The organism is Ensifer sp. Root1252, from assembly GCF_001425885.1.
Classification (GTDB): Bacteria; Pseudomonadota; Alphaproteobacteria; order Rhizobiales; family Rhizobiaceae; genus Ensifer; species Ensifer canadensis.
Genome location: NZ_LMDT01000012.1, coordinates 670,739 through 728,027 on the forward strand (window position 1 = coordinate 670,739; position 57,289 = coordinate 728,027).

The following is a 57,289-nucleotide window of genomic DNA, read 5'->3' on the forward strand; positions in this document are numbered from 1 at the left end:
TCTGAACGACGGCCCGATTGCTTCGCGCGAATTGTTGAAGGCGGCAGACATCTGGGCAGCCGGCGTGTCGCGCGACCTCAACACCGAAGCCACGAAGTCGCTCGACGCCAAGGTCGGCACTTCGGCTCCGCCACGTATTGAAGGCACCGTTGAGACACCGCCCGCCCAATAATCCGCGGTCGGTCGGAGAGAGCTCGGGTCAGCTGGGCTAAACATCACGTTTTGGGGAGCCCGGAGCAATCCGGGCTTTTCTTTTTCTGCAGTGCAACACTATATGTGCCTGCGACGGGGGACTGCCCCCCGAGCGGGGCGTGCCGCCGGCGAAAATGCCTGGTCCGCGGTCCCCTAATTGTCCTAATTGCAGCTTGCACGACCTTCAGGAGTTCGCCCATGCCCGCTTTCGACTATGACCTCTTCGTAATCGGTGGCGGTTCGGGTGGCGTCAGAAGCGGCCGGCTGGCGGCAAGTCTCGGCAAGAAGGTCGCGATCGCCGAAGAGTTCCGTTATGGCGGCACCTGTGTCATCCGTGGGTGCGTTCCGAAGAAGCTCTATGTCTACGCGTCGCAATATTCGGAACATTTCGAGGATGCGGCGGGTTTCGGCTGGACCGTCGGCGAAAGTCGCTTTGATTGGCAAAAGCTCGTCGCTGCCAAGGAGCAGGAGATCACGCGGCTCGAAGGCCTCTACCAGAAGGGGCTCGCCAATGCCGGCGCGGAGATCCTGCGTACACGGGCTGAGCTTGTCGGCCCGAATACGGTTCGCCTGCTCGACACTGGCAAGACCGTGACCGCCGAACGTATCGTCATTGCTGTCGGCGGCCACCCGACGCCGCATGACGCGCTGCCGGGCCATGAACTCTGCATTTCCTCCAATGAGGCTTTCGATCTGGCGGAACTGCCGAAGTCGATCCTGATTGCAGGCGGTGGCTATATCGCTGTCGAGTTCGCCAATATCTTTCATGGTCTCGGCGTCGAAACGACACTGATCTATCGCGGCAAGGAAATCCTCTCGCGTTTCGATCAGGATCTCCGCCGCGGCCTGCACACGGCGATGGAAGAGAAGGGCATCCGGATCCTTTGCGAAGACATCATCCAGTCGGTCACGACTGACGCCGACGGCAAGCGCGTGGCGCAGACGATGAAACACGGCCAAATCGCCGTCGATCAGGTGATGCTGGCGCTTGGCCGCGTGCCGAACACCAAGGGCCTCGGGCTCGAAAGCGCCGGGGTGAACACGGATGAGCGCGGCGCGATCGTCGTCGACGCCTTTTCGCGCACGAGCGCGCCCGGCATCTATGCCCTCGGCGACGTGACCGATCGCGTCCAGCTGACACCGGTCGCGATCCACGAGGCAATGTGCTTCATCGAGACCGAATACAAGAACAACCCGGTATCGCCCGACCACGACCTGATCGCCACGGCCGTCTTCTCCCAGCCGGAGATCGGCACCGTCGGCCTCAGCGAGGAGCAGGCTGCGCGTCAGTTCGAAGAACTGGAAGTCTATCGTGCCGAGTTCCGGCCGATGAAGGCGACGCTTTCCGGCCGGAAGGAAAAGATGATCATGAAGCTGATCGTCAACGCTGCCGACCGCAAAGTGCTGGGCGCCCACATCCTCGGGCACGATGCCGGCGAAATGGCGCAATTGCTCGGCATTTCGCTGAAGGCCGGTTGCACCAAGGACGACTTCGATCGGACGATGGCGGTGCATCCGACAGCATCGGAAGAGCTTGTGACGATGTATGCGCCGTCCTATCGCGTGCGTAAGGGCGAGCGGGTCGGCTGAGCAGGGCGGTTGCTTTGCTGACGCCGGAAACCATGAATTCTGGTAGGATGCCTTTCCAAGCCATCGCTTAACGTCTATAAGCCCGCATCCGCGAAGTCACCGGCTTCGAGCGGGCGCGAAGGCTTGGCCACGCGCTGAAGCGGGGCGCGCGGACGCAGTGAAATTTCCGAATACCGGGCGGTGTCGAAACCGTCAGGGCGCGACCCGCGCGGACCGACGTCCGCGGCAGACAACAGGTGATCGAAATGGCACAGACTTGGACTCCGAATAGCTGGCGGCAGAAACCCATCCAGCAGGTTCCGGATTATCCGGACCTTGCGGCTCTTGCGGCAACGGAAGCGAAACTCGCGAAGTATCCGCCGCTGGTGTTTGCCGGCGAGGCGCGGCGTCTGAAGACTGCTCTTGCCAATGTTGCCGAAGGCCGCGGCTTCCTGCTGCAGGGCGGCGATTGCGCCGAGAGCTTTGCCGAGCATGGGGCCGACACGATCCGCGACTTCTTCCGCGCGTTCCTGCAGATGGCCGTCGTTCTGACGTTCGGCGCTCAGCAGCCGGTGGTCAAGGTCGGTCGCATCGCTGGCCAGTTCGCCAAGCCGCGCTCCTCCAACATCGAGAAGCAGGGCGACGTCGAGCTGCCGAGCTACCGTGGCGACATCATCAACGGCATCGAGTTCACCGAAGCGGAACGCGTTCCGGATCCGGAACGGCAGATCATGGCCTACCGCCAGTCCGCCGCGACGCTCAACCTGTTGCGCGCTTTTGCGATGGGTGGCTATGCCAACCTCGACAACGTTCATCAGTGGATGCTCGGCTTCGTCAAGGATAGCCCGCAGGCAGAGCGCTACCGCAAGCTCGCCGACCGGATTTCCGAGACGATGGATTTCATGAAGGCGATCGGCATCACCTCTGAAAATCATCCAAGCCTGCGCGAAACCGATTTCTTCACCAGCCACGAGGCGCTGCTGCTCGGCTACGAGCAGGCGCTGACGCGTGTCGATTCCACCTCCGGCGACTGGTATGCGACTTCGGGCCACATGATCTGGATCGGCGACCGTACCCGCCAGCCGGACCACGCCCATATCGAATATTGCCGTGGCATCAAGAACCCGCTTGGCCTCAAGTGTGGCCCGTCGCTGACGGCTGACGGCCTTCTGGAACTGATCGATCTGCTCAACCCGGCCAACGAAGCCGGCCGCCTGACGCTGATTTGCCGCTTCGGCCATGACAAGGTTGCCGAGCACCTGCCGCGCCTCATCCGCGCGGTTGAACGCGAAGGCAAGAAGGTCGTCTGGTCCTGCGATCCGATGCACGGCAACACGATCACGCTCAACAACTATAAGACCCGCCCGTTCGAGCGGATCCTGTCGGAAGTCGAAAGCTTCTTCCAGATCCACCGTGCGGAAGGCTCGCACCCGGGCGGCATTCATATCGAGATGACCGGCAACGACGTTACCGAATGCACCGGCGGCGCCCGTGCGCTTTCGGGTGACGATCTCGCCGATCGCTACCACACCCATTGCGATCCTCGCCTCAATGCGGACCAGGCGCTGGAATTGGCGTTCCTGCTCGCCGAGCGCATGAAGGGCGGCCGCGACGAGAAGAAGCTGGTCGTCAACGGCTGATACTGAGGCATTGCCGCACGGTTCAGATTTTCTGAACCTCGAGCGGTCGCTATGAAATTGACAATGCCGGGCCGGCTCGCGAAGCTGGCCCGGCATTTCTCGTTTCAGGAGGTCGGGGACCATGTCGGATATTCACAGCGGCAGCTGCCTTTGCGCGGCAGTGCGGTTCAAGACGCGGGGCGAACTGCGCGAGTTGATCTTTTGCCATTGCACGCAATGCCGCAAGCAGACGGGCCTCTATTACGCCGCGACCAATGTGCTGGATCGCGACATGGAACTTGAGGGGGCGGAGGACGTGACCTGGTATCGTTCGAGCGATGGCGCGCAGCGTGGTTTTTGCCGCAACTGCGGCTCGGCTCTGTTCTGGAAATCCGATAGCGCCGAATACGTCTCGATCATGGCCGGCGCCTTTGAGAAGCCGACGGATCTCCTACCCGGCTATCACATATTCTGTGCCGACAAGGGCGATTTCTACGACATTAACGACGATCTGCCGAAGTTTGAAGCGGGCCGGTCGTAGGACCGTTCAAGCCACTTCCGGCCGCCAGGCGATGACGCGATCCGTGCGCGCGAACCTCCGGCGACGCCGGGCCGCACTTAGTGAAGGAAATGACCTATTTCGCCAACCGGACTGCACCGTCCGTGGCTCGCTCATAGGCATTGGCCAGGGCCGCGAGCTTTATAGCCTGCCAGCGACAATACTCGTCGACCAGTCCGGCGCTCATCCAAAAGCGTCCACGGGAGCCGTCGTTCGATCGGCCGATGAAACCTGTGTCCTGCGCTTTGGTGAACAGTCTGCGCACGTGCGTGTTGGAGATGGTGTAGTGGTTGGCAAGCTCGGCGAGATTGAGTTCCAGCCAGACCTTTCCGTCCACGGGCGTCAGGCTTTTCGGACGCGCCATGAGGTCATCGAGCAGCAAGCCCCCGCATTCGGTCCAAACGAAGATGGCAACGCCTTCGGGGGGCTCGCTCCAATTCTTGTCGGACAGGAGCATTCGCGCCGCGATCGGCTGCGTGCGTCCAAGGACAGAGGTGTCGGCCTCGACATGTTCCAGACGTCTGCCGCCATCGAGGCGGTCGAGCGTGCCCATTTGGCTCATGAACCAACGCATCATGGCGCTCTCGCTGACTTCCGTCGGCTCAAGTGGGCGAACCTTCTTGTTCGTCCGCTCACCTCTGACATCGCGCAGCAGCTTGTAGGCGAGCAGCTCGGACAGGAATGCGGCTGCCGTGTTCCTGCTTGCGCCGCCGGTCTCGCGCATGAACTTCAACAACCGCGCGGCAGTCACTCCCGAATCGGGGTGAGACGGGTCGCGCTCAAGATGAAGCGCGTAAGCGGCCTGGGTCAGCGTCCATTTCTGGTGGGAGGCGACGAGACGAGCCACACGTGGAAAAATATCATAGACCGCCATCAGATCGCGAGCGCTGATCTGCAGCGTCTCGCGCAGGAGCGGGTTGCGCAGCAATCCGTCCGCCGTGAAGGCGAGCGGTTTCTCCGGTGCAGCATCCCCCTGTTTTGCAACCAACTGCATCTGTCGCGCACGTCTCCCGACGATCTCTCGCATACGCCTCGGGTTCCGATCCCTCGCCACGTGTGCTTCGATACTACTCAACCCATCTGCATGTAGCAGCTCTACCTTGCCCATAACGTGCGAACCCGTCATTTTGTTCGAAAGCATCGGCAATCGATTTTCCGTTGCCAGTCCCTTTGTGCTGTCGCGAGGCTGTTACTGCACCAGTACCGGTGGCTGACATTTGACGCCGGTGACGCGGACATCGGCTTCTCCCACGCGTACCCCCACTAGGAGCAGCAGATTGTAGAGCAGATCGTCCACCGGTTTCGTGACCGCGGCCAAGGTCTGGGCAAGCGCCTGTTGCAGGATAGTCGGGCTGCCGAGCGTCAGGAACAACACCTGAATGTTCAGGTCCAGATTGTTGAGCAGGGTCTTCGTCGTCGACGACAGGATGTCCTTGGTCGAAACGCTCTTGATCGAGCGTGCGGCCACTTCGGCGGGGCTGAAGGTGAGGCGGGACGCTTGAAGGTTCTGCGCCTCGACGTGAGCGATGGCGTCGATCTTGACCGCCAGCGCATCGACGATGCGGGCGCGCTCGACCCGAGCGTCGAAGGAGAAACTCGAAAGCACCTTCGGATTGACGTCACCGACGGCGATCTCAGCGACGCCCGGCACCGCGTCGACGACGACTGCCGCGTTCTCCGGCTTGCCGCCGTAGCAACGGATGTCGGCAAGTTTGGCTTCTGCGTGGGCAAGCTCGACATAGATCGGCAACCGAATGCGCATACCGGCAAGGGCCGCAAGCCCGTCTATGCCCACCTCGACGGCAAGCCGGGTCTGCGCCGTGCGGACCGCTGCTCCTGGGGTTCCCAGGCGATGGCTCGGCGTTTCGACCGGCGGTTCGCCAATTGCGAGTTTCACCGTGGCCGAAGCTATGCCCGGAAGCCCGGCAACCGCGTTAAGCGCGATCTGATGCTCGCCGTTGGCGATGGCGGCGGCGGCCGAGACGATCTGCAGCGCACTCACCTTCATCGTCCAGTCGGAGCCGGCATCGATCCTCATGTCCTTTTTCGGGTCCAGATTGAGGATCTGCGCCAAGGTGAAGGTTTTCTTGTTGTTGGCCGTTGCCAGCTCGATGCTCTTGAGGGCAGAGGTCACCGTACCGGAGAGCCCCTGGAACAGCCGCATCGAAGACAGGAGCTGCGGCAGGGTCAAATTGGCGTCGAGCACGTCTTCATAGGAGGCGGAGGTCAGGCTGAGCTTGGTCGCGACGATCTTCAGGAAAGGCTGGATATCGATGTCGGCGTCGATCAGGGCGGTGTAGTCCATGACCTTCAGCGAAATGTTGGTGCCAAGCATCTGGCCGAGAATGGCATTGAGCAGGCCGTCATTCAGGCTGGCGAGGCGAGAGCCGACGGAAAAGGCGGCAACCTTCGAACTCGCCGCTGTCCCGACCACGCTCAAGTCCGGCGGTGCGGTGAAGAGGGAGGCAAGGAAGATCTGCCCCTTCTTTTCCAGGAGTACCTGGACCGCATCCGAAGGGGCGGCATCCCTGACGAAGCGCTGGCCGGCTGCGACGCCCGGATCGGGGACATACCGTCCACGCGTGACCGTTGCCACGCCGTCGACCTTTTCCGTCCCGACGTCGCCGGGCGGCAGAACCTTGCCATCGACGGTCAACAGGCCGGAGGGCGTCGCAACAGCGAAATTGACATGGTTGTTGGAGAAGTACTTGAGAACAGCCTGCTCGGCGGAGGAGACGTTCGATGCGGCGGCGATGGCAGCAAGATCGACGGTCGACTGCATTTCCTGCTTCTGGACCGTGAGGTAACCGTAGTCGATGCCAAGTCCCATGGAGGCGATCACGAGCGGCATGACGAGAGCGGCGGATATGCCGACGTTGCCACCTCTTGATCGGGCGAGGTGTGCTATTCCCGGCGCTTTCAAACCCATATCAGATACCTCCCAAACGGATCGTAGCGAAGCGCTCGATATTTTCGCTCGGCATGGCGAAAGTGAACATGTTGAAGATCGGGAGATCGCCGGCGTCGTACTTGATCCTCACGGTAAACTGGTTGGCGTTACCAGCATCGTCCTTGACGGTGACCGTCATACGGGACGGCTTGATGAAGGCTTGGTCCATGGTCGTGCGCTGGATGTAGTCCGTGGCAAGGCGTTCTCGCTCGCCTTCGGAAAGTCCGGCAATGGCGGTGCGCGCTGCGTCGGCGGCTATCTGCTGAATGGAGTGGGCCGCGCTGAGGTAGATGCCGTAGGCGATCAACGTCAACACACATAGAAAGAATAGAGGGGCGATGATTGCAAATTCAATTGCGGCAGCGCCATCGCGGCTGCCGAACAGGCGCGTTATTTTGGACATATCAGCAACTCCGACCGAACCGTGACTGCTTTTTCTCTGTCCCTGCGCCTTGACGGTGCTCCCCAAGTGTTAATTTTTCGATACGCTAATAGGTTGTTTCAATAGTCAGAAATAGCCTATTGTTGCAAAATACAAATTTGTGATTGAATTAGGAATCTTGCAGATTCTTGCGCGCTTTAGTGGCTTGTCCGGTGTCTATTCATTGTCGGGTATGTGCCGATACTGGGAAAGCTGGCGGTTAAGATTGGCGATGTCGGTCCTCAGCTCGGCGATCTCGCGCAGTAGCACATCGTCCACCTTGTGGTGCAGGGCGATCAACTCGACTTCCGACTTCAGATTGACCTCATAGTCCTTTGCCGCAGCGAAGCGATCGCGCTCGGCCTGCCGGTTCTGGGACATCATGATGACCGGCGCCTGCAGCGCCGCCAGCATCGAAAGCAGCAGGTTGAGGAAGATGAAGGGGTAGGGATCGAAGGCCCCGGTCACCAGCAAGACGGTGTTGATGATCACCCAGACGACGAGAAAGCCGCAAAAGCTGAGAATGAACCCCCAGGAGCCGCCAATCCTGGCAATGGCGTCGGCGAGCCGGTCGCCGACGGACAGCTCGGCGCTGAACGCGGCATTGGTGTCGGTTGCAACGGTGCGTCGTTCCTTGGCGCGGGTCAGGATGCGGCGCTCGATTTCGCCGAGCTCGGCCATCGGTTTGCCGAAGATGTGCTGCGAGAGTTCGTTCAAATGCGGCATGGCTATCTGCGGAAATGGATCGGACGATATCGAAAGCGTTTCGCGCAAAAGTGTGCGGCGGATTTGCGATAACGACACGGGCAAAAAACAAGAGCCTAAAGCGCAGTGAGCGAATCGGAAAGATCGCGACGCGCTTAAGCGCACCACTTCGACGAGGAAATCAACGGGATAGATGAGAAAGTGCACAGAGCCGGGCGGTTTACCGTCCGGCTCTGTTCAGAGGCCAGTGATGTCGCACGAACGTGTGCGGGTGTGGTTTAGAAGCCTGCGGCGTAGAGATCCGCGTGCGACTTGAAGAAGCGGTCGGTCGAGTAGCGGTTGCCGAACATCATGTCGTGCTGGAGGAAGCGATAGTCGCGCAGCAGGGCCGGGACCTTCGGCTGACGAGACCATTCGGCGACATCCTTGCCGTTCTTGCGGATCAGCATGTAGCGGTCGACGACGCGGTACTGGTCGTGCACCTTGCCGAGGAAGCCGGTATAGTAGGGATGCTCGTAGCCGGACTGCTTGAGGATCTGGTAGGAAAGGAAGGCCGGGCTGATCGTGCCGACATTCTTCTTCGGACCCGTCTTGTTCGACCAGACGACGAGCGGAGTTTCGTGCTGCGCCTTCATCTGGTCCTTCGAGCCCTTGCGCTCCGCGGTCACGCCCTTCATGAAACCGGTGTTGGTGTAGACCGTGTTCAACGGCGGCAGGTGGTCGCCGAAGAGCACGATGATGGTTTCGCGGTCACGTTGCTTGGCCCAGTCCATCAGCTTCTTCAGGCTCTCGTCGGCTTCCTTGACGCCCTGGGCGTAGGTTTCAAGCACCTGGCGATCGCTCTCCGGCAGGTTGCCTTCGACCTTGATGGTATTCTTGGCATAGCGGTTCGGCTCATAGGGGCCATGGCCCTGCAGCGTTACCGCGAAGAAGAAGAAGGGGTCATCCATGGCGTCCGCCTGGCGGATGATCTCCTTGGTCAGGGATTCGTCCGAGGCGAAAATGCCGCGCTTCTGCATCGGCGGCATATTCTCCTCCGACTTGAAGGTGTCGAAGCCGAAGGCCTTGTAGACGGCGGTGCGGTTCCAGAACCAGCTCTGGAACGGATGGATGGCACGCGAAACGTAACCCTCGCCACGGAAGAAGGTGGCAAGCGAGGGGATCGGATTGCGGATGTACTGTTGGTACGGAATGCTGCCATAGGGCAGGAAGGCATTCGAAAAGCCGGTCAGCGCTTCGAATTCGACATTGGCCGTCATGCCGCCGAACTCTGGCGAGAACACGTTGCCAGATTGCATTTCGCGGATCGTCGGCATCGGGTCGGGCGAAAGCTTGACGTTCGGCAGACGGGTCGGATCCCAGAAGGATTCGCTCATCAGCACGATGACGTCGGGCTTGCTGCGGTGGGAGGTGCCGGCCGGCAGCGGCTTGACCGGGATGCGATCGATCGCATCGGCCATGTAGCCGGCGGGCGCGTTGACGTTGGCCATCGGCAGATTGATCGCAAACGCCAGCGCAAAGCCGTTGTGACGATAGTTTTCGGTCTGGTCCCACATGATCGGGATGACCTTCAGGCGATCACGGATCCAGGAGAACTGGTTGTAATCCATGATGTGCCAGAAGGCGAAGAGCAGCGGCAGCGCAAAAGCTGCGCGAGCGATGCGCTCGCGGCGTGTCAGCTTGGGGAAGTTGCGCCAGGCGTAACGCAGCAACAGGCCGATGGTTGTAACGGCTGCGATGAGGCCGACAACGATGCCGACGGCCGTCCACGGACGATCCTTGACAAGCACAGGCATCAATTCGAGGATCTGGCGGCCAAAGAGGAAGTCGGTCGGATAGAGCGGGTCGGAGAGAAAGACCTGCTTCTGCTGGCAGATGATGGCCGGTATGATCGCCAGCGGCGCGAGCACCACGGCGGACTTGTGTTCGCGGCCGAAAACGCCATCGATGGCGAGAAGGATCAGGAAGAATGCACCGATGGTGGTCCATGCGGGGCGCGTCGGATCGAGGAAGTAGGCGACCGTGTCGGCCATGGACTGGCGCACGATCAACTCGACTGCAAAAACGAGGGCTGCCGCGATCGACAGCGAGAACAATGCACTGCGTGCGGAGGTCAGCGTCTTGGCGTGCCGCGCGGCAAATCCGGGTCTACCAGCGTAGACTCGTGATCTCCTCGCTACGGCTGAATCGATATTGGCCAACGTCTTCTCCAATTTCATCAATGTGTCGTGTAACTGTCATACGACTGTCATTTTGAACAGGGGATGAATGACTTGTTCAGGGTGTTTGGAAACAGGTTTTCGTGACGTGAGGACGCGCGAGCCGGCGCCGATAACAAACCGGAAACGCAGAATTTTTTGGAATTTTTCGCTTCGCGGCGATTGGCTGTGGGCATTTTCGCGCGGATTGCGCTAAAGATCGGGGCGAAAGTCAGACGCATTCGTTCGAGAACAGACCGACAGGCCCGCTCATGACCGCTCACAAAGCCGCTCCCACCCTGCTTCGTATCGCAATCGCCCAGCTCAATCCGACCGTCGGCGATATCGCCGGAAACCTGGCGAAAGCGCGTGAGGCGCGCGCCGATGCGGCGCGCCAGGGCGCCGACCTCCTGCTGCTCACCGAGCTCTTCATTTCCGGCTATCCGCCGGAGGATCTGGTTCTCAAGCCTGCTTTTCTCAAGGCCTGTTTACAGGCGGTGGAAAAGTTGGCCGAGGAGACCGCCGACGGCGGCCCGGGCGTCATTATCGGCTTCCCGCGCCTGGCCAAGACCGGGCGCCACAATGCCGTCGCCGTGCTCGATGGCGGCAAGATCATTGCGGTACGCGACAAGGTCGATCTGCCGAATTACGGCGAGTTCGACGAGAAGCGGGTGTTCGACCAGGGCGAGATGCCAGGGCCGGTCAATTTCCGCGGCATTCGCATTGGTATCCCGATCTGCGAGGACATCTGGGGCGATCTTGGTGTGTGCGAGACACTGGCGGAAAGCGGCGCCGAAATCCTGCTGTCACCGAACGGCTCGCCCTATCATCGCGGCAAGGTGGACGTGCGCCATCAGGTCGTGCTCAAGCAGGTGATAGAGACCGGCCTGCCGATGATCTATGCCAACCAGCTCGGCGGTCAGGATGAACTGGTGTTCGACGGCGCGAGCTTCGCCTTCAACACGGACAAGTCGCTCGCCTTCCAGATGAGCCAGTTCGAGGAGGCGCTGTCGATCGTCGAATGGAAAAAGGGCGACAATGGCTGGCACTGTGCCGGCGGCCTGCAATCGCGCCTGCCGGAGCGGGAGGAGGCAGACTATCGCGCCTGCATGCTCGGCTTCCGCGACTACGTCAACAAGAACGGTTTCAAGAACGTCGTGCTCGGCCTGTCCGGCGGCATCGACTCGGCGATCTGCGCAGCACTTGCCGTTGATGCGCTCGGCGAGGAGCGGGTACGCACGATCATGCTGCCTTACCGCTACACCTCGAAGGACTCGCTGAAGGACGCCAAGGATTGCGCCGAAGCGCTCGGCTGCCGCTACGATATCGTGCCGATCGAAGAGCCGGTCGAAGGATTTCTCGGCGCGCTGGCCGATATGTTCGAGGGCACGGAATCGGGCATCACCGAGGAAAACCTGCAGAGCCGCACGCGCGGCACGATCCTGATGGCCGTCTCCAACAAGTTCGGCTCGATGGTGGTCACCACCGGCAACAAGTCGGAAATGTCGGTCGGCTACGCCACGCTCTATGGCGATATGAACGGCGGCTTCAATCCGATCAAGGACCTCTACAAGATGGAGGTCTATGGCATCTCGCGCTGGCGCAACACCACCGTGCCGCCGGGCGCGCTCGGTCCATCCGGCGTGGTCATCCCGCAAAACATCATCGACAAGGCGCCGTCGGCCGAGCTTCGCCCCAACCAGACGGACCAGGATTCACTGCCGCCCTATCCGGTGCTCGATGACATTCTGGAGTGCCTCGTCGAAAAGGAGATGAGCACGGAGGAGATCGTTGCTCGTGGTCATGACGAGACAACGGTACACCGCATCGAACATCTGCTCTATATCGCCGAATACAAGCGCCGACAGTCGGCGCCCGGCGTGAAGATCACCAAGAAGAATTTTGGCCGCGATCGGCGCTATCCAATCACCAACCGGTTCCGCGATCGGGGATAGACGGTGAGCGCATCCCCGAAGGGCGGGACGGCAAGGAAAGCCAGCCGGAGTTCACCGAGGAGGAAATCCGGCTGATCCGGCTGTGGTCGCTGAGCGACGTTTCTGCCGGTGGGCAGCTTTCGGCGCAGATCGCCTGTTTCGCGACGCCGGCCGTGTTCGGTGTCTATGGTCTTGCGACCGGTAGTCTCGTCACCGTCGGCGTCGCCTTCGTCTGCATTCTTCTGCTGCTGGCCTGGGGCTTGGTCTCGACCTGGCAAGACCAGCGCAGCGTCATCTTGATGCGGTCGATCTGCGCCAAAGTCTTGGCGGTGCTGCCACGGGGCGAAGAAAGCAAATAGCTGCGGTTGCGGCAGGAGAAGCGTATGCGCAGTTCCATCGAAACCTATGACATCGTTACCGCCGAGACTCGCGTCGTCTGGCAGACGGAGCGGCTGGTCGAGGCGCCGAATTGGTCTCCGGACGGGCGATATCTCATCATCAATGGCGACGGCCGGCTTTACCGGCTGGCCTTCGACGGCTCGGAGCCGGTCGAGATCGAAACCGGCTTTGCCCATCTCTGCAACAATGACCACGGCATTTCGCCTGATGGCAGCACGATTGCGATCAGCGACAAGACCGAGTTCGGCAAGTCGGCGATCTACCTGCTGCCGGCTTCTGGCGGCACTCCGCGGCTTGTCACCCCCAACCTCCCGTCCTACTGGCACGGCTGGTCGCCGGATGGCGGCGCACTGACCTATTGCGGTATTCGTGATCAGGTCTTCGATATCTATACGATCTCGGTCGAAGGCGGCGAAGAGCGGCGACTGACGCAGGGCGAAGGCCGCAACGACGGGCCGGACTGGTCGCCGGATGGAGCGTGGATCTACTTCAACTCCAGCCGCACTGGCCGCATGCAGATCTGGCGCGTTCGTCCCGACGGCACCGACGTTGAGCGCGTGACCGACAGCCCCTATGGCGACTGGTTCCCGCATCCGTCGCCCGACGGAAGACACCTTCTGGTTCTCTCCTATGACGGCGATGTCTTCGATCATCCGCGGGACCTGAACGTCCGTCTGCGATTGATGGAGATGGATGGCAGCAACGCGCGCGAGCTGTTCGAGCTCTTCGGCGGGCAGGGCACGATGAATGTTCCCAACTGGTCGCCCAAGGGGGATCGCTTTGCTTTCGTTCGCTACGAACCGGAAAGCTGAGAAGCCTACAGCGCCGCGCGTCTTATCAGACGCGCAAAGGTCGCTGTAGCACTTTGAATTGCTGCATGTTTTATCCTTAAATCGGATAGGATTTAAGGAAACATGCAGTGGACAAGAATATCGGCTGCGTGCTAGCGATCGTGTCGTTCGCAGGGCGCACCCGATCCGCGGGAAGGGCCAGACCCACCTGTTTCACTGGACTTGGTTGCCACACCTCTTTTCAGTCTGTGGGCGCGGATACCGGACGTGAATGAAAGGAGGTCTTTCATGATCACGCGCGATCTTTCCGCGAACGCTACCCTCTATTCCATCCGCAAGCAGGCCAAGGCTTTTCACAAAGCCCTGAAGGCTGGCGATGCCGCGGCACGCCAGCGGGCGCTGTCCTATTTCTCCGAGCCGGCCACAATCGGCCTGCAGGATGCCCAACTGGTCATCGCCCGGGAGTTCGGCTTCTCCAGCTGGACCCGATTGAAAACGCATCTCGAACGCGCTCAGGGCGGCAAGCCCGCCACCGAACAGCTTGCCAATCGCTTCCTCGCATTGGCGACCGTGTCCTATTTCGGCGACATCGCTGCGGACCCGGAGCGATATGCCCAGGCGAAAGCCTTGCTCGACGAGCATCCAGAAATTGCCCGTGAAAGCATCCATGTAGCAGCCGCTCTTGGCGATGGCGACGCCATCGACCGTTGGCTCGACACGGATCCGAAACTCTCCGGCAAGCGTGGTGGGCCTTACGATTGGGAGCCTCTGCTCTACGCGGCCTATGCCCGCGTTCCCGGCAGATCTTCCCTTGCAGCGGCTGAACGGCTCATTGCGTGTGGCGCCGATGCCAATGCCTTCTGGATGGACGACGGGCAATATCGTTTTACCGCGCTGACGGGCGTCTTCGGCCAGGGCGAGGCGGGCAAAGAGCGTCAGCCAGAACATCCGGATTGCGTCGCCTTTGCCGAACTCCTGCTTAAGGCCGGCGCTACGGCCAATGATAGCCAGGCGCTCTATAACCGCATGTTCGAGCCCGATAACACCTGCATCGGTCTTTTGTTGCGGTATGGGCTAAGCGCAAAGGACAGGAACAACTGGCTTGTCCGCGAAGACGGTCAGTTGATCGAGAACAGCGAAAGGGTCTTCGACTATCAACTTGCCTGGGCGCTGGAAAAGAAGATGACGGACCGTGTGCGGCTGCTGGTCGAGCATGGGGCCGACGTAAACCGCGTCGTGAAAGGTCGCACGCCCTACCAATGGGCCGAGCTCGGCGGTGATCCGACCCTTGCCGGCTATCTGGTGGCCCATGGCGCCACGGTCGCGGAACTCACCGATGTCGATCGCCTCGCGCGGGCGATCGGTGAGGGAAATGCGACGGCGGCAAAGGCGCTGGCAGCCGGGGATGCGGCGCTTGTTTCGCGCACGCAGGCGGCCCATCCGGCGATCCTGCATGAGGCTGCGGGTGAAGCCCAGCCGGCCCAGGTGGCGCTGATGCTGTCGCTCGGCTTCGACGTCAACCGCATGACGTCGCGCACACCGCTGCACGAGGCGGCATTGCACGGGCATATCGAGATGGCGAAGCTGCTGATCGCGCATGGTGCCAACACCATGGCGCGCGACCCGTATCATCACGCACCGCCGATCGGCTGGGCCGAATACAACGGCAAGGCCGATATGGTGCGCTTCCTCGAGACACAGCCGCTCGACCTGTTTGCGGCCGCTGCCTTCGACAAGGGAGAGCGGGTGCTCGAGATCGTCAATGAAAAGCCGGAGTTGCTCGACATCCCCTTCGGTCAGTTCCGTGGGCGTGGGCGGCCAAACCCGCAGAGCGACTGGATGACGCCGCTCGCTATCGCTGTCGTCAACAGGAGGCCATCCGTGGTGAAGCTGTTGCTCGAAAAAGGCGCGAACGCCAACCTGCGTGATGGTACTGGTACGAGGTCGATCCGCGACCTGGCGCGCGACGAAGGCGACGACGAAATCGTCTCCTTGTTGCGTCCGGCTGTGCAGTCCAACTAACAGTCGCACGACTGGTGATTGTCGGCTTTACTAGGCGGTTGAAGTCTTTAAGGCTTTCAAATACCAGCTTGCTTAAACTAAATTTCTGCTTTGATCTTTAGGGTGGCGTCTGACCGGTGCCACCCCTCGCCTTTGACGGCTGGTCCGGTGAGGGGGCGCTGGCGTGATCGAGCAAAAGTTTCGGCAACCGAAGCGCAACAGGGCGGTGTGGGCGATCCATGCGGCCTGTACCCTGGTCGCGATCCTGACGATCGCCAGCCTCATCTTCGTTCTCAACCGCTCCGTCGTCGAGGCCGATCGCTTCGGTCTTTCGGCGGAACGCCGGCTGGTGGCAAACGAATTGCGGCACCAGATGGAAGCCGCCGTCCAGTTTCAGGCCCAGGTTTCCTTCTGGAATGCGACCTATGCGGAACTTGCGGCCGGACGGCTGAGCGATACCTTTGTGGCCCCGGAATTGGCGGGTTGGCTGTGGGAGGACTACGGCTTTTCCTGGCTGATCGTCAGCGATGCCGACGGGCATGTCTCGACCGCGGTGAAGGATGGGCTGGTCGTGCCGGCGGAGGCGGCCGATGCCCCGCTTCACGACGTCGAAGATCTGCTCGACGAAGCCCGACGCCGCTACGACAACGCGTTGAGAAACAACAACGGCACCTATACGCTCGATATCCCCCAGCCTGATCGGCAATCGGTCACGCCGATCGTGCCCGGCATTCATGCCGTGGATATGCGCCAGATCGAGGGCCAGATGAGCATAGCCGTCGTTCAGGCCGTCATCCCGGAAACGCTGCAGCTGCCGGCCGAACGCCGCAAGCCGGTGTTCATGGTTTCGGTTCGCCCGCTGACGGCGCGGTCGCTGCGCGAAATCGAGGCAAAGCTTGGCGTAACCGGCCTCGCTTTCGTGCCATTGTCACAGCGGCCGGCCGACGGCGTGCACGTCTCCGCCGGTCGCTGCGCTGATGTCTCATGCCTTGTCGTCGCCTGGACGCCCAAATCGCCCGGCGGCTTCGTCCGCGCGGAAATCCTGCCGAGCGTCATCGTCATCGCGATCGCGGCTACCCTGCTGATGGCGTTTGTGGCCCTCAGGTTCTCCTCCGTCTTTTCCGCCCTGCAGCAGAGCGAGGCGCGAAACCGCCACATGGCGAAACACGATCGTCTCACCGGGCTGCTCAATCGCAGCGGCTTCGACGAAGTGCTCGCTGCGGCCCTGCTCGACGTCAAAAAACGTCCATTCGCGCTGATCTTTGCCGATCTCGACGAGTTCAAGGCCGTCAACGATGAGCACGGCCATGCGGCGGGTGACGCAGTCTTGGTGACGATGGCCGAACGTTACCGCCTGCGGGTTGGTGCGCGCGGAACTGTTGCCCGCCTTGGCGGCGATGAATTTGCCGTCATCCTGCGGTCAACCGGCAAGGATGCGTCCGAACTTGCCACCGGTCTCGTCAACGATGCGCAGACGCCAATCGAGTTCGAGGGGCAGGTGCTGCGTATCGGCGGTAGCATTGGTGTGGCCTTTGCGCCGAGGCATGGCCGTACTGCTCGGTCGTTGCTGGCTGTAGCCGACGAGGCGCTCTATCTGGCCAAGCGACGGGGACGCAACCGCGTCCAGACGGCCGACGACCTTTCGACGGAAAACAACGATGCGCCGGACGATGAGGCTGACAGGCGCCATACCGGCTGAGCTGTCAGGCCGACGCCGTTCCATCGGCATGGTCATCGTCTGAACGGCTGAAGCGCCCGCCAAGCGGAGCGGTCACCCACAACAGCCGGGCATCGTTGTCGCTGGTCGATATGCAGGCGTGGCCAAGGCGCGCATCGAAGTAGACGGCGTCGCCGGATTTCAGCACGGCTGGCGCGTAGTGTTCGGTGTAGAGCGTGATATCGCCTTCGAGAACATACATGAAGTCCTCGTCGTCATGCCGGTCCCAATCCGGGAACTGGTCGAGCGATCGTGCTCTGACCAGAACCTCCACCGCCATGAAGGCGGTGTTGCGGACCTCTTCCATCAACAGCCGCAGACCATAGTTCGGCGTTTCGTGGCGGGTACCATCGTCCTGTCGGGTGATGCTGCGCCGACCGGCAGGCGGGCTTGCCTCGCCGGAGGCGAGAAAACTCAGGAGGTCGAGCGAGAATCCAGCTGCCAACTTCTGCATGGCGTGGAACGTCGGTGACATCTCGTTGCGCTCAATCTTCGACAGGGCCGAACGCGACAGGCCGATATGCTGGCTCGCCTCTTCTAGTGTCCAGTCGCGCGCGATTCTGAGCTCCTTGACCCTTGCACCGAGTTCGGCCGGACGCTCCTCAGTCGTGCGCAATCTCTGTTCGGCGGGGCGGCGGGTGATGGTCAGCTTCGGCATGGCGTCTCCTCGCGCAACAGATAGAGGCAAAATCGACGATTCTCAATTCTGTTGACGAAATCCACTATAGTAGATAATTCCCAATTGTTGAAGTTAACGGGAGGATGGACTGTGATCAACATTGCCGAAAGCAGATATGGAGTAGACGAGCTGCTCGTTGCCGATGCGGAGGCCGACGAGCGGCGATGGCTGCCATTTGGCGACAGTGCCTTTTCCTTGCCCTTGCTGTTTGACGTGCGCGGCGGGAGCTGGGTCAGCCTCTTCAAGGCGAAGGGAGCCGGCACGATCGAGCGGCATCGCCATTCCAATCCGGTTACCGGTTGGACGCTCGAGGGCACTTGGGGGTATCGTGAGCGCGACTGGATAGCACGACGCGGCACCTTCATCTTCGAGCCGGCGGGAGACATTCATACGCTCTACGTGCATCCGGAGGCCGGGCATATGAAGGCGCTGTTCCATGTGTTCGGCCCCCTGGTCTATCTCGACGAGGACGGCAACGCCGAAGGGTATGAAGATGTGCTCGTCAGGCTCGATCGGTATGCGGCACACTGTAAGTCCGTCGGGCTCGGCGACGAATTCGTCCGTACGCTCATCCGATAGGGGGAAGTGATCATGCATGCATTGGTGTTCGACTCGTTCGGTGGGCCCGAGGTGCTGAGCTACCGCGAGGTTGCCGACCCGGCCGTGCCGCCCGGCCACATCCAGCTCGCCATGCGGGCGATCGGGCTGAACTTCGCCGATATCTACCGGCGCAAGGGCAATTATGTGCTCGCCGGCAAGGCACCCTTTATTGCCGGCTATGAAGGGGCCGGTGAGGTCATCGCGGTCGGTGAAGGCGTTGAAGGCATCGCCCTCGGCGACAGGATAGGGTTTGCCGACGTGCCGTTTGCCAATGCAACGCGGGTGACCGTGCCTTTGGAGCGGGCGATTCCGCTTCCTGTTGATATCGGCTTCGAGGCGGCGGCAGCGCTCCTGCTGCAGGGGCTGACGGCGCAGTATCTGGTTGAGGACAGCTATAGCGTCCGGGCCGGTGACACGGTTCTTGTCCAGGCGGCAGGCGGTGGCGTTGGGCAATTGCTGATCCGGCTCGCCATCGCGCGCGGCGCAAGCGTCATCGCCATGGCCTCGACGCTGGAAAAGCAGGCCCTTGCCAAGGCCGCCGGTGCTGCCCATGCGCTCGGATATGACGAGGGCTGGCCGGACAAGGTGCGCACCTTGAGCGCCGGTGGGGTCAATGTCGCCTATGATTCGGTCGGCATAACCTTGCTCGACAGTCTCTCGGCGGTGCGCTCGCGCGGCACGCTGGTGACATTCGGCATGGCGGGTGGGCCGGCGCCGCTGGTCGATCCGCGCTATCTCATGGAAAATTCGAAAACCGTCGTTGGCGGCGATCTCTGGGATTTTCTGACAGACCGGCAGCAACGGCTAAGCCGGGCAGAGCGTCTGTTCCAGGCCCTGCGCGCTGGTATCATCGAACGTCCGCGCATCGAGACCTTCGCACTGTCGGACGGTGCGGCAGCCCATGCGCGGCTCGAAGACCGCAGCTTTTCCGGAAAGATCGTGCTTTTGCCGGAGTGAGAGACCGGCCCCGTGTCGTCGCGGGGCCCGCCTTTCAAATGATGGGCACGTTGTAGGGTGTAATCACCTCGACGGCCGACAGTCGGCTTCCGCCCAGCTTTTGCCCGGCGCCGCTCCGTCGTGCGAGAATAGCGCGAAAAGTCATGCGGGCGTCGCTGCGCAAGTCATGATGCAGGACGAAATGGATCCGGCGTTGGCGCAGCAGCGCCAGATTGTCCTGGTCGAGGTCATGAGCGATGAACAGGCTGCAGTCGCGGCCGAGGCGCTCGAAGGCGGCCAGCACGGCGCGGTTGCCGCCGCCGATCGAATAGGCGGCATTGATGTCGGCGTCTGTCGCAAGCGCTCTTGCTGCAAGAACACCGGTTTCGGCGTCCTTGCCGTAGCCTTCGCTGATCTCGACGATGCGGATCGCCGGATAGTGCTCGCGGAGCACCCGGCGAAAGCCGATTTCGCGTTCCTCCTCGCCACGAAAACGGCTGCTCGAAATCGTCACGAGCACGGTTGCTGCCTGCCCGGCGAACCGTTCGCCCACGAGATAGGCCGCCGTCTCGCCGGCCGCGCGGTTGTCGGCCCCGGCATAGGCGGTGCGCGCCGAGTTCGGCAGATCGGTGACAAGCGCGACGACCGCAATTCCCGCCTGTTCGAGGCGGGCGACGGCGCCAACGATTTCGGGCACATCAGGTGCCTTCAACACGACGCCGTCGGTCCCACGCAGGCGGACGCGGTCGAGCAGCTGCGCGATGTCGTGCGGCCGCATGATCTCGGCAAAATGGAACCGGCAGCGAAACGTGGTCGGCATGAAGGTCGGCGCCTCGGTTTCGAACGCCTGCCTGACCGCCTCGGTGAAGCGCTCCGGCGCCTCCATCACGATATCGATCGCGCGCTTCTGGCCTTGCATCTCCGATCCCGATTGCTGCTTCTCCAGCTCGCGGATGGCGGCTCGCACGCGGGCTGCCGTCTGCCGGCGCACGCCGGGACGTTCATTCAGGACGCGGTCGACGGTCGCGGTGCTGAGTCCCGCCTGAAAGGCGATATCCTTGACCAGAAACGGATGTGCCAACGACGAACTCTCCTGATGGTTTTTTGATGGATTCCTGCTCTATATCACGATCTCACGCCGCCTATAGTCGGGACATCGAAAGTTTCTGAGGAGGAACGAGATGAAGACCGACAACAGGGCGCGCCAGCGCCTCGACCGTGTGTGGCTGAGCGAGGATGCCTGCGACATCGAGGCGTTCCGTGCGGAGGTGGAGCGGCAGACGAACCTTGCTGATTATCCACACGCGCTCGCCTGCGAGAAAAATGTGCTGATCTATGACAGCGCCAGCCTGGTTGCCGCCTGCGCCACGACCGAGGGGCGCCGCGCTGCCCTGGCCGAAATCTGCGAGGTGCTGGCAACCGGGCCCGGGGTGGCGGTGTTCAAGCACGCCTATGCCGACACATCAGTCATCGATGCGGCCAGCGGCATCTTTGACGCCATCATCGACGAGCAACACCGCACCAACAGTGGCGGCGGCGACCACTTTGCCAAGCCCGGCGCTAACGACAGGATCTGGAATTCGCTCGAAAAACACTGCCTGAAAAGCCCTGAGAACTTTGCCGCCTATTACGCCAACGCCATCATCGCGCTCGTCAGCGAAGCCTGGCTTGGTCCGAACTACCAGCTGACGGCGCAGGTCAATCGCGTCAATCCCGGCGGCGCGTCGCAGGCGGCCCATCGCGACTATCATCTGGGATTCCAGACCTCTGATGTCATCGAGCAGTATCCTGTTCATGTGCACAGGCTGTCGCCGGTGCTGACGTTGCAAGGTGCCGTTGCCCATTGCGACATGCCGATCGAGAGCGGTCCAACGCTTTTCCTTCCCTATAGCCAGACCTACGTGCCCGGCTATCTCGCGTTGAAACGTCCGGAGTTCCGGGCCTATTTCGACCAGCATCACGTGCAGCTGCCGTTGGAAAAGGGCGATGTCGTCTTCTTCAACCCGGCTCTCTTCCATGCGGCCGGCAGCAATCATTCGACTGATATCAAGCGCGTCGCCAACCTGCTCCAGGTCTCCTCGGCCTTCGGGAGGGCGATGGAGACCGTCGATCGCGCCAGGATGAGTGCAGCCCTCTACCCGGCGCTGACCGCACTCGTGGCATCCGGCACGCTTTCGGCCGATGAGGCGGCCAATGCGATTGCGTCCTGTGCCGAGGGCTATTCCTTCCCGACCAATCTCGATCGCGATCCGCCGCTGGGCGGTCTCGCGCCGAAGACCCAGGCGCAACTGATGCATGAGGCGCTGGCAGGCAGGTGGAGCGATGCGGATTTCAGAAGCGCGCTTGGCGAGCAGGCACAGCGCAAGCTGAGCTGAACGGCAGAATCGATCTTTCCGGTCCCCGGCGTTCTGCGGCGGGGGCCGGTCGCCCTGTTTTCATCTCACTTTCAATTCTGGGAGGACTTTCATGACCGAGCAATATGGCCGTCTCGACGGCAAGATCGCCATCGTCACCGGCGGGACGCAGGGGCTGGGCGCAACGATCGCCAACCTGTTTGCGGAACGTGGGGCTAAAGGTGTCGTCATCTGTGGACGCAACGTTGCCAAGGGCGAAGCGAAGGCCGAGCAGATCCGCAAGGCAACCGGCGCGCAGGTACTTTATGTCGAGGCAGACCTCGAAAAGGTCGAGGACGCGCGCAAGGTCGTCAGCGCCTGCGACGCCACATTCGGGCGCGTCGATGCGCTGGTCAATGCGGCGGCGATCACCGATCGCGGCACCATCCTGGACACCAGCCCCGAACTGTTCGACCGGATGTTCGCTGTCAATGTGCGCGCACCGTTCTTCCTGATGCAGGAAGCGGTAAAGCTGATGCGGCGGGAGGGCACGCAGGGCACCATCGTCAATATTGGCTCGATGTCGGCGATGGCCGGTCAGCCGTTTATCGCCGCCTATTGCTCGTCGAAGGGGGCGCTGGAGACGCTGACCAAGAACACCTCCTATGCGCTGCTGCGCAACCGCATTCGCGTCAATGGCCTCAATATCGGCTGGATGGCGTCCGAAGGGGAAGACCGCATCCAGCGCGAATTTCATGGGGCGGCAGACGACTGGCTCGAAAAGGCGGCCGCCAGCCAACCCTTCGGTCGGCTTGTCGACCCCAAGGAAGTCGCGCGTGCCTGCGCCTATCTCTCGTCGGATGAGTCCGGCCTGATGACGGGGTCGGTCATCTGCTTCGACCAGTCGGTGTGGGGCGGCTATGACGGCTCGCCGCATCCGGTCGCGCCGCTCTGACATCTGACGCTGTCGCGAGGCCCTGTGGAGTGACCGGCAAGCGACGCCGGACTTGCTTGTCATTCCCTGTGGGCTGTGCCCTTATGACGCCGTCAGGTGCCCGCAACGCGGGAGAATCGGGAATCCGGTGTTATTCCGGAACGTGCCCAACGCTGTGACGGGGACGACTGCCTCTAGGGATTTTGTGCTTGCTCAAGATCTTGCCACTGGATCTTCATGTGATCTGGGAAGGTGAGGCGGCCGGTTGATCCGAAGTCAGAAGACCGGCCTGGCAAGATAGACCGATATCCGCGCGGACGGCGGAAGGTTGTGCATTGTTGGGGATCGAACGATGCGGACTGACGCTAATGGCGGCCTTGCGGCTGCAGAGGCCTTTTCATCCGACGAGCGCGAAGCCGTCTATCGAGCCATCGAAACGCGCCGGGACGTGCGGGATCAGTTCCTGGCCGAACCCTTGCCTGACGATGTGGTGATGCGCCTGCTCAATGCTGCGCACCGGGCGCCATCGGTGGGTTTCATGCAACCGTGGAATTTCGTCGTGGTCCGGCAGGCCGAAACCCGCGAGCGGGTATGGCAGGCCTTTTCCCGCGCCAACGACGAAGCGGCATTGATGTTCGATGGCGACCGCCAAGCGAAATACCGCTCCCTGAAGCTGGAGGGGATCCGCAAGGCACCCTTGAGCATCTGCGTCACCTGCGACCGCACGCGCGGTGGAGCGGTCGTTCTCGGGCGCACCCATAACCCGCAGATGGATCTCTATTCCACCGTCTGTGCCGTGCAGAACCTCTGGCTTGCGGCGCGCGCCGAAGGCGTTGGTGTCGGCTGGGTCAGTATCTTTCATGAAAATGAGATCAAGGCGATCCTCGGCATTCCCGATCATGTCGTGATCGTCGCCTGGCTTTGCCTCGGATATGTCGATCGCCTTTACCAGGAGCCGGAACTTGCGGTTAAGGGCTGGCGCCAGCGGCTGCCGCTGGAGGAGCTGGTGTTCGAGGAAGGCTGGGGAACCTGCCGAAAGGCAGACGCTGCGATCAGTTGCTCTGAACCGGCTGGTAGCCCGGACCCTTCGGATGGCGAAGGTCGATCGACGTTTCCTCCTGGGGAAGGAACGTCGGCCCGATGACCCGCACCTTGCTCTTGGCGGGATCGTAGGGGCGCTCCTCCGCAGCCGCCTTGGCGGTAGGGGCGGCCGCTTCCTTCTTGCCCTCGATGACGATGATCGACGATTCGCTGTTGCCAGTGTTGCCACTGGAAGCCTTGGGCGTCGTCGCGATCTTTGGAATCTGGCAACCGCAAATGCCCGGCTTGCCGACGCCGCGCGTCCGATAGGCAAAGGCGTTTGGCAGTTCTTTATAGGGGCGTCCCGTCGAGGCGGAGACCATCTGGTCGCTCTCCTCGGTCGCCAGGTCGTGGAAAAATAGTTCTGTTTCGGCACCCGGGCAGCGGGCGCGGCAGGCCTGCTCGTCGCGGGCGAAGTCCACAGGGCTTGCCTCGGACGAGATCGGGAAGAAGGCGCCATCGCAAGTGCGCACGCACATGGTGCGAAGCGTGCCGGAATAGACGCCGCTTTCCGGCGGGTAGGTGCCCATTTCGCCGTCCCGCAGCATTGGTCCGTAGCTTTCGTCCGGCGGCAGATCGCGCAGGATGTTGCGGTACGTTTCCGGCTCGTCCGGGTCGGCGGTCGCAAATTCCTCGCTGCCACCATAGCAACCGTTGATCTCGAGGGCGGCGAGGATGCGCCGGCGCGTATCGTCTCCATCGCCTGACATCAGCTGCTGGCGCTCCGATTTGAGGATGCGCAGATTGTCTTCCATCTCGGCGATCAGACTGTTGATGTCTGTGCAGATATCCGGGTCGCCGCCGTTGAAGACGACGACGCTGCCTGTGCCGCAGCCGGCGCGTCGGCGATCGTTGCGCGCCCGGCGCAATTCGATGTTCTGTCGGGAAATCGCGCTCGCATAATCGCGGGTATCGGCCGTAGTTTCGATGGCGGCGGGCAGTTCGGCGAGCCGAGTGTTCAGGCGGTCGCACACGCTGGAGGCCAGCGCCTGATCGGCAAGAACCAGAAGCAGCGGCAAGGTCGCCGCGGCTAGGGTTTTCATGTTCCGGAACACGGGCGAACGTCCATTCCTGCAACCGCACGGCGCCACCCTTGTTGTCCGGGTTCGGTCGCTGTCGGCACTTCCTGTTTCAGCCCTATCATAAGGCTTGTCGCCGCCGGTGCAACGACAAGCCTCGCATTGCGTTAACAGCTCCGTCCGGTGGGAGGAACGGAAGGAGCGTTAGAGATCAGGCGGCGCGTGCCGTCTCCAGCGACATCGGCCGTTCAAGAACCGTGCCTTCGATCGCCGCTACGGCCTTCATGGCGCTGAGCAGCGACGGCGTCACTTCCCAGGCGACCGCTACGGCATAGACCGAGCCGATCCGGTGCGGGTCAGCGATGCGCTCGCCGGGGCAACCCATGCGGCGGAACATCCGCTCGAGGAAGACATCGGTCACCGTGACGATATGGCTGATGCCGGAGGCCAGCCCGAGTTCGCCGACACCGCACATCAGTTCTGCGGCGGCGACGGTCACCTGGTTGGAGGCGCGGTCCTGAGAAATCTCCGGGTCGATGCAGAAGCGGCTCGATTCCCAGATCGAGGCGCTGCGGATCTCAGGGTTGTCGCCAAGCAGGATCGGGAACGTATCGTCCAGCATGTTGGGGCCGAGCGTCGGCAGCAATCTCAGCGATCCGCGCAGTTTTCCCGTCTCCGGCGAATAGGACAGAATATAGAGCGGATTCGACTTGTCGTAATTGTCGATCTCCCATTCCCCATCGGTCTGCACGTCCCATTTCAGGAAATCGTGGAAGACGCGCTTGCGCAGCTTGAACATCTCGTCGATGGACTGTGGGTGCTGTCCGCGTGTCCTGCCGTTGAGGATCCTGATCATCTTCTTCTCCATCCTTGTTTTGGGGGATGGCGTGATGCTGTCAGTCCTCAGGCAGGGGCGAAACTGTCACTACCGACAGTTCCGGAAACCGTTTTTTCCCACTAAATATAGACGGGTTTTCAGATGAGCGAAGGAGGAGCGTCTTGAGGGTGGGTCAAACCGTCGGGATCAGTGCATGGCGAACGGCCTGGGCCACGGCCTGCGTGTTGGAGACAACATTGAGCTTTCGGCGGGCATTGGTCATGAAGAAACGCACGGTGCGTTCGGAAATGCCGAGAATGGTGGCAATTTCCCAATAGCTCTTGCCGGCCGCCGACCAGGTGAGAACCTCGGTTTCGCGACCTGTGAGGCGCGTATCGCGCGTGTTCAGCCCCCCTGTCATGGCGGCGTTTTCAAGCATGCCGGCATGAAACAGGTTGGCGGCGAGCTGGAAGTCGCGCAAGTGGTTGCGCCGATAGATCGACCACTCCGCGGCCGACATATTGACGTTGATGGCCAGCAAGGCGGTGCGGCCGGCCGGCGAGGGCAGCGGCAGGGCGACGCCTTCACTGGAAAGGCCGATCTCTTCGGCCGTCTTGAACAATGGCTCGCATTCGGGAAAGCGGTGGCGCGCCGTCGTCCATTCGACAGGCCTGACGCCACCGAGCGCCAGCTTGAGGATCGGGTCGATACGGTAGAGCTCCCGCGTCAGATAAAGCTCGGCCGCGTAGGCACCGAACGTGTGGTGCAACCGGCAGATCTTGAGCTCGTCGGCATAGGGCTCAGCTTCAAGATATAGGAGATGAGCGATGCGAAAGGTACGGCGCATCAACGTAAAGAAATGGGCCGGCTCGACACAGCCTCCGCATTCCAGAATTTCCAGCATGTCGAGGACAGCCTGTTGTTCAGTCATGCCACAACACCGATTTTTGCGCTAAACCCCACAATGGTTGGGGGTTCACCTTTTGTCCAGAACCGACAGCCGATTTGCTGTGGATTGTCGACCCTTGCAAACAATGGTTGTTGCCCAGGGTCGCGGCAGCATCACAGGGCCGCCGGGTGCGGCGGCCCTTAAAAACGAGGGCGTCGCTAGCCCGGATGGCTGGCTTCAACGACGGCGAGTGCCGCCATGTTGACGACGCCACGCGAGGTCACGGACGGCGACAGGATGTGCGCCGGCAGTGCTGAGCCGAGCAGGATCGGTCCGACATGCAGGCTGTCCGTCATCGTCTTGACGACGCCAAGCGTGATGTTGGCAGCATCCAGGTTCGGGAAGACCAACAGGTTGGCTTCGCCCGAGAGCGTGCTGTCGGGCATGACGCGCTGACGCAGCACTTCGGAGATGGCCGAATCGCCGTGCATTTCGCCATCGACTTCCAGATCGGGCGCGAGTTCGCGCACAAGCTGAAGCGCCTGGCGCATCTTGGTGGCACTCTCGGAATCGCGCGAGCCGAAGTTCGAATGCGAGACCAGGGCGGCATGTGGCGTGATGCCGAAGCGCCGGATCTCCTGCGCCGCCATGACGGTGGTCTGGGCGATTTCTTCGGCACTCGGGCAGTAGCTGACATAGGTGTCGGTGAAGAACGTGGCGCCACGCTGCGAGATCAGCAGGCTGAGGGCCGAGAAATCGAGCACGCCGTCGCGCTTGCCGATGATCTGCGAGACGTCGCGCAGGTGCTTGCTGTAACGCCCTTCGACACCGCAGATTAGCGCATCGGCTTCGCCGCGCTTGACGGCAAGCGCCCCAATGACGGTGGTGTTGGTGCGGACGATCGTGCGGGCAGCTTCCGGAATGACACCGAGACGGCCGACGAGGGCGAAATAGTCCTCGACGTAGTCGCGGTAGCGCGGGTCGCCCTCGGGGTTGACCACCTCGAAATCGATATCCGGACGAATGCGCAGGCCGTAGCGACGCAGGCGCGTCTCGATGATCTGCGGACGACCGATCAGGATCGGGCGGGCCGTGCCTTCCTCCAGCAGCACCTGGGCGGCGCGCAGCACGCGCTCGTCTTCACCTTCGGCGAAGATCACGCGGTTCTTCTGCGCATTCTTGGCGGCGGCAAAGACCGGCTTCATGATGAAGCCCGAGCGGAAGACGAAGCGGTTCAGCTTGTCGAGATAGGCGTCGTAGTCCTGGATCGGGCGGGTGGCGACGCCGCTTTCCTCGGCAGCCTTGGCAACCGCCGGCGCAATCCGGAGGATCAGGCGTTGGTCGAAGGGCGAGGGGATCAGGTAATCGGGACCGAAGACCGGCGTCTCGCCGGAATAGGCGCGGGCGGCCACGTCGGACGGCTCCTCGCGGGCAAGGCCGGCAATGGCGCGGACCGCCGCCATCTTCATTTCTTCGTTGATCGTGCTTGCGCCGCAGTCGAGCGCACCGCGGAAGATGTGCGGGAAGCAAAGCACGTTGTTGACCTGGTTGGGGAAATCCGAACGGCCGGTGCAGATCATCGCGTCGGGGCGCGCCGCGCGCGCTGCCTCCGGCATGATCTCGGGCGTGGGGTTGGCGAGCGCCATGATCAGTGGCTTTTCGGCCATCTGCACCAGCAGTTCCGGTTTCAGGACTCCAGCGGCGGAAAGACCGAGGAAAACGTCGGCGCCGCCGATACTGTCGGCTAATACCCGGTTGTCGCTTTCCTGCGCGTATACGGACTTCCATTCGTCCATCAGCACTTCGCGGCCCTTGTAGACGAGGCCTTCGAGGTCGTGCACCCAGATGTTTTCGGTCTTGGCGCCAAGCGTGACCAGCAGATTGAGACAGGCGAGCGCTGCGGCACCTGCACCCGAGGTAACGATCTTGGCCTTGGCGATGTCCTTGCCGGCCAGTTCCAGACCGTTGAGGATTGCGGCCGCAACGATGATCGCGGTGCCATGCTGGTCGTCATGGAAGACGGGGATCTGCATCTTTTCGCGCAACTGGCGCTCGACCTCGAAGCATTCCGGCGCCTTGATATCTTCGAGGTTGATGCCGCCGAAGGTCGGCTCGAGCGCCGAGATGACATCGACCATACGCTCGATGCTCGCCGCGTCGATCTCGATGTCGAAGACGTCGATGCCGGCAAATTTCTTGAACAGGACGGCCTTGCCTTCCATGACCGGCTTGGAGGCAAGCGGACCGATATTGCCGAGGCCGAGAACGGCCGTGCCGTTGGAAATGACCGCGACAAGGTTGGCGCGTGCCGTGTAGTCGGCAGCCGTTTCAGGATTGTCGCGGATGGCGATGCAGGGCGCAGCCACACCGGGCGAATAGGCGAGCGCGAGATCGCGCTGGTTGCCGAGCGGCTTGGTGGGCTGAATTTCGAGCTTCCCAGGGCGAGGGTAACGGTGGAAGAAAAGGGCCTGCTGGTCGATGTCGCCGCTGACCGGACCTGTCTGGGATTTCGTTTTGTCGCCCGTGCTCATAGTCTGCATTCCTCTTTTTTGGACGTGGCCTTGTGGCATGAATTGCGAACCGCGTACAGTTTTTGCGCGGTTCTTTTAAGCCGGTGCGACGAAGCGGCCGGCGTCCGTGTCATCTTCCTGAAACACGAGTCTGGTTTTGACGGGCCCCAGAAGGCTCAATCAAGACGAGGCTGGTATGATGGCGGCACCGCAAATCAATTCCGTAAGACACCTCAGGACGTTGTTCATCTCCGACGTCCACCTCGGCTCCAAGGCCGCCAAGACCGACTTTCTTATTGATTTTCTGCGCCATCACGAGGCTGAGACCATTGTTCTCGTCGGCGACATCGTCGATGGCTGGCGGTTGAAGCGTAGCTGGTACTGGCCGCAGAACTGCAACGACGTCGTCCAGAAGCTGCTGCGCAAGGCGCGCAAGGGCACGCGCATCATCTATATCCCCGGCAATCACGACGAGTTCATGCGCGATTTCCCGGGTGTTCACTTCGGCGGCATCGAAGTGGCGCAGCGCCATATGCACAAGGGTGCCGACGGCCGCAACTATCTGGTGCTGCATGGCGACGAATTCGATGTGGTCGTGCGCAATGCGCGCATCCTCGCCTATCTCGGCGACTGGGCCTACGATACGGCGATCGCCATCAATATCGGCCTGGCCGCCGTTCGTCGCCGGCTCGGCATGCCCTATTGGTCGTTCTCTTCCTGGGCGAAGCTGCAGGTGAAGCACGCCGTCAACTTTATCGGTGAGTTCCAGAAGGTGGTTGCCGACGAGGCGCGGCGGCATGATGCGCAGGGCGTGATCTGCGGCCATATCCACCATGCGGTCATCGAGGATATCGGCGACGTGCGCTACATCAACACGGGCGACTGGGTCGAAAGCTGCACGGCGATCGCCGAACACCACGACGGCACCATGGAACTGATCACCTGGCATCAGATGCGCGGCGGCGTCGCAGAGGCCGAGGGAACGGCCGAAGCCGAACGGCTTCTGGCGCACCTGCTGACGCAACGGGCAGCCTGACGGGAACGCCGGCGAGGGCGCAAGCGTCGCTTGTAGTGAAATCTAGGTTATGGCGATCCGGCAGCGGGCTATGCTATTGCTGGCCGATAGCCATCAGGTTCTCCCATGATTCCCTCCCAAGCGCCCGCAACTGTGGGCCCTCCGCCGCGTCATTTTGCGCTTCGCATCGCCTTGCTCTTCTGCGCTCCGTTGATCGTCAACGGTTTCGCAATGCCGTATTTTCCGGTCTGGTTGAGCACGCTTTCCATGAGCGATTTCGAGATCGGCGTCGTGCTGGCGCTGCCGATGTTCGTACGCGTGATCACCGCGCCAATTGCCGGTGTGATCGCCGATCGGCTCGGAGAGCGCACGATCGTTTTGATCTGGTCAGGTTTCCTGTCGCTGGCGACGGCTTTCGTGCTGTTCTACGCCCGGGAGTTCTGGCCGGTTCTGATCATCTATACGCTGCAATCGGCGGTCTATTCGCCCTATGTGCCGATCGTCGAGGCGATCGCGCTTTCCGGCGTCCGGCGCTGGGGTTTCGATTATGCGCAGATGCGGCTTTGGGGTTCCGTCGCCTTCATCGGCGCAACCATGCTCGGCGGCTGGATGATCGGCATCTTCGGTGGCGACATGGTGCTGCCGGCGATGGCGGTCGGTTTCGGCCTGACGATCCTGATGGCCTTTGCGGCGCCAAAGGTCGGCCGACCGCGGCGCCCGTCACCGATCACGGCGCTGACCGAGCCTCCGCCGCAATCGTTGCGCCAGCTCGATCTGCAGCTATTGCTGATCGGCGTGACGCTGGTGAACGCCAGCCACGCCATGCTCTTCGCTTTCTCGGCAATCTACTGGCAGCATATCGGCTATAGCGGCACGGAGATCGGCATCCTCTGGAGTGCCGGCGTTGCTGCTGAAGTGACGATGTTCATCTTCGCCAAGGCGATCATCCGCCGCTTCAGCGTCTGGACGATGATCCTGTCCGGCTGCTCGCTGGCGGTCGTGCGCTGGATCATCTTCCCGATGGATCTCGGCTTTTCCGGCTATTTCGTGCTGCAGTGCTTCCACGCCTTCACCTATGCGATCATGCACACCGGCATGCAGAACAAGCTGGTGGAGCGCGTCGTCGAGGAGCAGGAGGCATCGGCCCAGGGGCTCTATTTCTTCTACACCGGCATTTTCACGGCGATCCTCACCTTCCTGTCCGGCTATCTCTACGCCTGGTACGGGGTGAACGGGTTCTATTCGATGTCGGTCGTCGCCTTTGCCGGCTGCTGCTTTGCCGTTGCCGCCTGGTATCTTCAGCCCCAGAGGCGTGGTTCCGGCGGAAAGACCAGCGAGGCTTCGTAGCGCAGGCCGGGCGTGCGATCGCGTGCCAGAAGCAGGGGCCCGTCGAGATCGACGAAATCCGCGCCCTGCGCCGCCAGGATTGCCGGTGCCATGCCGAGCGAGGTTCCGACCATGCAGCCGACCATCACCTTGAGGCCGAGCGACGTTGCCGCATCGCGCATGCGAAGCGCCTCCGTCAGGCCGCCCGTCTTGTCGAGCTTGATGTTGACGGCGTCATAGCGATCGACCAGGGCCGAGAGGTCGCCGGTCGCGTGCACGCTCTCGTCGGCACACACCGGAACGGGGCGGGCGATCGTGGCCAGGGCCTGATCATGGCCGGCGGCAAGCGGCTGTTCGATCAGGTCGATGCGCTGCTCGGCGCAGATGGCGAAGTGATAGGCGAGGCTGTCGGGCGTCCAGCCTTCATTGGCATCGAGAATGATGCGGCTCTCCGGCGCACCCTCGCGCACGGCGCGGATGCGGGAGGCATCGTCTGATGTGCCGACCTTGATCTTGAGCAGCGCGCGGTGGGCATATTGTGCGGCCTGGTTGCGCATCGCATCGGGCTCGGCAAGCGACAGCGTATAGGCCGTCGTCAATGTGCCAGGTGAGGAGAGACCGGCAAGCTCATGGACAGATTTGCCTTTCTGCTTTGCTTCCAGATCCCACAACGCACAGTCGACCGCATTGCGGGCCGCACCCGGCTTCATCGCCGACTGTAGCTCCGGGCGCGTCAGGCCTTGTTCGATCTGCGGGCATATGGCTTCGATTTCGGCGAGCACCGAGGCAATGGTTTCGTTGTAGCGGCCATAGGGTACGCATTCCCCCCAACCGCTGGTGCCGTCCTTGGTGATTCGGCATGTCACGACGCTTGCCGTGGTCTTCGAACCGCGTGAAATCGTGAATGTGCCCGCAATCGGGAAGTCTTCGGTTGTCGCTTCGAGCACAGTTGACATGAAATCTTCTCCGGCGGGGCCTATCTGGCGCTTAGGTCTTGATGTTACCGGCTTCGTCAGGATGACATCAAGGATGTGAGCCGTTATGACGGAGCAAGCTTTTACGAGCGGTTAGCAAATCGGGATGACAGAGACCAGGTGACGCGTTCCCAGACCAAGATCGTTGCGGATGTCGCGCTCAGTGGAGACGCCGGAGGCTCGGAACGCGCGTATGTCTTTTCAGGCGTCTGGCGGCACGAGACAGCTGAAGCCATGGCCGCCAAGCTCGAACAGCTTGCGCGCAAGGGCAGCAGCGTCAGGCAGTTCGATCTGTCGGGTGTGACGGCTATGGACACGGCCGGCGCCTGGATCATCCGGCGCTTCATGACGCGGCTTGCCGGACCTGAAAAGGACGAGATCCAGTTCGTCGACGGCGGTCAACGCTATGTCGAGCTGATCGGCGCGCTACCGGCGGAACTGCCGGCACCGGAGGACGAAAGCGAACATCTTCCGCTGTTCCAGCGGCTGTTCGCACCGGTCGGCGAGGTGATGATCGCCACTTGGAACGATACCGTCGCGGCGATGTACATTCTCGGCTCGGCGGTTCGCGGTGCCCAGCTCAAGCTCGGGCGGCACAGTGGCGTCTCGCCGGCGGCCATCGTTCACCAGATCGACCGCATGGGCGTCAAGGCCGTGCCGATCATCATGCTGATGTCCTTCCTGATCGGTGCGATCATTGCGCAGCAAGGCGCATTCCAGCTGCGTTATTTCGGCGCCGAAGTCTTCGTCGTCGATCTGGTCGGCATCCTGCAACTGCGCGAAATCGGCGTGCTGCTGACCGCCATCATGATCGCCGGGCGTTCGGGCAGCGCGATCACGGCCGAGATCGGTTCGATGAAGATGCGCGAGGAGGTGGACGCGCTGAAGGTCATGGGCCTCAGCCCCGTCGGCGTCTTGGTGTTTCCGCGCCTCGTGGCGCTGACGATCGCGTTGCCGCTCCTGACCATCATTGCCAACTTCGCAGCACTGACCGGTGCGGCGCTGGTCGCTTGGACCTATTCGGGCATCACCGTTGCGACCTTCCTGTCGCGCCTGCAGGAGGCCGTGGATTTCTCATCGGTTGCGGCAGGCATGATCAAGGCGCCGTTCATGGCGCTGATCATCGGCGTGGTGGCGGCAGTCGAAGGCCTGAAGGTTGGCGGCAGCGCCGAATCGCTTGGCCGCCACGTGACCTCTTCGGTGGTCAAATCGATCTTCGTGGTGATCCTGATCGACGGCCTGTTTGCCATGTTCTACGCAGCGATCGATTTCTGAGGCGGATGGAACGATGAGCACAGCAGCCACGGAAAGACAGCAGGATCCGGCCTACGAACACGAAGCGGTTCTGTCCGTGCGCGACCTGACGGTCGGCTTCGGCTCCCACATCGTGCTCGACAAGCTCAACCTCGAGATTTTTCGCGGCGAAATCCTCGGCTTCGTCGGTGCCTCGGGTACCGGAAAGTCGGTGTTGATGCGCACGGTGCTGCGGCTTCTGGCCAAGCGCTCCGGCACGATCAAGATCCTTGGCGCGGAATACGACAGGATGTCCGAGGTTGACCGGATCGCGCTCGACATGCGTCTCGGCGTGCTTTTTCAGCACGGCGCACTCTTTTCGGCCCTCACGGTGCGTGAAAACATCCAGGTGCCGATGCGCGAATATCTCGACCTGCCGCAGAGCCTGATGGACGAACTGGCGCGCGTGAAGATCGAGCTGGTAGGTCTGGCGCCGGAGGCGGCCGACAAATACCCATCCGAGCTTTCGGGCGGCATGATCAAGCGAGCCGCACTTGCCCGCGCGCTCGCGCTCGACCCCGATCTCGTCTTTCTCGACGAGCCGACATCAGGCCTCGACCCGATCGGCGCGGCCGAGTTCGATGAGTTGATCGCCAAGCTGCGCGACACGCTCGGATTGACCGTGTATATGGTGACTCACGACCTCGACAGCCTGTTTTCGGTTTGCGATCGCATTGCGGTGCTCGGAAACAAGAAGGTTCTGGTCGAGGGGACCGTCGAGGACATGTTGGCCTGTGACGATCCTTGGGTGCAGTCCTATTTCCGGGGCAAACGGGCGCGGTCGATCGTGCGGCACGACGAATAGCGTCAGGAAGCCGGCGGGCGATCCCGGGTGTCTTGGACATCTTCCGGGGTGTCTGAAGCAGAAGAACGGCCGATAGGATGGCCACTGAGGTAGTCGGGACGAATGGAAACTAAAGCGAACTACGCCATTGTCGGCTTCTTCACGGTGTTCGTGATCGCGGCTGCCTTCGGCTTCGTCTACTGGATGTCGCAATACGGCCGCAGCGGCGAGATGGTCGAGCTGGTCGTCAACATTCCGGGTTCCGCCAACGGGCTCTCCGTCGGCTCGCCTGTTCGCTTCAACGGCATTCCCGTCGGCTCGGTGCGCAATCTGGCGATCGACGCCAACGATCCGCGTTACTCGATTGCTGTCACGGAAGTCTCCATCGATGCGCCCGTGCTGAAATCGACCAAGGCGACGCTCGAAGTGCAAGGTTTGACGGGTTCTGCCTATATCGAGCTGAGCGGTGGCAACAAGGGCGATGAGAACATCCTGCGCAGCGCCGTTGAAAATGGTACGCAGGCGCGCATTCTTGCCGACCAGTCGAGCGTCACCAGCTTGCTCGCGACAGCGGACAAGATCATGGACCGCGCCGACGATGCGATCAGCGACATCCAGGGCTTCGTCAAGGACGTGCGCGGCCCCCTGACCAGCACGATCGGCAATGCCGAGAAATTCTCCAAGGCGCTTGCCGACAATTCCGGCGCAATCGACGACTTCCTGAAAAGCGTGACCGAGCTTTCGGCATCGATCAATGCCGCGTCGAAGAAGCTTGATTCGACCCTTGCCTCGGCCGACGTGCTGGTGAAGTCGGTCGATCCGAAAAAGATCGATCATATCGTCAGCAACGTTGAGCAGCTTAGCAATGACCTGAAGGCCGCCTCAGGCGGCGTTTCCGAAACCATTGCAGCGTTCAAGCGCACGGTCGAGACCTATGACCAGTTCGGCAAGAATGCGCAGAAGACGCTCGAGCGCGTCGATACGCTGGTGGCTGCCGTCGACAAGCAGAAGGTCGAACTTGTTGTCAACGACATTTCGGCAGCAAGTGCCGACGCCCGCAGGACGGTCGCCAACATCACGCAGTTTGCCGAGAAGATCACGGCGCGCCAGCAGGACATCGATCGCACGATCACCGACGTGACCCAGATGGCCAGCAAGCTGAATGCTGCCTCCAGCCGCGTCGACAGCATCCTCGTCAAGGTCGATGGGTTCCTCGGCGATGCCGACGCACCGTCGCTTTCGGCCGAGGCGCGCACCACGCTCGAATCGTTCCGCAAGATGGCCGACAACCTCAACGCCCAGATCGGCCCGATTGCAGACAATCTGAAGCGGTTCTCCGGCTCCGGCCTTCGCGATGTCGAGGCACTGGTGACCGATACACGTCGCACCGTGCAGAGCCTCGAGAATACGATTTCGACATTCGACAAGAATCCGCAACGCCTGCTGTTCGGCGGCGAAACAGTCAAGCAATACGATGGTCGCACCCGACGCTGAATCAGGTAAGACAAAGCCGGGTGGGGCCGGCGGGTTGCTTTCATTAAAGAGCGCTCTAAGGTGCTGCGAATTGGACAAGGGTTTGGGCAGTATGAATTTTCCGGGGCTGGTGTGTATGCGTGAGACGGGAGCGAAACGCTCTGCCCTGGTTTTCACGCTGGCTGTCTTGTTGGCCGGGTGCGGCGCCGGTGCTGCCGTCAACGATACATTCAGCCTTTCCGCGTCGCCGGTCGTCGAAGGACGGGCTGCGACCAGCAAGCAGATACTCGTGCCGGAACCGACGGCGCTGAAAGCGCTCGACAGCGACCAGGTCGTCATCCGTCTTTCCGGTTCGGAGCTGCAGTATCTGTCCAAGGCACAATGGAGCGACCGCCTGCCGCGCATGGTGCAGGCAAAGCTGGTTCAGGCGTTCGAGAATACCGGCAAGGTGGCGGGCGTCGGCAAGCCCGGCGAGGGGCTGGCGATCGACTATCAGGTGATCAGCGAGATCCGCTCCTTCGAGATCTCGACCGAAGGCGCCGATACGGCGGTCGTCGAGATCTTTGCAAAGATCGTCAATGACCGGAACGGCACTGTGCGGGCGCAGAAGGCATTCCGCGCCACGGCCGGCGTCAAGGGCACCGGCAACCCGGCCTTCGTCAGGGCCCTCGATCAGGCGTTCGCGACGGTCGCATCCGAGATCGTCGGCTGGACGCTCGGTTCTATCTGAGCCAGTCCTATCTTCCCTCTGCCGCCTCGATGCGGTTGACCACTTCTGCCACCCCCTTCGTCAGTCTTGCGGCTTCTTCGGCGCGGGCGGATTCGGCCTTCGTGGCGACATGCCCCGCAAGCACGATCGTATTTCCCTGGCAGACAACCGTGACGTCGGATGCATCGAGCCCGGGCGTCACCGCAAGGCCATGCGCCACGCGACGTTCCAGCTCGGCGGGGTGATCCCCGGTGCTGCGATCCGGTTCGCTGCCGTGAAATGTGCGCTTCTTGAAGATCATGGTCCGGCCCCCTTCCTCGATGGAAGGACAACGCGGCGCTCGACGATTTGTTCAGCTGTTCCAATCGAAACAGCGCAATCCAGGCTTTCGTGCGATGGCTCGGACATGCGGATCGCACGTCATTCCTGGCCGCAGAATTCGAACGGGGAACCATTCATGCGCCATTCTCTCTTCGCCGTCGCGCTCGCGATGACGACTGTCATTGCTCTCGCCATTCCGGCAAAAGCCGGCAACTACAGCTACGGTTATCGACAGACCTGCGTGGTCAAGACGGTGCAGACCTATGGCGCCTATGGCCGGGTGGTGATCAAGAAGGTGCGCATCTGCAAATGACGTCCGCGCACCTTCGGTTTCGTTCAAAAGGAGCCTCAGAAACGCTCTATCTCTTCATTTCCAAGTATTTCCTGACGGAAACCGCTTCGCACTTTTCCTACAGCGCCGCGCGTCTTATGAGACGCGCAAAGGTCGCTGTAGCACCTTGAGTTGCTGCGTGTTTTTATCCTTAAATCGAATAGGATTTAAGGAAACATGCAGTAGAAATTTTTTAGGGCCAGCGCACGACCGGGGGCAGGGACGAGAGGATCGACTCGACATTGCCGCCGGTCTTCAGGCCGAAGATGGTGCCGCGGTCGTAGAGCAGGTTAAACTCGACATAGCGGCCGCGACGCACGAGCTGCTCGTCGCGATCTTCCTCGGTCCAGGGCGTATTGAAATTGGTGCGCACGATCTTGGGGTAGACAAGCGCGAACGCCTTGCCGACATCACGCGTGAAGGCGAAGTCCGCGTCCCAACCGCCTTGCTCGGCCGGAGACTGAAGCCAATCGTAGAAGATGCCACCGGTCCCGCGCGGCTCGTTGCGGTGCTTCAGGAAGAAGTACTCGTCGCACCACTGCTTGTACCTGGCGTGATCAGCCACCGAGTGACGGTTGCAGGTGATCTCCATCGCGCGGTGGAACAGCTGCGTGTCAGGGTCGGTCATGACGCGGCGGCGGTCGAGCACCGGCGTCAGGTCTGCGCCACCGCCGAACCAGTTGCTGGTGGTGACGACCATGCGGGTGTTCATGTGAACGGCCGGCACATTGGGGTTCACGGGATGCGCGATCAGCGAGATACCCGATGCCCAGAAGCGTGGGTCTTCGCTGGCGCCGGGGATCTGCTCACGGAATTCCGGTGAGAATTCGCCGAAGACGGTCGAGGTGTGTACGCCGACCTTCTCGAAGACGCGACCTTCCATCATCGACATGCGACCGCCGCCGCCTTCGCCGCCGTCCCGGCTCCATTCCTTGCCGACAAAGCGGCCCGGTTCACGGTCGGACAGCGGGCCGGTCAGGTCGTCTTCGACAGCCTCGAAAGCGGCGCAGATCGTATCGCGCAGGCTTTCGAACCAGGCTCTGGCTGCTGCCTTCTTGTCTTCGATATCGGCAGGCAGCCCCTGGGGTAGTTGCGGTCGTTCCATGAAAATTTGTCCTGTTCGCGGCTTTGCGCGCCGGAAAGCCGCCGATTCGTTGATCTGGGCCACAGTTCATATTTCCGCCGGATTGGCAACGGCGGAGGGGCCATCGGGCTACTGCATAATTCCTTAAATCAGATTCGATTTAAGGAGAAAATTATGCAGCAAGTCTAAAGCGCTGCAGCGTCCTTTGCGCGTCATATTTGGCGCGCCGCGCTGCAGTCTGCCGCATCGTATGGGCGGTGTAAAACGGACTCGCAATGGCCCGATACTCACACTATCTTTACCTCCAGAGGTATGGCCCATGGCAAGAATACCCGCAGGTCCGCCGCTCGATGGTTTGCGGCGCCAGATCGCCCGGCATCGCCGGGACAATCCGACACGAGGCGATGGCCTTTTCGTGCGTGAAACCTTTCGGCTCGATCGAAGTGCGGCCCGCGCCAAGGCGCGCGAATGGTTCGATACCTGGCCAAAAGCCGCCTATTGGACCGAAGTGGAAAGCTGGCGCCAGCTCGACGGCGACGAGATCGAGTTCACCATGCGCCGCCTGCCGACTGCAGACTGAGGCCTCCTAGGGCTGGCCGTCCTCTTCCGTCGCATCCATCAGCCGAGGGCCGGCGCCTTCCATCGAGAGCACATCGTAGGGGTTGCGCAGCGGACATTCCCTGAGCGACAGACATCCGCAGCCGATACAGCTCGTCAGGTGGTCGCGTAGCGCCATCAGGCTGGCGATGCGCGCATTCAGTTGCTCGTGCCAGCTTTCCGACAGCCGAGCCCAATCCTGCACCGTCAGGGGCCGGTCGTCGGGCAGCACCGTCAGCGCCGCCTGGATTTCCGAAAGCGGAATTCCGGTCCGTTGCGCCACCTTGATTACCGCCACGCGCCTCAGCACGCTTCGGGGATAGCGGCGCTGGTTGCCGCGGCTGCGGTTGCTGCGGATCAGACCCTTGGCCTCATAGAAATGCAAGGTGGAAACGGCGACGCCGCTGCGTTCGGCGACTTCGCCGACGGTCAGTTCGCGTCGCATTTCGCTGTTTCTTACAATCGTCATGGCGGGCTATTGACCTCAACTAATGTTGAGGTTTTATAGCATGAGCTCCATGGAATTCACAACAAGGAGCTGATCCCCATGACAGAGAAAATGACGCTTGCGGTGATCTACGGCAGCGCCCGGCAGGGGCGCTTCTGCGACACGGTCGCCAACTGGCTGATCCGTGAGATCTCGGATTCGAACGTCTTCAATCTCACGGTCATCGATCCGGCACGGCTGAGGGCATCGCGCGGCGTCGGCGCCACGGTCAATCCCGGCGAGTGGCTGGAGCGCAAGGTGGCCGAAGCGGATGCCTTCCTGGTGGTGACGCCGGAATACAATCACGGCTACCCGGCCGCGCTGAAGGAACTGATCGATTCGGTCTACGAGCCGTGGCATGCCAAGCCCGTCGCCTTCGTCTCCTATGGCGGCGCTTCCGGCGGCATCCGCGCCGTCGAGCAGTTGCGCCAAGTCTTTGCCGAGCTGCATGCGGTGACGCTGCGCGACGGCGTCCAGTTTGCCAAAGCCTGGTCGAAGTTCGATGCGGCCGGCAACCTCTACAAGCCCGAGGAGCTGCGTGCGCCGCTGTTCCTGATGATGGATCGGCTCATCTGGTGGGCGCGGACATTGAAGCAGGCCCGCAAGGCGACGCCCTACAACGAGGTTGCCGCCTGAATTTTGGGGCGCTGCCGTTGGCCGCGCCCATCGTCACCCCCCATCGGGAAAGGCAGGGCATTACCATGCGATGTTTTTCAGAGCAGTTGCACTTGCCGGATCGCCTCGCCGGCGATCATCGCAGCAGACATGGCGACGTTGAGCGACCGTTGCCCCTCGGCCATCGGGATGAGGATGCGGCCTTCCGCGCGATCATGCACATGGTCTGGCACACCGGCGCTTTCCCGACCGAACAGCAGGATATCGTCGGGCCTGAATTCAAAGCGGGTATAGGGCTCGGCGGCCTTGGTGGAGGCGAGCACAAGCCTTCGGCCGGTCGGCACCCGCCACGCCTCGAACCGTTCCCAGTTGATGTGGCGGGTGAGGGTGACCGAGGCGATATAGTCCATACCGGCGCGCTTGAGATTGCGGTCGGAAAGGTCGAAGCCCGCCGGCTCGATGACATCGACGGCAAGGCCGAGGCAGGCAGCAAGGCGCAGGATCGTGCCGGTATTGCCGGGAATGTCGGGCTGGTAGAGGGCAATGCGGAGGTCACTCACGTCTGTTCACTTTTCTTGCGACTTGTCTTTTGCGGCGGAGAATTCATGCGCCAGAATCCCCATCATGATGTCGTCGTGCCAGGCGTCGTCGATCAGCGCCGTCTCTCGCTCTCGTCCCTCGACCGAGAAGCCGCATTTGCGGTAGCTGGCGATGGCGCGCTCGTTGAAGGCAAGCACGCGCAGCGAAACACGGTGCAGGCCGAGCGCGCCGAACGCATGCGCCAATACAAGCTTGGTGACGGCAGTGCCAAGCCCTTGGCCGAGCAATTTCGGATTGAAGATGCCGATGGCAAAGGAGGCGCGCCGGTCGACCCGGTTGATATTGTCGAGCCTGACTTCGCCAATTGGCCCGTTGCGATCGATGATCCAGGCAGCTGGATGCTCGACGAGGTGTTGCACCCACGCTTCTGCATCCGCTTGTCCGAAAGCGCGGGCGAAGGTGGCGCTGCCACCGAACATGCGGTGGATCTCGGGATCCCGCCCGAGCGCCAGTCGCGCCTCGACGTCGCCCCCTTGCGGCCGCCTCAGATGGAAACCTTGTCCTTTCAATTCGGGAGGGGGCGTCGATGATGCGTTCATATGCGTCTCCTACCAATGCCGGACGCGCCTGCCATGTGTCGTTTCCGTTTGATTTCGCGGTGTCTAATCTGTGCCGAATGAGCAACATCCGACCGAACGATGAAAAAACAGGCAGGAAAGTGCCTGCGACAATCTGGCATGTCGACGCGATTAGGGGTAGAGAGAACCTCTCTTCAACGCGAACCGACGGAGGCAATGATGACTGTATTGATGTTGACACGCCTTCCAGGAGTGATGGGCCACCGTTTGGCCTGACCGGTTCCGCGACTTATCTTTCAAGAGATCGATGCGCGCTTCCGGAACTCCGGAAGACAAACCGCTATGGCGGGCAGCATTTCCGGACTGAAATTTTCACGATAAAGAATGCGGGGCAAATTCCCGCCTTCCTTCAAAATACTCTGAAGGAGCAAGTCTATGTTTGGCTGGTTTGAATCCCGCCTCAATCCCTATCCGACGGAAGAGCCCGTGCTTCCGCCGAAGAGCCTTTTCGGCTTCTGCTGGCACTATTCCAAGCCCGCAGTTCCGTGGTTGCTCATCATGTCGGTCTGCACCATGCTCATCGCCATCGGCGAAGTGGCGCTGTTCCAGTTTCTCGGAAACATGGTCGACTGGCTGTCGAGTGCCAATCGCGACACCTTCCTGCAGGCGGAAGGTCACCGGCTGATCTGGATGGGCGGCCTGGTTCTGATCGGCCTGCCGCTGCTGGTGGCGATCGATTCGTTCATCATGCACCAGGTGCTGCTCGGCAATTACCCGATGATCGCCCGCTGGCAGATGCACCGCTATCTGCTGCGCCAGAGCATGACGTTCTTCGCCAACGAGTTCGCCGGCCGCGTGGCGACCAAGGTCATGCAGACCTCGCTTGCGGTTCGCGAAACGGTGATGAAGATCCTCGACGTCTTCGTCTATGTCGTCAGCTATTTCGTCACGATGCTGATCGTCGTTGCCGCTGCCGACTGGCGGCTGGTGACGCCGCTCGCCGTCTGGCTGGTGATCTACATCTGCATCGTTACCTATTTCGTGCCGCGGTTGCAGAAGATTTCCAAGGAGCAGGCGGACGCGCGATCGATGATGACGGGCCGTATCGTCGACAGCTACACCAACATCGGCACGGTCAAGCTGTTCTCGCATGCAGGCCGCGAGGAAACGTATGCGCGCGCCGGCATGGACGGCTTCCTCGACACGGTGCATCGCCAGATGCGCAAGGTGACGCTGTTCCACGTGCTGGTCTACGCCAACAACAGCATCGCGCTGTTTGCAATCAGCGCGCTCGGCATTCACCTGTGGCTGACAAGTGCCATCTCGGTCGGCGCGATCGCGATCGCCGTTGGTCTGGCCATGCGCATCAACGGCATGTCGCAATGGATCATGTGGGAAGTCTCGGCGCTGTTCGAGAACATTGGCACTGTCTATGACGGTATCGGCATGATGACCAAGGCGCACGACATCGTCGACGAACCGGATGCCAAGGCGCTGAAGGCGGAAAAGGGTGCGATCACCTACGACAACGTCCGCTTCCACTACGGCAAGGCAAAGGGCGTCATCGATCACCTGTCGCTCGACATCAAGCCGGGCGAGAAGATCGGCCTGGTCGGACGCTCGGGTGCCGGCAAGACGACGCTGATGAACCTGCTATTGCGGTTCTACGACGTGGAGTCAGGCGCAATCCGGATCGACGGCAAGGATATCGCCACCGTCACCCAGGATAGCCTGCGCGCCCAGATTGGCGTCGTCACGCAGGATACCTCGCTGCTGCACCGCTCCATTCGCGACAACATCGCCTATGGACACCCGGAAGCCGACGACGAGGCGATCACCGCGGCTGCGAAGCGGGCGAATGCCTGGGAGTTCATCCAGGCGCTCGAGGACAACCAGGGGCGCAAGGGGCTCGACGCCCAGGTCGGCGAACGGGGCGTCAAGCTCTCCGGCGGCCAGCGCCAGCGTATCGCGATCGCCCGCGTCTTCCTCAAGGACGCGCCGATCCTCGTCCTCGACGAAGCGACATCAGCGCTCGATTCCGAAGTCGAGCAGGCGATCCAGGAGAACCTGTTCGCGCTGATGGCTGGCAAGACGGTGATCGCGATCGCCCACCGCCTGTCGACGCTGACGGAAATGGACCGCCTGGTCATCCTCGAGGCCGGGCGGATCGTCGAAACCGGTTCGCATGCCGAACTCGTGGCCAAGGGCGGCCTTTACGCCGACCTCTGGTCACGCCAGTCGGGCGGCTTCATCGCCGACGATACCGAGAAGGAAGAAGCGGCGGAGTGATCCGCTGTGACCCTGCCGCCCATGCGGGCGGCGGGGTTTTGCCACGTCACCTAACGCATTTGTAATGCGCCCGATGGTGGAAACCGATTGCTGTTGCCGCCGAACCGCCTATATCGGAAACATGCTCAGCGCCATCGTCAGCATCTTTGAGAACTGGATCAAGCCGTTTGCGCCGCGCGAGCGATTGCAGCCGCCGAAATCGCTGTGGGGTTTTGCCTGGTTCTACGCCCGCCAGGCCAAAGGGCCGTTTCTGGCGATGGCCATCCTCGGGGGCCTTGTCGCCATGCTGGAGGCGGGGCTCTTCTACTTCGTCGGACGGCTGGTCGATCTGCTCGACACTGTGAAGCCCGAAGCGGGCTGGAGCGGGCTAATTTCCGCCAACGGGCCAGAGCTTCTGTTCATGTTGCTGACGGTGCTGGTGTTCCGCTTCGTCGCGGTGTCGCTGGCAGCGCTCGTCGAGGAGCAGTCGATCATCACCGGCTTCCTCAATCTCGTGCGCTGGCAAACCTACACCCACGTCGCTCGGCAATCGCTTTCCTTCTTCCAGAACGATTTTTCCGGCCGGATCGTGACGAAAGTCTGGTCCGGCGCGCAGGCGACCAGCGATCTGATCGTCTCGCTGCTGCAGGTCGTCTGGTTCATCGTCATCTATACCGCCTCGACCATGGCGCTCATCGCCCAGCTCGACTGGCGGCTGGCGGCAATGGTCGCGTTCTGGATCGTCCTCTTCCTGGCGCTGGCGCGCTACTTCGTTCCGCGCATCCGCAAGCACGCGCGCGATACGGCTGAAATGGCCTCGATGCTGAACGGGCGGATGGTTGATGCCTATTCGAACATCCAGACATTGAAACTGTTCGGTCGCGACGACGAGAACGACCGCTATATCCGCGCCGGCTTCGATCGCTTCCAGCGGGCGGTGATCCCCTTCACGCGGCTACTGACGGCCGTGCGTGCCTCGCTTGCGCTGCTTTCGGGCATGATGATCGCGGCCATCGCCGTCTATGCCATCCACCTCTGGCTTGGCGGTGCGATCAGTTCGGGTGCGGTTGCCTTCACGCTGGCGCTGGTGCTGCGACTCAACATGCTGCTCGGCCGGATGATGACGCAGTTCAACTCGATCATGCGCAACATCGGCACGATCCAGAATTCGGCCGAGCTCGTCTCCCAGGCGATCGGTCTTGTGGACAAACCGGATGCCAAGGAGTTGTCGGTCAGCGAGCCGGAAATCCGTTTCGAGCATGTGAAGTTCCATTACGGCAAGAGTGCCGGCGTCATCGACGACTTCTCGCTCGTGATCCGTCCAGGCGAAAAGGTCGGGATCGTCGGCCGTTCGGGCGCCGGTAAGTCAACGCTCGTTAACCTGCTGTTGCGCTTCTACGACCTCGAGGGCGGGCGCATCCTGATCGATGGGCAGGACATTTCGACGGTGAAGCAGGAATCGCTGCGCGCACAGGTCGGCATGGTCAGCCAGGACACCTCGCTGCTGCACCGCTCCATCCGGGACAACATCCTTTTCGGCCACCCGGATGCAACCGACAAGCAATTGATCATCGCAGCCGAGAGGGCCGAGGCCTACGAGTTCATTCTCGATCTCCAGGACCAGCGCGGCCGCAGGAGTTTCGATGCCCATGTCGGTGAACGCGGCGTCAAGCTTTCTGGCGGGCAGAGGCAGCGTATCGCGATTGCCCGCGTCATGCTCAAGGATGCGCCGATCCTCGTTCTCGACGAGGCGACGTCGGCGCTCGATTCCGAAGTCGAGGCGGCAATCCAGTCCAATCTCGACCGGCTGATGCAAGGAAAAACGGTGCTTGCTATCGCACACCGATTGTCGACGATCGCCGCTCTCGATCGGCTCGTCGTCATGGATAAGGGCCGGATCGTCGAGGACGGAACCCACGCCGAACTGATCGCTCGGGGCGGTCTTTACGCTGACCTCTGGTCGCGGCAATCCGGCGGCTTTCTGGCACGCGAAGAAGCGGCAGAGTAGGGCGGCCTCGTCGCCTTTTCTCCACCCTTCGAACGGCCGCCGGCCAACTGCAATGACGACCGTCAAGTCCTTGTGCCAATTGGCCGCGCTTTTCCCCGCGACAATCTGCCCACCCACCCTTGTCAAGGCTGGACATAATTTGCGATCAAGCATAGAACGCGCCGGATTGACGGGGAATCTGCGAGCCGTGTGCGCGCAGCACTTTTCGGATTCTGACGCCCGATAACGTGTTTGCAACAGCAAACCGGCTAAGGTGTCAGCACATTGATTGGGCGTGCTTCCTTGACCTAGGTGAAACCGCAAGGGCAGGGATCTCGCTGGGCGGATGCGGTTTCCGCAACATTGCGTGAGAGGATGGTTTAGCCGTGAGCGAACACGACATTTCAAGCGAGACCTCGGGCGAGCCCACTCGCCGCGATTTCCTTTACCTGGCCACCGGCATGGCGGGCGTCGTCGGCGCCGGCGCGGTCGCTTGGCCATTCATCGACCAGATGCGTCCGGATGCTTCGACGCTTGCTCTCGCCTCGATCGAGGTCGATGTGTCGAGCCTGCAGGCCGGCATGTCGCTGACGGCCAAATGGCGCGGCAAGCCGATCTTCATCCGCAACCGCACTGAGAAGGAAGTGGAAGAGGCCAAGGCGGTCGCTCTTGCCGACCTCAAGGATCCGGTTGCGCGCAACGCCAACCTTCCGACCGACGCCGAGGCGAACGATCTCGATCGCTCCGCCGGCGAAGGCAAGGAAAACTGGATCGTGATGATCGGCTCCTGTACCCATCTCGGCTGCGTGCCGCTTGGTCAGGCCGGTGATTTCGGTGGCTGGTTCTGTCCCTGCCATGGTTCCCACTACGATACGGCCGGCCGAATCCGTAAAGGTCCGGCGCCGGAGAACCTCGCCGTGCCGACCTTCTCGTTCGTTTCCGACACAGTTATCAAGATCGGTTGAGGGGACTACTGATAATGAGTGCTGAACATTCAACCTACACGCCAACGACTGGCATTGAGAAATGGGTTGATTCCCGTCTTCCGCTGCCGCGTATGATTCACGACAGCTTCATCAGCTATCCGGTTCCCCGGAACCTGAACTACGCATATACCTTTGGCGCCATGCTTTCCGTGATGCTGATCGTGCAGATCCTGACCGGTATTGTGCTGGCCATGCACTATGCCTCCGACACGACCGTTGCGTTCAACTCGGTCGAAAAGATCATGCGCGACGTCAACCACGGTTGGCTGCTGCGCTACATGCACGCCAACGGCGCATCATTCTTCTTCATCGCCGTCTACCTACACATCGCCCGTGGCCTCTATTACGGCTCGTACAAGGCACCGCGCGAAATCCTCTGGATCCTCGGCGTGGTCATCTACCTCCTGATGATGGCTGCCGGCTTCATGGGCTACGTTCTGCCCTGGGGTCAGATGTCCTTCTGGGGCGCGACCGTTATCACCGGCTTCTTCTCGGCCTTCCCCTTGGTGGGTGAGTGGATCCAGCAGTTCCTGCTTGGCGGCTTTGCCGTTGACCAGCCGACCCTGAACCGCTTCTTCTCGCTGCACTACCTGCTGCCCTTCATGATCGCCGGCGTTGTCGTGCTTCACGTCTGGGCCCTGCACGTCACCGGCCAGACCAACCCGACCGGCGTCGAAGTGAAGTCGAAGACCGATACCGTTCCCTTCACGCCCTACGCGACCTTGAAGGACGCACTCGGCGTCTCCGTGTTCCTGCTGGTCTATGCATGGTTCGTATTCTACCAGCCAAACTTCCTCGGCCATCCGGACAACTACATTCCGGCTGACGCTCTGAAGACGCCTGCCCACATCGTTCCTGAATGGTACTACTTGCCGTTCTACGCGATGCTGCGCGCCATCACCTTCAATGTCGGCCCGATCGACTCCAAGCTCGGTGGCGTTCTGGTGATGTTCGGCTCGATCATCATCCTGTTCTTCCTGCCATGGCTGGATACCTCGAAGGTGCGTTCGGCTGTCTACCGTCCCTGGTACAAGCTGTTCTTCTGGATCTTCGTGGTCAACGCCATCCTGCTCGGCTGGCTGGGTTCGCGCCCTGCGGAAGGCCTGTACGTTGTCATGTCGCAGATCGGCACTCTGTACTACTTCGGTTTCTTCCTCGTCATCATGCCGGTCCTCGGCCTGATCGAAACGCCGAAGCGCATTCCGAATTCCATCACCGAGGCGGTGCTTGAGAAGAAGAATGCGAAGGCACAGCCGGCCACCGCACGTGCCTGATCAGAACAGCGATTGATAAGGAACCCACAACAATGAAAAAGCTTGTAACAGGCATTCTGTCACTTGCTGTCGTCGCTGGCCTCGGTCTCGGAGCTGCTGTCGCTGAAGAGGCGGCAGGTGGCGCGGAGCATGGCGGCGGCACGCCCCACTATCCGATCCACAAGCCTGAGCAGCAGGACTGGTCGTTTGCCGGCCCGTTCGGCAACTACGACAAGGGTCAGCTGCAGCGTGGCCTGAAGATCTACACCGAAGTCTGTTCGGCCTGCCACTCGATGAATCTGGTGGCATTCCGTACGCTCGAAGGCCTCGGCTATTCCGACGCACAGGTGAAGGCCTTCGCCGCGAACTACGAAGTTCAGGACGGCCCGAACGCTGACGGCGAAATGTACACCCGCAAGGCCGTGCCTGCGGATCACTTCCCGTCGCCGTACCCGAACAAGGAAGCAGCTGCTGCTTCCAACAACGGGGCTGCACCGCCGGACTTCTCGCTGATCGCCAAGGCGCGCGGCATCGAACGCGGCTTCCCGCAGTTCGTCTTCGATATGTTCTGGCCTTACCAGGAAGGTGGCCCGGATTATATCCACGCGCTGCTGACCGGTTACCATGAGCCGCCGGAAGGCGTTCAGGTCGCCGAAGGCACGCACTACAACCCTTACTTCGCCAACGCTTCTGCGCTGGCGATGGCCCAGCCGATCTCCAACGATCAGGTTACCTACGAGGATGGCACGCCGCAGACGGTGGACCAGTATGCCAAGGACGTTTCGGCCTTCCTGATGTGGGCAGCCGAGCCGCACCTGGAAGACCGCAAGCGCACCGGCTTCATGGTCATGGTGTTCCTGCTGATCTTCACCGGTCTCGTCTACCTGACCAAGAAGTCGGTTTACGCCAACAAGGAACATTGATCGCAGACTGGCTTCGCCAGCTTGATCGAAACCTTAGAAAGGCCCCGGTTTGTCCGGGGCCTTTTGTTTTGCGCGGTGTTGTTTTCGTTCGACGGTGCGAAATGCGCATGAGGTGGCTCTGCCTGGACGGGAAAGAGCAACCTGGTGTCAATGCGGTGATGGGGTATCCGAGCCTTGTCTCGTGTTGTCGAACCGTGGCGCGATTGGTTGCGTCGGACCAGTGGGTCGGATCGCTGCTACTTCCCGAAATAAGCGCCTTTGGGGGTATGTGCCGGCTGCCGCCGGAATGCACTCAAACGCGCTGATGCAACGCAATGCCGCGTAGCTACTATGGTGGTGGCCGCCAGGTCGTTCTCGTCATGAGGAGTGAACCGCGACATCTGTCGCGTCGGGCTAATGCCAGATGCATGAGATGCTCGCGGCAGCTTCCGCAGGAGATAGTTAAGGTGTGGATACATACCACTGCGGAACCTGGCAGGGCGTCCGCCTGGGCCTGGGCAGAATTTTAGAATGCTAGGCATGTCTGCTGTCTTCTGGTCAGCGTTTGCTGATCATGCGACGAACATGCCCGGGCTTTTCCAAGCTCGAACCGCGCCTTTCTCGATTGTGGTCGACGGTGCGGCAAACGCCGTTCTCCTGCACTCCGGCCCACACCGCCAAGATTGGCTGCGGGATACTCTTGTGGACAATGGCGTCGGCCAGCCGACGCTATGAAAGGGTCATCCGTTGGGTGCTTGGTACTCCGCCACCTCGGCAGCATCGGCGGTGATGTAGTACGGCAGTTTGCCGTAGGTAGCCGCCGGTAAGCTGCCCACGTTGGCGCGCAACGCGCGTGGAGTAACTCTGCCATTCAAATGGGACTAGTGAAGCGGCTTCCGCTCCTGGGGCGTGCTTGCGCCGTAACATTGGCGATGCCGCGCATCCTTGAACTTAGGGCACTGTGCCGCCGCCAACGGCACTGTGCTGGCACCGACGCGCCACTTTTCAATGTCGATCCTCGGCGCCCGACGGCACCGGGTGGTTGGGGAAGATCGGCGGTGATGATGCGGCAGGGATTTTGGGTTCGACAGTGTGGTATCCGGATACAATGCGGTATCTGGGTAAGGCACACAACGACCGTCATCGCGCCGTGGGTCACACTGGGTCGATGCAGAACATCTCGAAGCCCTCGATGCGGACGCGAACCTGTTGCGCGCTTCCGCTGTGGACGACACATGTGAAAACGGCCCCACCTTGCGATGGGGCCGTCAAATCTTGCCGGTCGGGCTGCCTCTTAGTTGAAGCGGCCGGCGGCGTGGGCGAGCATCGTGTAGACCTTGCCCGTGTCGGATGTAAGGTAGGTCTGGGTGATGCGCTTGTCCGGATCGTTGCGTGCGACATCGGCGAGCAGCTTTTCGAAGTCGGCGATGTAGCGATCGACGGCGGTGCGGAATTCCGGCTCGCGGTCGTACTTGCGCTTGATCTCGTCGAAGGTCTGCTGGCCCTTCAGCGTATAGAGCCGGCGGGTGAAGACGTCGCGCTCGCCGCGCTGGTAGCGGCGCCACAGGTCGACCGATGCGTCGTGGTCGATGGCCCGGGCGATATCGACCGAAAGCGAGTTCAGCGATTCCACCACGTGGCGCGGGTTGCGGTTATCGCCGCTGCGGGCAACCGGCTGGCTTTCTGCCGGGCGCTGCGGTGCGGCTGCCGGCGCTTCTTCCCGCGACGCGGCACGCAGCAGGTCTCGCATCCAGCCACCGCCTTCTGCGACTTCGCTGGTGACGGCCTGCGTTTCCGGCTGGGCCGGGGCAGGCTGCTGGACGGTCGCCTGTTCGATGCCGAGGCTGCCGCGCAGGGCAGGCGCCGGATCCTGGCGACGCGGCTCTGCGACCGGCTGCTGGACCGGACGGGCGACAGGCGCTGCAGCCACAGCAGCGGCAGCAACCGGCTGCTGGCGCAGCGGCTGGGCGACTTCGAGCTGCGTCGAGGACTTGCCGATGATTTCCGACAGCTCCTGCAGGGCCTTGATCTGCTCGGCCACGGCACGACGCATGACGGCGGCGTTTTCCTTGGCTTCCTCGGGCAGGTCGAAGGCGCTGCGCTTCAGCTCTTCGCGGGTCATATCGAGTTCCTTGCGGATCTCGCCGGCCGAGCGGCGGATATCGTCGGTCGCACCGCTGAAGCGGCCGATGGCGTCGTCGATCGCCACGCGAACGGCGTCGCGCAGCTGGATTGCGACGCCGTCGGACTTCTTGCCACTTTCGCTAAGCATGCGCTCGACGTCGGAGACAGACGACGCGACGCTGCCGCGCAGGCGGGACGCCACTTCCTTGGAGCGTTCCTCGGCGGTTGCGAATGCACCCTCGATTGAGGAACCCGCATCTTCGCCCACCTTGGCGATCGCCTGGCGGAGCGCCTCGGAGGCGCCGAGCGCGCGGCCCTCGACCGCCGAGAGCGTCTTGTTGACGTCGGCGAACGAGGTCTCGACGCCGGAGCGCAGCGTATCGGCAATCTGGCGCGACCGTTCTTCGGCGCGGGAGAAGACTGCCTCGACCGAGGCACCAGCCTCGTCGCCGGCCTGGGCCAGCGCATTGCGCATGGATTCGGCGGCTTCGGCTGCACGCTGTTCGGTGCTCGACAGCAGGCGGCCGACATCCGAGAAGGATTGCTGGATGCCGCTACGCAGATTACCAGCAACCAGACCTGAGCGCTCTTCGGCACGCTGGAAGGCACCATCGACGAAGCCTTCGAGTGCACGCATGGTGCGTTCGATTTCTTCCGAGCGCTGGACGAGGCCGACCGACAGGGTGCGCAAGGCATCCTGGCGTTCCTCGAGTGTGCTGACGAGGTTCGACTGGGCGGCGCCCAACAGGTCCGAGGCCTGGCCGAGCACCTTGGAGTGATCCTCGAAGCGGCCGACGATGCCGCCGATCTGCGACAGGGTAGAGGCCGAGATGTCCGAGAGCTTGTCGACCTTGCCTTCGATGAGGCGCGTAGAGGTCGACAGCATGTCGGAAGCCTGGCGCGTGGTTTCGGAGAATCGGGTGGCCGTAGCCTCCAGCCGCTGGTCCATGTCGCCGAGATTGTCGCTTGCCTGGTCGATGACAGTTGCGATCGCCGTGTTGTTGGCGGCGAGCTGGTCGATCAGGCCGAGGGCCGTCGACTGCAGACGGTTCTCGACCATCTTCATCGCCTTTGCCGTTTCCTCGGCGCGCAGCGAGATGGCGTTGAGCGTCTCGCCGGTGCGTTCGGTAATGGCATTGACCAATGCGGCATTTTCCGCGCGCAGGCGATCGGTGCTGTCCTTCGTCAGGCTGGCGATGCGCTCGGCAGCCTCACGGCCGGTTGCGGCATATTGATCGATGACCGGGCGTGCCTGCTCGTCGATGATGCGCGACAGTTCCATAGAGCGGCCGGCGAGCATCGAGTTGAGTTCGCGGGTCCGATCGTCGAGCGTGCTGCGGATCGCCTCACCACGGGCTTCCAGTGCCTTTTCGGCATCTGCCAAGCCCTGCTGGATGTTCTGGGCGTGGCTGGCAACCTGGCCATGCGTGGCGGCAAGGCGTGCAGTGGCGGTGTCAGAGGCATCGGCGACCGAGCGGGCGAGTTCGGCATGGCGTGCGGCCGTTGTCGAGGCGGTCTGCTCAATGGCATTTGCGAAGTCGGCGTTGCGGGCCGCCAGCACATTGGCGAAGTCCTGACCAGCCTTGGAAAGAAGGCCGGCGGAACGGGCCGCTTCCGCGTCGAGGTCCTGCGCTGCTTCGCTAACCGCGCTGCGAAGGCTGGTGACGAGACCGGCAGCCTTGCCCTCGATGCGGGCGGCTTCGGTGTCGAGTTCCTGGGCAACATCGCCGACTGCGCCGCGAAGGCTGGTGACGAGACCGGCAGCCTTGCCCTCGATGCGGGCGGCTTCAGTGTCAAGTTCCTGGGCAACATCGCCGACTGCACCGCGAAGGCTGGTGACGAGACCGGCAGCCTTGCCTTCGATGCGGGCGGCTTCGGTGTCGAGTTCCTGGGCAACATCGCCGACTGCACCGCGAAGGCTGGTGACGAGACCGGCAGCCTTGCCTCCGATGCGGGCGGCTTCGGTGTCGAGTTCCTGGACCACATCGCCGACTGCGCCGCGAAGGTTGCTGATGAGGTCCGCGGTCTTGCCTTCGATCCGGCCGGCCTCCGCGTCGATCTCCTGCGTCGCTTCGCTGACGGCGCCGCGCAGGCTGGTGACAAGCACCGCAGCCTTGCCTTCGATCGTGCGGTTGACGTTTTCGAGGCCGATGTTGAGGGCGCGGTCCATGGTGCCGAGGCGCTCTTCAATGCGGTCCGTACCGGCATTGATGGCGCTGGAGATGCGGCTTGTGGCTTCCTCGCTGACGCGGTCGATCTCGCCGGAACGCTCACCGAGGCTGTCGGCGATGCGCTGGCCGGCGTTGTCAACGATAGCGTTGACACTGTCGACGCTGTCGCGGACGCGATCCTCCAGCGAGCCGAGGCTCGTTTCCAGGCGCAGACCGGTGTCATCGACCAAGGCATTGACGCTGCCGACACTGCCTCGAATACGGCTTTCCAGAGAACCGAGACTTGTCTCGATCTTGGCGCCGGTATCGTCGACGATGGCATTGACGCTTCCGACGCTGTCGCGGATACGATCCTCCAGGGTGCCAATGCTGGCCTCGATGCGGATACCGGTGTCGTCGACGATTGCGTTGACATTGCCGACGCTGCCGCGGATGCGGTCTTCCAAAGTTCCGAGGCGAGATTCGATGAGGCTGCTGGTTTCATCGACGATGACGCTGACCTTATCGACGCTCCCGTGCATCCGCCCCTCGAGCGAACCCAGACGGGTCTCGATGCGGGCGGCCGTGTCATCGACGATCGTGCTGACATTATCGACGCTGCCGCGCATACGGTCTTCGAGCGAGCCAAGACGGGTCTCGACACGAACACCCGCCGCATCGGCAATCGAACCGACATTTTCGGCACTGTCGCGCATGCGCTCTTCAAGCGCGCCAAGGCTTGTCTCGATGCGCAGACCGGTGTCGTCAAGGCGGTCGTTGAGGCCGTTGATCGACATGTCGACGCGGTTGGTCAGCGTGTCGGCGGCGAGGCTGATCTGGCCGGCCGTTTCCGCCAGGCGCTCGGCAATGTTGCCGGTCGTCGAGCGCATGCGGGCTTCCAGCGTTTCGCCGCTGCGGTCGATGATGCCGGCAAGTGCCGCTTGGCGCTCTTCGAGCGACATTTCGAGCATGCTGGCGCTGGTGGCAAGGCTGGTGGCGATCGACACGGACTGGTCGGACAACATGCCTTCCAGCTGGTCGCGGCCCTGGTCGACGGCGAGGTTGATTGCGTTGATCCGGTCGTCGAGCGTGGCTCGAATCTGCTCGTGGGTCGAGGAGAGTGTTTCGCGCAGGTGCTCGGCGCGGCCGGTCAGCGTCTGTTCGATTTCCGTCGCCTTGCCGGCGAGCGAGGCTGTCGCCTCGGTGGTGCGCGCGGTCAGCGCCTCGGCGATCTGGGCGCTGGTGGCCGTCAGGACGTCCGAGATCTTGCCCACGCGGCCGCTGAGGTCTTCGGCAATGCGAGCGCTGGTGTTGGTAAGAGTGTCGGAGATCTGGCTGACGCGGCCACCGAGGTTTTCGGCAACGAGGGATACGCTGTCCGAAAGCTTCTGTTCGATTTCACCGACACGGTCGGTCATCGTCTCGGCAACGGCCGTGGCGCGGAAGGTGAGGTTGTCGGCGACGTCTTCGGCATGACGGCTCAGGGAATCTGCCATTTCGTTGGCGCGGGCCGTCATCGTCGAGGTGATGTGGGCGGAGCGATCGGCGAGAACGCCGTCGAGTGCCGATGTCTGGGTCGAAAGGGTTTCTGCAATCGCCTGGCTGCGTTCCGAAAGAACACGCTCCAGCCGGTCGGCCGTTTCGCCGACGGCACCTTCGATCGCGTCCGTTCCGGTCGAAAGCACGGTCGAAAGGGCAAGGGTGCGCTCGGACAGGGTGTTGTCGAGGCGGTGCTGGCTTGCCGCGATGGCGCTGGTGATCTCGTCGGTCGAGCCGGTCAGCGTCTGCTCGATGCGGGCATGGGCCGCGTGCAGGCCATCGACGAACTGTGCCGTGCGGGTGTCGAGGCCCTCGGTCAGGCGCTGTTCGCTTGATGTCAGTGCATTTGCAAGCGCATCTGCGCGCTGGCCAAAGCCGTTCTCGATGCGATCCTGAGCCTCGGACAAGGCGCCCATCAGGCTGCTGGTCTTTTCGGAAAGAACGCTGTCGATGCGGCTATGGGCTCCGCCGATCAGGTTGCTGAGATCGGACGTGCGGCTGCCGATCGTCTCCTCGATGAAGTCGTGGGTGGCGCCGAGTGCTGTCGCGAGTGTGAGCGACTGATCCGAAAGCGCCGAGCCGATCTTCTCGATGCTGCTGTCGAGCGCGCCACCGATGGCATCCGAACCGCCACTGACGGTCTCGTTGATGCGGTGCAGGCTTTCCATCAGCTTGGTGTCGAGCAAGCTGGCGCGCTTGTCGAAGGCCGATGCGAACTCGTGGAAGCGTTCGTCGAAGGCGGTGGCAAGGTGGCCGACTGTCGTCTGCAGCTTTTCTTCGAAGAATCCGCCGCGCAGATCGAGATCCATGATGGCATCGTCGGCGCTGGAGCGCAGGCTCTGGCGGAAATGCGCACCCTTTTCGTCGAGGGTGGCGTTGAGCGTCGCGAGCACGTCTTCGAGGCCGCCGGCAATTGCCTGCTGGCCGACGCTCAGGCTTTCGTTGAGGTCGCGGGTGCGGGCAATCAGCGTTTCATTGAGCTGGCGGGCGCGCTCGTTCAGCGCGGCATTCAGCTTTTCAGTGTTAGCATCGAGCGAGGAGGCGCGGGTCTCGAACTGGCCGAGCAGCTGCTCGCCGCGCTTTGTCAGCGTATCGCTCAGCTGGTCGAGGCGGGTGTCGAATTCGCTGCTGAGGCCGAGGCCGGCTGCCGTCAGGCCGGAAAGGAGCGAGTCCGTGCGGTTCGACAGCATGGTGCTGATGTTCTGCAGCGCCGTGTCGGACTTTTCGCTGAGTGCCGCTGCCCGCGTGTCGATCAGCGAGGCAAAAGCCTCGCCGGAGATGGCGATGCGCGAGGCGATGTCTTCGCCGGCCTGGTCGAGATCGTCCTTCAGCTTGCCATGCGCACCGGCGATGGTCGAGCGGATGCGCTCGGAGTGGCCGATGATGGCTTCGCGCTCAAGGCCCAGCTCCTGAACCAGCGTACGCACGCGCAGTTCGTTTTCGCTGTAGCTGCGCTCGAGCGCATTCACCTCGGAGTGAACCAGCGTTTCGAGTTCGGTGGCGCGCGCAATCGTGCGCTCGATGCCTTCGTTCATCGCCGAGACTTCGCGGCGAACGGCCTGACCGACGGTCATGACCCGGTCGGCGGCCGCAGTTTCCGGTTCGGCCAGGCGCAATGCCACTTCGGCCATGGAGCGCGCGGCGTTGCGCAGTTCCTGCGCGCGGGCGATCATGATGGCGAAGGAGAAGAAGAGCATGATCGGCAGCGCGATGCCAATGGCGACGCCGACGGCACCCGGGGTGGCAGCGAGATCGCTCAGCGAGCGGATCTGCCAGATCTGTGGGCCATAGAGCAGGTTGGCGACACCGATGCCGGCCACGGCCCAGATCACCGAAACGAGGGCTGCGACACGGATGGCGGCGCGGTTCGAGCGAACGTCGAGGGCGCGCAACATGGCAGCCGGAGAGCGGCGCCCATCGTCGTTTGCCGGAGAAAGGGGAGGCGACTTTGGCGCAGGTTCAGGAGCGAGCCCGCGTGCGGCGTCATTTGCTCGCGCGGCGCGGGGGGCTTCCTGCTGAGGCTTGGCATTTCGGCTGTGATCGGGCTGAGCAGCCTGATTAGTGGAGTCAGACACATTTTCCTCCGGATTATCCAAGGAAGTCTTGTCGTTAGGGCTCGACTTAAGCTCGTCAAAATCGATCTTAAGGGCCGCTTCCAGAGCCTGGAAGGCCTTTTCATCAATTGACTCGTTGCTCTTCTTCGTCGCCATAGGGATACGCCTCATTACCTTTTGCCTGCGATGAAGCGTGTCCATTTGATCCGCGATTGCGGCCAGGCACTGACTTCACCGGGGCGGTGACGGCAAGATACGCGCATCACATCTACGCAATACCCTACTGAACACCACTGCATTTCCTCGATGGATAGTCGGAATTGACCCTCGAGGGCACCACTCGCACAGCTTATCCACCGGAACGGTTGCCATTTTCGTACGCAAGCCCGTTCCTAACCGTATCGTAGTGACACATTAGCCCGGTTGTTACAATTAAGAGCACTCCAGCTTCATTAAAATCCTAATGAATTCTTAATGTGGCAAAGGGGTTTAGGTCGGAAAAGGCAAGGAAATCAGGAGGTTTAACGAGCGTTAACCATTTTCCCAGATTCCTGCCTATATTGCGCCCCGTTTTAAGCCGATAGCAGCGCCCGCCCGTGGAGGATGGTAGCTCGCAAACCGTAGCGATCGTCCGGCGACGAAGCTTGGTGAACAGGCGTCGTCGGTCACGGTGTCCGTGCCGCCCATGGCAATTGGACCGCGAATGTCGCGGGACGGCGTCGGATAAAGACCAACAGCATACAAACAATAGGGAAATTGGCTCATGGCGGCCCTCAGAATTGCCTTCGAAGCTCCCGACACTCCGGGTAGCTCTTCTCTTTCCGGCAAGAAGCCCATCGATTTTGCCCACCTTGCCGCGCAGACAATGGGAGACAAGGCGCTCGAAATCGAAGTGCTGCAATTGTTCGCCCGTCAGGCACGCAAGGTGATGAAGGAAATCACCGATGGCGACGTGAATGGACGTGCCCAGGCGGCCCATCAGTTGAAGGGGGCCGCACTCGCTGTCGGCGCCGTCGACGTCGCTGCTGCGGCCGGCGCGATCGAACA

Annotated in this window: 48 protein-coding genes and 1 riboswitch (2 of these 49 cut by a window edge); of the genes, 30 read left to right on the forward strand and 18 right to left on the reverse strand. The window is 61.8% G+C overall.

Annotation, left to right across the window (positions count from 1 at the left end; translation table 11 throughout):
* The 4 genes from ASD02_RS15820 to ASD02_RS15835 all read left to right on the forward strand — a co-directional run.
* Window positions 1-172 carry the final stretch of a DUF2059 domain-containing protein gene (locus ASD02_RS15820; protein WP_025427239.1) on the forward strand. 377 nt of this gene lie to the left of the window's left edge, so the window shows 172 of its 549 coding nt (coding positions 378-549); its start codon lies off the left edge, out of view; it ends in the stop codon at window positions 170-172.
* 218 nt (window positions 173-390) lie between these two features.
* Entirely contained in the window at window positions 391-1,782 is a 1,392-nt protein-coding gene (gor, locus tag ASD02_RS15825; protein ID WP_025427238.1) for a glutathione-disulfide reductase, read from the forward strand.
* A gap of 245 nt (window positions 1,783-2,027) precedes the next feature.
* Window positions 2,028-3,401, forward strand: coding sequence for a 3-deoxy-7-phosphoheptulonate synthase class II (locus tag ASD02_RS15830; RefSeq protein ID WP_025427237.1), 1,374 nt, complete (start codon window positions 2,028-2,030; stop codon window positions 3,399-3,401).
* Between the two features lie 121 nt (window positions 3,402-3,522).
* Entirely contained in the window at window positions 3,523-3,921 is a 399-nt protein-coding gene (locus tag ASD02_RS15835; RefSeq protein WP_025427236.1) for a GFA family protein, read from the forward strand.
* Between the two features lie 94 nt (window positions 3,922-4,015).
* Here ASD02_RS15835 and ASD02_RS15840 read toward each other — a convergent pair whose 3' ends face one another.
* The 5 genes from ASD02_RS15840 to ASD02_RS15860 form a co-directional block, all read right to left on the reverse strand.
* Complete coding sequence (locus ASD02_RS15840; RefSeq protein ID WP_038576148.1) at window positions 4,016-4,966, reverse strand: hypothetical protein; 951 nt, start codon at window positions 4,964-4,966, stop codon at window positions 4,016-4,018.
* Between the two features lie 162 nt (window positions 4,967-5,128).
* Window positions 5,129-6,868 (reverse strand): pilus assembly protein TadG-related protein, encoded by a 1,740-nt coding sequence (locus ASD02_RS15845; RefSeq protein ID WP_025427234.1) that lies wholly within the window; start codon window positions 6,866-6,868, stop codon window positions 5,129-5,131.
* A gap of 1 nt (window position 6,869) precedes the next feature.
* Entirely contained in the window at window positions 6,870-7,292 is a 423-nt protein-coding gene (locus ASD02_RS15850) for a TadE/TadG family type IV pilus assembly protein (RefSeq protein ID WP_025427233.1), read from the reverse strand.
* Between the two features lie 195 nt (window positions 7,293-7,487).
* Window positions 7,488-8,036: a DUF1003 domain-containing protein gene (locus ASD02_RS15855; RefSeq protein WP_025427232.1), complete on the reverse strand. Its 549-nt coding sequence runs from the start codon at window positions 8,034-8,036 to the stop codon at window positions 7,488-7,490.
* A 257-nt stretch (window positions 8,037-8,293) separates the two neighbouring features.
* A complete protein-coding gene (locus ASD02_RS15860; protein ID WP_057220817.1) occupies window positions 8,294-10,216 on the reverse strand; it encodes an LTA synthase family protein in 1,923 nt (640 codons plus the stop codon).
* Window positions 10,217-10,485: 269 nt separating this feature from the next.
* On the opposite strand from ASD02_RS15860, the gene ASD02_RS15865 reads away from it, so the two are divergent.
* The 5 genes from ASD02_RS15865 to ASD02_RS15885 all read left to right on the forward strand — a co-directional run bounded on the left by ASD02_RS15865 (window position 10,486) and on the right by ASD02_RS15885 (window position 17,037).
* The gene (locus ASD02_RS15865; protein ID WP_025427230.1) at window positions 10,486-12,168 is read left to right on the forward strand and encodes an NAD+ synthase; all 1,683 of its coding nucleotides are present in this window, start codon (window positions 10,486-10,488) and stop codon (window positions 12,166-12,168) included.
* A 152-nt stretch (window positions 12,169-12,320) separates the two neighbouring features.
* Window positions 12,321-12,506: a hypothetical protein gene (locus tag ASD02_RS15870; RefSeq protein ID WP_025427229.1), complete on the forward strand. Its 186-nt coding sequence runs from the start codon at window positions 12,321-12,323 to the stop codon at window positions 12,504-12,506.
* A 24-nt stretch (window positions 12,507-12,530) separates the two neighbouring features.
* Window positions 12,531-13,358, forward strand: a complete 828-nt coding sequence (locus ASD02_RS15875) for a TolB family protein (RefSeq protein ID WP_025427228.1) — start codon at window positions 12,531-12,533, stop codon at window positions 13,356-13,358.
* A 267-nt stretch (window positions 13,359-13,625) separates the two neighbouring features.
* Window positions 13,626-15,359 (forward strand): ankyrin repeat domain-containing protein, encoded by a 1,734-nt coding sequence (locus ASD02_RS15880; RefSeq protein WP_025427227.1) that lies wholly within the window; start codon window positions 13,626-13,628, stop codon window positions 15,357-15,359.
* A gap of 163 nt (window positions 15,360-15,522) precedes the next feature.
* Window positions 15,523-17,037, forward strand: a complete 1,515-nt coding sequence (locus tag ASD02_RS15885) for a diguanylate cyclase (protein WP_057214310.1) — start codon at window positions 15,523-15,525, stop codon at window positions 17,035-17,037.
* A gap of 4 nt (window positions 17,038-17,041) precedes the next feature.
* Here ASD02_RS15885 and ASD02_RS15890 read toward each other — a convergent pair whose 3' ends face one another.
* A complete protein-coding gene (locus ASD02_RS15890; protein WP_025427225.1) occupies window positions 17,042-17,713 on the reverse strand; it encodes an XRE family transcriptional regulator in 672 nt (223 codons plus the stop codon).
* Between the two features lie 111 nt (window positions 17,714-17,824).
* On the opposite strand from ASD02_RS15890, the gene ASD02_RS15895 reads away from it, so the two are divergent.
* Both ASD02_RS15895 and ASD02_RS15900 read left to right on the forward strand, forming a co-directional pair.
* Window positions 17,825-18,313 carry a 2,4'-dihydroxyacetophenone dioxygenase family protein gene (locus tag ASD02_RS15895; protein WP_057220818.1) on the forward strand — a complete coding sequence of 163 codons (489 nt, stop codon included), beginning with the start codon at window positions 17,825-17,827 and terminating at the stop codon, window positions 18,311-18,313.
* A gap of 12 nt (window positions 18,314-18,325) precedes the next feature.
* A complete protein-coding gene (locus ASD02_RS15900) occupies window positions 18,326-19,291 on the forward strand; it encodes a quinone oxidoreductase (protein WP_025427223.1) in 966 nt (321 codons plus the stop codon).
* 34 nt (window positions 19,292-19,325) lie between these two features.
* Here the strand turns inward: ASD02_RS15900 and ASD02_RS15905 are convergent, their stop codons facing one another.
* Window positions 19,326-20,351 (reverse strand): LacI family DNA-binding transcriptional regulator, encoded by a 1,026-nt coding sequence (locus ASD02_RS15905; RefSeq protein ID WP_025427222.1) that lies wholly within the window; start codon window positions 20,349-20,351, stop codon window positions 19,326-19,328.
* A 100-nt stretch (window positions 20,352-20,451) separates the two neighbouring features.
* Here ASD02_RS15905 and ASD02_RS15910 point away from each other — a divergent pair, with 100 nt between their 5' ends.
* From ASD02_RS15910 to bluB, 3 genes are all read left to right on the forward strand, one after another.
* Entirely contained in the window at window positions 20,452-21,645 is a 1,194-nt protein-coding gene (locus tag ASD02_RS15910) for a phytanoyl-CoA dioxygenase family protein (protein ID WP_057208695.1), read from the forward strand.
* A gap of 91 nt (window positions 21,646-21,736) precedes the next feature.
* Window positions 21,737-22,558, forward strand: a complete 822-nt coding sequence (locus tag ASD02_RS15915) for an SDR family oxidoreductase (protein WP_025427220.1) — start codon at window positions 21,737-21,739, stop codon at window positions 22,556-22,558.
* Between the two features lie 77 nt (window positions 22,559-22,635).
* Window positions 22,636-22,845, forward strand: a riboswitch (cobalamin riboswitch).
* A gap of 44 nt (window positions 22,846-22,889) precedes the next feature.
* On the forward strand, window positions 22,890-23,681 hold the full coding sequence (bluB, locus tag ASD02_RS15920; protein ID WP_057220819.1) for a 5,6-dimethylbenzimidazole synthase: 792 nt from the start codon (window positions 22,890-22,892) through the stop codon (window positions 23,679-23,681).
* On the opposite strand, the gene ASD02_RS15925 is transcribed toward bluB, so the two are convergent.
* The 4 genes from ASD02_RS15925 to ASD02_RS15940 all read right to left on the reverse strand — a co-directional run bounded on the left by ASD02_RS15925 (window position 23,590) and on the right by ASD02_RS15940 (window position 28,873).
* The gene (locus ASD02_RS15925; RefSeq protein WP_025427218.1) at window positions 23,590-24,660 is read right to left on the reverse strand and encodes a DUF2865 domain-containing protein; all 1,071 of its coding nucleotides are present in this window, start codon (window positions 24,658-24,660) and stop codon (window positions 23,590-23,592) included. The genes bluB and ASD02_RS15925 overlap by 92 nt on opposite strands.
* Window positions 24,661-24,847: 187 nt before the next feature.
* Window positions 24,848-25,492 carry an acyl-homoserine-lactone synthase gene (locus ASD02_RS15930; protein WP_025427217.1) on the reverse strand — a complete coding sequence of 215 codons (645 nt, stop codon included), beginning with the start codon at window positions 25,490-25,492 and terminating at the stop codon, window positions 24,848-24,850.
* A 154-nt stretch (window positions 25,493-25,646) separates the two neighbouring features.
* Window positions 25,647-26,384: a LuxR family transcriptional regulator gene (locus ASD02_RS15935; protein ID WP_025427216.1), complete on the reverse strand. Its 738-nt coding sequence runs from the start codon at window positions 26,382-26,384 to the stop codon at window positions 25,647-25,649.
* Between the two features lie 176 nt (window positions 26,385-26,560).
* Window positions 26,561-28,873, reverse strand: coding sequence for an NADP-dependent malic enzyme (locus tag ASD02_RS15940; protein WP_025427215.1), 2,313 nt, complete (start codon window positions 28,871-28,873; stop codon window positions 26,561-26,563).
* Window positions 28,874-29,048: 175 nt separating this feature from the next.
* Between ASD02_RS15940 and ASD02_RS15945 the strand changes: the two genes are divergently transcribed.
* Entirely contained in the window at window positions 29,049-29,888 is an 840-nt protein-coding gene (locus tag ASD02_RS15945) for a UDP-2,3-diacylglucosamine diphosphatase (RefSeq protein ID WP_025427214.1), read from the forward strand.
* Window positions 29,889-29,993: 105 nt separating this feature from the next.
* Window positions 29,994-31,214: an MFS transporter gene (locus ASD02_RS15950; RefSeq protein WP_025427213.1), complete on the forward strand. Its 1,221-nt coding sequence runs from the start codon at window positions 29,994-29,996 to the stop codon at window positions 31,212-31,214.
* On the opposite strand, the gene dgcA is transcribed toward ASD02_RS15950, so the two are convergent.
* Window positions 31,166-32,149, reverse strand: a complete 984-nt coding sequence (gene dgcA / locus ASD02_RS15955; protein WP_025427212.1) for an N-acetyl-D-Glu racemase DgcA — start codon at window positions 32,147-32,149, stop codon at window positions 31,166-31,168. The two genes, ASD02_RS15950 and dgcA, sit on opposite strands and share 49 nt — an antisense overlap.
* Window positions 32,150-32,287: 138 nt before the next feature.
* Here dgcA and ASD02_RS15960 point away from each other — a divergent pair, with 138 nt between their 5' ends.
* The 4 genes from ASD02_RS15960 (at window position 32,288) to ASD02_RS15975 (ending at window position 36,447) form a co-directional block, all read left to right on the forward strand.
* Entirely contained in the window at window positions 32,288-33,442 is a 1,155-nt protein-coding gene (locus ASD02_RS15960; RefSeq protein ID WP_025427211.1) for an MlaE family lipid ABC transporter permease subunit, read from the forward strand.
* A gap of 13 nt (window positions 33,443-33,455) precedes the next feature.
* Window positions 33,456-34,265, forward strand: a complete 810-nt coding sequence (locus ASD02_RS15965) for an ABC transporter ATP-binding protein (protein ID WP_057208693.1) — start codon at window positions 33,456-33,458, stop codon at window positions 34,263-34,265.
* 102 nt (window positions 34,266-34,367) lie between these two features.
* Window positions 34,368-35,738, forward strand: coding sequence for an MlaD family protein (locus ASD02_RS15970; RefSeq protein WP_025427209.1), 1,371 nt, complete (start codon window positions 34,368-34,370; stop codon window positions 35,736-35,738).
* Window positions 35,739-35,829: 91 nt separating this feature from the next.
* Entirely contained in the window at window positions 35,830-36,447 is a 618-nt protein-coding gene (locus ASD02_RS15975) for an ABC-type transport auxiliary lipoprotein family protein (RefSeq protein ID WP_025427208.1), read from the forward strand.
* A gap of 7 nt (window positions 36,448-36,454) precedes the next feature.
* On the opposite strand, the gene ASD02_RS15980 is transcribed toward ASD02_RS15975, so the two are convergent.
* Complete coding sequence (locus tag ASD02_RS15980; RefSeq protein ID WP_025427207.1) at window positions 36,455-36,727, reverse strand: BON domain-containing protein; 273 nt, start codon at window positions 36,725-36,727, stop codon at window positions 36,455-36,457.
* A 156-nt stretch (window positions 36,728-36,883) separates the two neighbouring features.
* On the opposite strand from ASD02_RS15980, the gene ASD02_RS15985 reads away from it, so the two are divergent.
* Window positions 36,884-37,060: a hypothetical protein gene (locus tag ASD02_RS15985; protein ID WP_156407975.1), complete on the forward strand. Its 177-nt coding sequence runs from the start codon at window positions 36,884-36,886 to the stop codon at window positions 37,058-37,060.
* A 211-nt stretch (window positions 37,061-37,271) separates the two neighbouring features.
* Here ASD02_RS15985 and hemF read toward each other — a convergent pair whose 3' ends face one another.
* Window positions 37,272-38,183 carry an oxygen-dependent coproporphyrinogen oxidase gene (gene hemF, locus ASD02_RS15990; protein WP_025427205.1) on the reverse strand — a complete coding sequence of 304 codons (912 nt, stop codon included), beginning with the start codon at window positions 38,181-38,183 and terminating at the stop codon, window positions 37,272-37,274.
* 298 nt (window positions 38,184-38,481) lie between these two features.
* Here hemF and ASD02_RS15995 point away from each other — a divergent pair, with 298 nt between their 5' ends.
* Window positions 38,482-38,742: a hypothetical protein gene (locus ASD02_RS15995; protein ID WP_025427204.1), complete on the forward strand. Its 261-nt coding sequence runs from the start codon at window positions 38,482-38,484 to the stop codon at window positions 38,740-38,742.
* Between the two features lie 6 nt (window positions 38,743-38,748).
* Here ASD02_RS15995 and soxR read toward each other — a convergent pair whose 3' ends face one another.
* Window positions 38,749-39,228 carry a redox-sensitive transcriptional activator SoxR gene (gene soxR, locus ASD02_RS16000; RefSeq protein WP_025427203.1) on the reverse strand — a complete coding sequence of 160 codons (480 nt, stop codon included), beginning with the start codon at window positions 39,226-39,228 and terminating at the stop codon, window positions 38,749-38,751.
* A gap of 78 nt (window positions 39,229-39,306) precedes the next feature.
* Here soxR and ASD02_RS16005 point away from each other — a divergent pair, with 78 nt between their 5' ends.
* A complete protein-coding gene (locus ASD02_RS16005) occupies window positions 39,307-39,882 on the forward strand; it encodes an NADPH-dependent FMN reductase (RefSeq protein WP_025427202.1) in 576 nt (191 codons plus the stop codon).
* A gap of 77 nt (window positions 39,883-39,959) precedes the next feature.
* Here ASD02_RS16005 and ASD02_RS16010 read toward each other — a convergent pair whose 3' ends face one another.
* Both ASD02_RS16010 and ASD02_RS16015 read right to left on the reverse strand, forming a co-directional pair.
* Window positions 39,960-40,421 carry a tRNA (cytidine(34)-2'-O)-methyltransferase gene (locus ASD02_RS16010; RefSeq protein ID WP_057208691.1) on the reverse strand — a complete coding sequence of 154 codons (462 nt, stop codon included), beginning with the start codon at window positions 40,419-40,421 and terminating at the stop codon, window positions 39,960-39,962.
* Between the two features lie 6 nt (window positions 40,422-40,427).
* Window positions 40,428-41,000, reverse strand: a complete 573-nt coding sequence (locus tag ASD02_RS16015) for a GNAT family protein (protein WP_025427200.1) — start codon at window positions 40,998-41,000, stop codon at window positions 40,428-40,430.
* On the opposite strand from ASD02_RS16015, the gene ASD02_RS38255 reads away from it, so the two are divergent.
* The 6 genes from ASD02_RS38255 (at window position 40,988) to ASD02_RS16040 (ending at window position 48,396) form a co-directional block, all read left to right on the forward strand.
* Complete coding sequence (locus ASD02_RS38255; protein WP_144239149.1) at window positions 40,988-41,431, forward strand: hypothetical protein; 444 nt, start codon at window positions 40,988-40,990, stop codon at window positions 41,429-41,431. The genes ASD02_RS16015 and ASD02_RS38255 overlap by 13 nt on opposite strands.
* The gene (locus ASD02_RS16020) at window positions 41,415-43,268 is read left to right on the forward strand and encodes an ABC transporter ATP-binding protein (protein ID WP_025427199.1); all 1,854 of its coding nucleotides are present in this window, start codon (window positions 41,415-41,417) and stop codon (window positions 43,266-43,268) included. Before ASD02_RS38255 ends, ASD02_RS16020 begins: the two co-directional genes overlap by 17 nt.
* 121 nt (window positions 43,269-43,389) lie before the next feature.
* Window positions 43,390-45,255, forward strand: coding sequence for an ABC transporter ATP-binding protein (locus ASD02_RS16025; RefSeq protein WP_038576142.1), 1,866 nt, complete (start codon window positions 43,390-43,392; stop codon window positions 45,253-45,255).
* 365 nt (window positions 45,256-45,620) lie between these two features.
* Entirely contained in the window at window positions 45,621-46,199 is a 579-nt protein-coding gene (gene petA / locus ASD02_RS16030) for a ubiquinol-cytochrome c reductase iron-sulfur subunit (RefSeq protein WP_025427197.1), read from the forward strand.
* Between the two features lie 14 nt (window positions 46,200-46,213).
* On the forward strand, window positions 46,214-47,494 hold the full coding sequence (locus ASD02_RS16035; RefSeq protein WP_025427196.1) for a cytochrome b/b6: 1,281 nt from the start codon (window positions 46,214-46,216) through the stop codon (window positions 47,492-47,494).
* Between the two features lie 32 nt (window positions 47,495-47,526).
* Window positions 47,527-48,396, forward strand: a complete 870-nt coding sequence (locus ASD02_RS16040) for a cytochrome c1 (protein WP_025427195.1) — start codon at window positions 47,527-47,529, stop codon at window positions 48,394-48,396.
* A 1,273-nt stretch (window positions 48,397-49,669) separates the two neighbouring features.
* Here ASD02_RS16040 and ASD02_RS16050 read toward each other — a convergent pair.
* Complete coding sequence (locus ASD02_RS16050; RefSeq protein ID WP_057220820.1) at window positions 49,670-56,398, reverse strand: kinesin; 6,729 nt, start codon at window positions 56,396-56,398, stop codon at window positions 49,670-49,672.
* A gap of 607 nt (window positions 56,399-57,005) precedes the next feature.
* Here ASD02_RS16050 and ASD02_RS16055 point away from each other — a divergent pair.
* A protein-coding gene (locus ASD02_RS16055) for an Hpt domain-containing protein (RefSeq protein WP_025427193.1) crosses the window boundary here: on the forward strand, window positions 57,006-57,289 show its 5' portion. It continues 85 nt past the right edge of the window; the window shows 284 of its 369 coding nt (coding positions 1-284); it begins with the start codon at window positions 57,006-57,008; the stop codon falls past the right edge of the window.

Excerpts from the sequence above, each read along its gene's own strand:
- ASD02_RS16015 (WP_025427200.1), bottom strand. The coding sequence starts at position 41,000 with ATGAACGCATCATCGACGCCCCCTCCCGAATTGAAAGGACAAGGTTTC.
- hemF (WP_025427205.1), bottom strand. The coding sequence starts at position 38,183 with ATGGAACGACCGCAACTACCCCAGGGGCTGCCTGCCGATATCGAAGAC.
- ASD02_RS15845 (WP_025427234.1), bottom strand. The coding sequence starts at position 6,868 with ATGGGTTTGAAAGCGCCGGGAATAGCACACCTCGCCCGATCAAGAGGT.
- ASD02_RS15965 (WP_057208693.1), top strand. The coding sequence starts at position 33,456 with ATGAGCACAGCAGCCACGGAAAGACAGCAGGATCCGGCCTACGAACAC.
- ASD02_RS16035 (WP_025427196.1), top strand. The coding sequence starts at position 46,214 with ATGAGTGCTGAACATTCAACCTACACGCCAACGACTGGCATTGAGAAA.
- ASD02_RS15945 (WP_025427214.1), top strand. The coding sequence starts at position 29,049 with ATGATGGCGGCACCGCAAATCAATTCCGTAAGACACCTCAGGACGTTG.
- ASD02_RS15915 (WP_025427220.1), top strand. The coding sequence starts at position 21,737 with ATGACCGAGCAATATGGCCGTCTCGACGGCAAGATCGCCATCGTCACC.
- dgcA (WP_025427212.1), bottom strand. The coding sequence starts at position 32,149 with ATGTCAACTGTGCTCGAAGCGACAACCGAAGACTTCCCGATTGCGGGC.
- ASD02_RS15980 (WP_025427207.1), bottom strand. The coding sequence starts at position 36,727 with ATGATCTTCAAGAAGCGCACATTTCACGGCAGCGAACCGGATCGCAGC.
- ASD02_RS15865 (WP_025427230.1), top strand. The coding sequence starts at position 10,486 with ATGACCGCTCACAAAGCCGCTCCCACCCTGCTTCGTATCGCAATCGCC.
- ASD02_RS15840 (WP_038576148.1), bottom strand. The coding sequence starts at position 4,966 with ATGCGAGAGATCGTCGGGAGACGTGCGCGACAGATGCAGTTGGTTGCA.
- ASD02_RS15930 (WP_025427217.1), bottom strand. The coding sequence starts at position 25,492 with ATGATCAGGATCCTCAACGGCAGGACACGCGGACAGCACCCACAGTCC.
- ASD02_RS15875 (WP_025427228.1), top strand. The coding sequence starts at position 12,531 with ATGCGCAGTTCCATCGAAACCTATGACATCGTTACCGCCGAGACTCGC.
- ASD02_RS15975 (WP_025427208.1), top strand. The coding sequence starts at position 35,830 with ATGAATTTTCCGGGGCTGGTGTGTATGCGTGAGACGGGAGCGAAACGC.
- soxR (WP_025427203.1), bottom strand. The coding sequence starts at position 39,228 with ATGACGATTGTAAGAAACAGCGAAATGCGACGCGAACTGACCGTCGGC.
- ASD02_RS15890 (WP_025427225.1), bottom strand. The coding sequence starts at position 17,713 with ATGCCGAAGCTGACCATCACCCGCCGCCCCGCCGAACAGAGATTGCGC.
- ASD02_RS15940 (WP_025427215.1), bottom strand. The coding sequence starts at position 28,873 with ATGAGCACGGGCGACAAAACGAAATCCCAGACAGGTCCGGTCAGCGGC.
- ASD02_RS16050 (WP_057220820.1), bottom strand. The coding sequence starts at position 56,398 with ATGGCGACGAAGAAGAGCAACGAGTCAATTGATGAAAAGGCCTTCCAG.
- ASD02_RS15880 (WP_025427227.1), top strand. The coding sequence starts at position 13,626 with ATGATCACGCGCGATCTTTCCGCGAACGCTACCCTCTATTCCATCCGC.
- gor (WP_025427238.1), top strand. The coding sequence starts at position 391 with ATGCCCGCTTTCGACTATGACCTCTTCGTAATCGGTGGCGGTTCGGGT.
- ASD02_RS15830 (WP_025427237.1), top strand. The coding sequence starts at position 2,028 with ATGGCACAGACTTGGACTCCGAATAGCTGGCGGCAGAAACCCATCCAG.
- ASD02_RS16005 (WP_025427202.1), top strand. The coding sequence starts at position 39,307 with ATGACAGAGAAAATGACGCTTGCGGTGATCTACGGCAGCGCCCGGCAG.
- ASD02_RS15855 (WP_025427232.1), bottom strand. The coding sequence starts at position 8,036 with ATGCCGCATTTGAACGAACTCTCGCAGCACATCTTCGGCAAACCGATG.
- ASD02_RS15835 (WP_025427236.1), top strand. The coding sequence starts at position 3,523 with ATGTCGGATATTCACAGCGGCAGCTGCCTTTGCGCGGCAGTGCGGTTC.
- ASD02_RS15995 (WP_025427204.1), top strand. The coding sequence starts at position 38,482 with ATGGCAAGAATACCCGCAGGTCCGCCGCTCGATGGTTTGCGGCGCCAG.
- ASD02_RS16020 (WP_025427199.1), top strand. The coding sequence starts at position 41,415 with ATGTTTGGCTGGTTTGAATCCCGCCTCAATCCCTATCCGACGGAAGAG.
- ASD02_RS16040 (WP_025427195.1), top strand. The coding sequence starts at position 47,527 with ATGAAAAAGCTTGTAACAGGCATTCTGTCACTTGCTGTCGTCGCTGGC.
- bluB (WP_057220819.1), top strand. The coding sequence starts at position 22,890 with ATGCGGACTGACGCTAATGGCGGCCTTGCGGCTGCAGAGGCCTTTTCA.
- ASD02_RS16025 (WP_038576142.1), top strand. The coding sequence starts at position 43,390 with ATGCTCAGCGCCATCGTCAGCATCTTTGAGAACTGGATCAAGCCGTTT.
- ASD02_RS15970 (WP_025427209.1), top strand. The coding sequence starts at position 34,368 with ATGGAAACTAAAGCGAACTACGCCATTGTCGGCTTCTTCACGGTGTTC.
- ASD02_RS15925 (WP_025427218.1), bottom strand. The coding sequence starts at position 24,660 with ATGAAAACCCTAGCCGCGGCGACCTTGCCGCTGCTTCTGGTTCTTGCC.
- ASD02_RS15900 (WP_025427223.1), top strand. The coding sequence starts at position 18,326 with ATGCATGCATTGGTGTTCGACTCGTTCGGTGGGCCCGAGGTGCTGAGC.
- ASD02_RS15985 (WP_156407975.1), top strand. The coding sequence starts at position 36,884 with ATGCGCCATTCTCTCTTCGCCGTCGCGCTCGCGATGACGACTGTCATT.
- ASD02_RS15910 (WP_057208695.1), top strand. The coding sequence starts at position 20,452 with ATGAAGACCGACAACAGGGCGCGCCAGCGCCTCGACCGTGTGTGGCTG.
- ASD02_RS15850 (WP_025427233.1), bottom strand. The coding sequence starts at position 7,292 with ATGTCCAAAATAACGCGCCTGTTCGGCAGCCGCGATGGCGCTGCCGCA.
- ASD02_RS15935 (WP_025427216.1), bottom strand. The coding sequence starts at position 26,384 with ATGACTGAACAACAGGCTGTCCTCGACATGCTGGAAATTCTGGAATGC.
- ASD02_RS15950 (WP_025427213.1), top strand. The coding sequence starts at position 29,994 with ATGATTCCCTCCCAAGCGCCCGCAACTGTGGGCCCTCCGCCGCGTCAT.
- ASD02_RS38255 (WP_144239149.1), top strand. The coding sequence starts at position 40,988 with ATGATGCGTTCATATGCGTCTCCTACCAATGCCGGACGCGCCTGCCAT.